General features: G+C 43.1%; 56 protein-coding genes, 2 pseudogenes and 1 riboswitch. Of the genes and pseudogenes, 29 read left to right on the top strand and 29 right to left on the bottom strand.

Annotated features, from left to right (window positions below):
* Positions 1-223: 223 nt before the first annotated feature.
* Positions 224-1,012 (bottom strand): C39 family peptidase, encoded by a 789-nt coding sequence (locus tag ABEA66_RS27140; RefSeq protein WP_179136268.1) that lies wholly within the window; start codon positions 1,010-1,012, stop codon positions 224-226.
* Between the two features lie 626 nt (positions 1,013-1,638).
* Between ABEA66_RS27140 and ABEA66_RS27145 the strand changes: the two genes are divergently transcribed.
* Both ABEA66_RS27145 and ABEA66_RS36425 read left to right on the top strand, forming a co-directional pair.
* Positions 1,639-2,127 carry a sensor histidine kinase gene (locus tag ABEA66_RS27145; RefSeq protein WP_345592497.1) on the top strand — a complete coding sequence of 163 codons (489 nt, stop codon included), beginning with the start codon at positions 1,639-1,641 and terminating at the stop codon, positions 2,125-2,127.
* A complete protein-coding gene (locus ABEA66_RS36425) occupies positions 2,058-2,234 on the top strand; it encodes an ATP-binding protein (protein ID WP_425571511.1) in 177 nt (58 codons plus the stop codon). The genes ABEA66_RS27145 and ABEA66_RS36425 overlap by 70 nt, the downstream gene beginning before the upstream one ends.
* 117 nt (positions 2,235-2,351) lie before the next feature.
* On the opposite strand, the gene ABEA66_RS27150 is transcribed toward ABEA66_RS36425, so the two are convergent.
* The 3 genes from ABEA66_RS27150 to ABEA66_RS27160 form a co-directional block, all read right to left on the bottom strand.
* Positions 2,352-4,259 carry a 3'-5' exonuclease gene (locus ABEA66_RS27150; RefSeq protein WP_345592499.1) on the bottom strand — a complete coding sequence of 636 codons (1,908 nt, stop codon included), beginning with the start codon at positions 4,257-4,259 and terminating at the stop codon, positions 2,352-2,354.
* Between the two features lie 238 nt (positions 4,260-4,497).
* A complete protein-coding gene (locus ABEA66_RS27155; RefSeq protein WP_345592501.1) occupies positions 4,498-5,367 on the bottom strand; it encodes a class I SAM-dependent methyltransferase in 870 nt (289 codons plus the stop codon).
* Positions 5,368-5,395: 28 nt separating this feature from the next.
* Positions 5,396-7,927, bottom strand: a complete 2,532-nt coding sequence (locus ABEA66_RS27160) for a CDP-glycerol glycerophosphotransferase family protein (protein WP_345592503.1) — start codon at positions 7,925-7,927, stop codon at positions 5,396-5,398.
* A gap of 283 nt (positions 7,928-8,210) precedes the next feature.
* On the opposite strand from ABEA66_RS27160, the gene ABEA66_RS27165 reads away from it, so the two are divergent.
* The 10 genes from ABEA66_RS27165 to ABEA66_RS27210 are packed head-to-tail and all read left to right on the top strand — an operon-like array spanning position 8,211 to position 18,793.
* Positions 8,211-9,197: a GHMP family kinase ATP-binding protein gene (locus tag ABEA66_RS27165; protein ID WP_345592505.1), complete on the top strand. Its 987-nt coding sequence runs from the start codon at positions 8,211-8,213 to the stop codon at positions 9,195-9,197.
* A 30-nt stretch (positions 9,198-9,227) separates the two neighbouring features.
* Positions 9,228-10,157 carry an NAD-dependent epimerase/dehydratase family protein gene (locus ABEA66_RS27170; RefSeq protein ID WP_345592714.1) on the top strand — a complete coding sequence of 310 codons (930 nt, stop codon included), beginning with the start codon at positions 9,228-9,230 and terminating at the stop codon, positions 10,155-10,157.
* Positions 10,157-11,467, top strand: coding sequence for an HAD-IIIA family hydrolase (locus ABEA66_RS27175; RefSeq protein WP_345592507.1), 1,311 nt, complete (start codon positions 10,157-10,159; stop codon positions 11,465-11,467). The genes ABEA66_RS27170 and ABEA66_RS27175 overlap by 1 nt, the downstream gene beginning before the upstream one ends.
* Before the next feature lie 2 nt (positions 11,468-11,469).
* Positions 11,470-12,081: a D-sedoheptulose-7-phosphate isomerase gene (locus ABEA66_RS27180; protein WP_345592509.1), complete on the top strand. Its 612-nt coding sequence runs from the start codon at positions 11,470-11,472 to the stop codon at positions 12,079-12,081.
* 33 nt (positions 12,082-12,114) lie between these two features.
* Positions 12,115-13,650 (top strand): glycosyltransferase, encoded by a 1,536-nt coding sequence (locus ABEA66_RS27185; protein ID WP_345592511.1) that lies wholly within the window; start codon positions 12,115-12,117, stop codon positions 13,648-13,650.
* Between the two features lie 32 nt (positions 13,651-13,682).
* Positions 13,683-14,378: a phosphocholine cytidylyltransferase family protein gene (locus tag ABEA66_RS27190; protein ID WP_345592716.1), complete on the top strand. Its 696-nt coding sequence runs from the start codon at positions 13,683-13,685 to the stop codon at positions 14,376-14,378.
* Positions 14,375-15,415 carry a glycosyltransferase family 2 protein gene (locus tag ABEA66_RS27195; RefSeq protein WP_345592513.1) on the top strand — a complete coding sequence of 347 codons (1,041 nt, stop codon included), beginning with the start codon at positions 14,375-14,377 and terminating at the stop codon, positions 15,413-15,415. Before ABEA66_RS27190 ends, ABEA66_RS27195 begins: the two co-directional genes overlap by 4 nt.
* Positions 15,412-16,470, top strand: coding sequence for a glycosyltransferase (locus tag ABEA66_RS27200; protein WP_345592515.1), 1,059 nt, complete (start codon positions 15,412-15,414; stop codon positions 16,468-16,470). The genes ABEA66_RS27195 and ABEA66_RS27200 overlap by 4 nt, the downstream gene beginning before the upstream one ends.
* Before the next feature lie 3 nt (positions 16,471-16,473).
* Positions 16,474-17,196, top strand: a complete 723-nt coding sequence (locus ABEA66_RS27205; RefSeq protein WP_345592517.1) for an SDR family NAD(P)-dependent oxidoreductase — start codon at positions 16,474-16,476, stop codon at positions 17,194-17,196.
* 43 nt (positions 17,197-17,239) lie between these two features.
* Positions 17,240-18,793, top strand: a complete 1,554-nt coding sequence (locus ABEA66_RS27210; RefSeq protein WP_345592519.1) for a UDP-N-acetylglucosamine 2-epimerase — start codon at positions 17,240-17,242, stop codon at positions 18,791-18,793.
* Positions 18,794-18,870: 77 nt separating this feature from the next.
* On the opposite strand, the gene ABEA66_RS27215 is transcribed toward ABEA66_RS27210, so the two are convergent.
* The 5 genes from ABEA66_RS27215 to ABEA66_RS27235 all read right to left on the bottom strand — a co-directional run bounded on the left by ABEA66_RS27215 (position 18,871) and on the right by ABEA66_RS27235 (position 24,086).
* Positions 18,871-19,854 (bottom strand): FkbM family methyltransferase, encoded by a 984-nt coding sequence (locus ABEA66_RS27215; RefSeq protein ID WP_345592521.1) that lies wholly within the window; start codon positions 19,852-19,854, stop codon positions 18,871-18,873.
* A gap of 188 nt (positions 19,855-20,042) precedes the next feature.
* A complete protein-coding gene (locus tag ABEA66_RS27220) occupies positions 20,043-21,437 on the bottom strand; it encodes a hypothetical protein (protein ID WP_345592523.1) in 1,395 nt (464 codons plus the stop codon).
* 749 nt (positions 21,438-22,186) lie between these two features.
* The gene (locus tag ABEA66_RS27225; protein WP_345592525.1) at positions 22,187-23,179 is read right to left on the bottom strand and encodes a hypothetical protein; all 993 of its coding nucleotides are present in this window, start codon (positions 23,177-23,179) and stop codon (positions 22,187-22,189) included.
* A 203-nt stretch (positions 23,180-23,382) separates the two neighbouring features.
* Complete coding sequence (locus ABEA66_RS27230; RefSeq protein WP_345592527.1) at positions 23,383-23,823, bottom strand: hypothetical protein; 441 nt, start codon at positions 23,821-23,823, stop codon at positions 23,383-23,385.
* 71 nt (positions 23,824-23,894) lie between these two features.
* On the bottom strand, positions 23,895-24,086 hold the full coding sequence (locus ABEA66_RS27235) for a hypothetical protein (RefSeq protein WP_345592529.1): 192 nt from the start codon (positions 24,084-24,086) through the stop codon (positions 23,895-23,897).
* A 289-nt stretch (positions 24,087-24,375) separates the two neighbouring features.
* Between ABEA66_RS27235 and ABEA66_RS27240 the strand changes: the two genes are divergently transcribed.
* The gene (locus ABEA66_RS27240) at positions 24,376-24,729 is read left to right on the top strand and encodes a helix-turn-helix domain-containing protein (protein ID WP_345592530.1); all 354 of its coding nucleotides are present in this window, start codon (positions 24,376-24,378) and stop codon (positions 24,727-24,729) included.
* A gap of 1,550 nt (positions 24,730-26,279) precedes the next feature.
* On the opposite strand, the gene ABEA66_RS27245 is transcribed toward ABEA66_RS27240, so the two are convergent.
* Positions 26,280-27,485 carry a restriction endonuclease subunit S gene (locus tag ABEA66_RS27245; protein ID WP_345592531.1) on the bottom strand — a complete coding sequence of 402 codons (1,206 nt, stop codon included), beginning with the start codon at positions 27,483-27,485 and terminating at the stop codon, positions 26,280-26,282.
* A 9-nt stretch (positions 27,486-27,494) separates the two neighbouring features.
* Complete coding sequence (locus ABEA66_RS27250) at positions 27,495-29,915, bottom strand: HsdM family class I SAM-dependent methyltransferase (protein WP_345592533.1); 2,421 nt, start codon at positions 29,913-29,915, stop codon at positions 27,495-27,497.
* Between the two features lie 378 nt (positions 29,916-30,293).
* Between ABEA66_RS27250 and ABEA66_RS27255 the strand changes: the two genes are divergently transcribed.
* The 4 genes from ABEA66_RS27255 (at position 30,294) to ABEA66_RS27265 (ending at position 31,706) form a co-directional block, all read left to right on the top strand.
* Positions 30,294-30,416 (top strand): transposase, encoded by a 123-nt coding sequence (locus ABEA66_RS27255; RefSeq protein ID WP_345592535.1) that lies wholly within the window; start codon positions 30,294-30,296, stop codon positions 30,414-30,416.
* Positions 30,417-30,818: 402 nt separating this feature from the next.
* Positions 30,819-30,956: an IS3 family transposase gene (locus tag ABEA66_RS36430; RefSeq protein WP_377741182.1), complete on the top strand. Its 138-nt coding sequence runs from the start codon at positions 30,819-30,821 to the stop codon at positions 30,954-30,956.
* A gap of 31 nt (positions 30,957-30,987) precedes the next feature.
* A complete protein-coding gene (locus ABEA66_RS27260; protein WP_345592537.1) occupies positions 30,988-31,476 on the top strand; it encodes a site-specific integrase in 489 nt (162 codons plus the stop codon).
* Positions 31,374-31,706 (top strand): site-specific integrase, encoded by a 333-nt coding sequence (locus tag ABEA66_RS27265; RefSeq protein ID WP_345592539.1) that lies wholly within the window; start codon positions 31,374-31,376, stop codon positions 31,704-31,706. The genes ABEA66_RS27260 and ABEA66_RS27265 overlap by 103 nt, the downstream gene beginning before the upstream one ends.
* 142 nt (positions 31,707-31,848) lie before the next feature.
* On the opposite strand, the gene ABEA66_RS27270 is transcribed toward ABEA66_RS27265, so the two are convergent.
* Both ABEA66_RS27270 and ABEA66_RS27275 read right to left on the bottom strand, forming a co-directional pair.
* Positions 31,849-33,594: a recombinase family protein gene (locus ABEA66_RS27270; RefSeq protein ID WP_345592541.1), complete on the bottom strand. Its 1,746-nt coding sequence runs from the start codon at positions 33,592-33,594 to the stop codon at positions 31,849-31,851.
* 71 nt (positions 33,595-33,665) lie between these two features.
* Positions 33,666-33,812, bottom strand: a complete 147-nt coding sequence (locus ABEA66_RS27275) for a hypothetical protein (RefSeq protein ID WP_054796018.1) — start codon at positions 33,810-33,812, stop codon at positions 33,666-33,668.
* A gap of 610 nt (positions 33,813-34,422) precedes the next feature.
* Between ABEA66_RS27275 and ABEA66_RS27280 the strand changes: the two genes are divergently transcribed.
* From ABEA66_RS27280 to ABEA66_RS27295, 4 genes are all read left to right on the top strand, one after another.
* Complete coding sequence (locus ABEA66_RS27280; RefSeq protein WP_110843139.1) at positions 34,423-34,713, top strand: transposase; 291 nt, start codon at positions 34,423-34,425, stop codon at positions 34,711-34,713.
* Positions 34,714-34,736: 23 nt separating this feature from the next.
* Positions 34,737-35,423: an IS3 family transposase gene (locus ABEA66_RS27285; protein WP_110843138.1), complete on the top strand. Its 687-nt coding sequence runs from the start codon at positions 34,737-34,739 to the stop codon at positions 35,421-35,423.
* Between the two features lie 769 nt (positions 35,424-36,192).
* A complete protein-coding gene (locus ABEA66_RS27290) occupies positions 36,193-36,522 on the top strand; it encodes an ArsR/SmtB family transcription factor (protein WP_036684721.1) in 330 nt (109 codons plus the stop codon).
* Positions 36,523-36,697: 175 nt separating this feature from the next.
* Positions 36,698-38,458 carry a SulP family inorganic anion transporter gene (locus tag ABEA66_RS27295; RefSeq protein WP_345592560.1) on the top strand — a complete coding sequence of 587 codons (1,761 nt, stop codon included), beginning with the start codon at positions 36,698-36,700 and terminating at the stop codon, positions 38,456-38,458.
* 494 nt (positions 38,459-38,952) lie between these two features.
* On the opposite strand, the gene arsC is transcribed toward ABEA66_RS27295, so the two are convergent.
* From arsC to ABEA66_RS27310, 3 genes are read right to left on the bottom strand one after another with little or no spacing between them, the layout of a single operon-like run.
* The gene (gene arsC, locus ABEA66_RS27300; RefSeq protein WP_345592562.1) at positions 38,953-39,381 is read right to left on the bottom strand and encodes an arsenate reductase (thioredoxin); all 429 of its coding nucleotides are present in this window, start codon (positions 39,379-39,381) and stop codon (positions 38,953-38,955) included.
* Positions 39,382-39,401: 20 nt separating this feature from the next.
* Entirely contained in the window at positions 39,402-40,457 is a 1,056-nt protein-coding gene (gene arsB, locus ABEA66_RS27305) for an ACR3 family arsenite efflux transporter (RefSeq protein ID WP_345592564.1), read from the bottom strand.
* A 16-nt stretch (positions 40,458-40,473) separates the two neighbouring features.
* On the bottom strand, positions 40,474-40,797 hold the full coding sequence (locus ABEA66_RS27310; RefSeq protein WP_110843135.1) for an ArsR/SmtB family transcription factor: 324 nt from the start codon (positions 40,795-40,797) through the stop codon (positions 40,474-40,476).
* A gap of 193 nt (positions 40,798-40,990) precedes the next feature.
* Here ABEA66_RS27310 and ABEA66_RS27315 point away from each other — a divergent pair, with 193 nt between their 5' ends.
* The 4 genes and pseudogenes from ABEA66_RS27315 to ABEA66_RS27330 all read left to right on the top strand — a co-directional run.
* On the top strand, positions 40,991-41,443 hold the full coding sequence (locus tag ABEA66_RS27315) for a MarR family winged helix-turn-helix transcriptional regulator (RefSeq protein WP_110843134.1): 453 nt from the start codon (positions 40,991-40,993) through the stop codon (positions 41,441-41,443).
* Between the two features lie 51 nt (positions 41,444-41,494).
* A pseudogene (locus tag ABEA66_RS27320) lies at positions 41,495-42,556 on the top strand (NAD(P)-binding domain-containing protein).
* A gap of 225 nt (positions 42,557-42,781) precedes the next feature.
* Positions 42,782-43,576, top strand: coding sequence for an arsenite methyltransferase (locus tag ABEA66_RS27325; RefSeq protein WP_345592569.1), 795 nt, complete (start codon positions 42,782-42,784; stop codon positions 43,574-43,576).
* Positions 43,577-43,771: 195 nt separating this feature from the next.
* Positions 43,772-44,056, top strand: a pseudogene (locus ABEA66_RS27330) (multicopper oxidase domain-containing protein); the annotation flags it as partial.
* A gap of 152 nt (positions 44,057-44,208) precedes the next feature.
* Here ABEA66_RS27330 and ABEA66_RS27335 read toward each other — a convergent pair.
* The 12 genes from ABEA66_RS27335 to ABEA66_RS27385 all read right to left on the bottom strand — a co-directional run bounded on the left by ABEA66_RS27335 (position 44,209) and on the right by ABEA66_RS27385 (position 52,256).
* A complete protein-coding gene (locus ABEA66_RS27335; RefSeq protein WP_211373348.1) occupies positions 44,209-46,203 on the bottom strand; it encodes a C40 family peptidase in 1,995 nt (664 codons plus the stop codon).
* Positions 46,204-46,235: 32 nt separating this feature from the next.
* The gene (locus ABEA66_RS27340) at positions 46,236-46,643 is read right to left on the bottom strand and encodes a DUF6075 family protein (protein ID WP_345592576.1); all 408 of its coding nucleotides are present in this window, start codon (positions 46,641-46,643) and stop codon (positions 46,236-46,238) included.
* A 118-nt stretch (positions 46,644-46,761) separates the two neighbouring features.
* Positions 46,762-47,181: an RNA polymerase sigma factor gene (locus tag ABEA66_RS27345; RefSeq protein ID WP_345592578.1), complete on the bottom strand. Its 420-nt coding sequence runs from the start codon at positions 47,179-47,181 to the stop codon at positions 46,762-46,764.
* 600 nt (positions 47,182-47,781) lie between these two features.
* A complete protein-coding gene (locus ABEA66_RS27350; RefSeq protein WP_345592580.1) occupies positions 47,782-48,342 on the bottom strand; it encodes a hypothetical protein in 561 nt (186 codons plus the stop codon).
* A 225-nt stretch (positions 48,343-48,567) separates the two neighbouring features.
* The gene (locus ABEA66_RS27355; RefSeq protein WP_127486801.1) at positions 48,568-49,281 is read right to left on the bottom strand and encodes a response regulator; all 714 of its coding nucleotides are present in this window, start codon (positions 49,279-49,281) and stop codon (positions 48,568-48,570) included.
* An 85-nt stretch (positions 49,282-49,366) separates the two neighbouring features.
* Positions 49,367-49,452: riboswitch (cyclic di-GMP riboswitch) on the bottom strand.
* 168 nt (positions 49,453-49,620) lie between these two features.
* Complete coding sequence (locus ABEA66_RS36435) at positions 49,621-49,923, bottom strand: S-layer homology domain-containing protein (protein WP_377741181.1); 303 nt, start codon at positions 49,921-49,923, stop codon at positions 49,621-49,623.
* Between the two features lie 39 nt (positions 49,924-49,962).
* Positions 49,963-50,271, bottom strand: coding sequence for a sensor histidine kinase (locus tag ABEA66_RS27360; RefSeq protein ID WP_345592584.1), 309 nt, complete (start codon positions 50,269-50,271; stop codon positions 49,963-49,965).
* Between the two features lie 66 nt (positions 50,272-50,337).
* The gene (locus ABEA66_RS27365) at positions 50,338-50,514 is read right to left on the bottom strand and encodes a histidine kinase (protein ID WP_158289674.1); all 177 of its coding nucleotides are present in this window, start codon (positions 50,512-50,514) and stop codon (positions 50,338-50,340) included.
* 105 nt (positions 50,515-50,619) lie between these two features.
* Positions 50,620-50,964, bottom strand: a complete 345-nt coding sequence (locus tag ABEA66_RS27370) for a sensor histidine kinase (RefSeq protein ID WP_127486797.1) — start codon at positions 50,962-50,964, stop codon at positions 50,620-50,622.
* Positions 50,945-51,499, bottom strand: coding sequence for a sensor histidine kinase (locus ABEA66_RS27375; protein WP_345592590.1), 555 nt, complete (start codon positions 51,497-51,499; stop codon positions 50,945-50,947). The genes ABEA66_RS27370 and ABEA66_RS27375 overlap by 20 nt, the downstream gene beginning before the upstream one ends.
* A 146-nt stretch (positions 51,500-51,645) precedes the next feature.
* The gene (locus ABEA66_RS27380) at positions 51,646-51,819 is read right to left on the bottom strand and encodes a hypothetical protein (RefSeq protein ID WP_345592592.1); all 174 of its coding nucleotides are present in this window, start codon (positions 51,817-51,819) and stop codon (positions 51,646-51,648) included.
* Positions 51,820-51,896: 77 nt separating this feature from the next.
* The gene (locus ABEA66_RS27385; RefSeq protein ID WP_127486793.1) at positions 51,897-52,256 is read right to left on the bottom strand and encodes an AfsR/SARP family transcriptional regulator; all 360 of its coding nucleotides are present in this window, start codon (positions 52,254-52,256) and stop codon (positions 51,897-51,899) included.
* Positions 52,257-52,632: 376 nt separating this feature from the next.
* Here ABEA66_RS27385 and ABEA66_RS27390 point away from each other — a divergent pair, with 376 nt between their 5' ends.
* The 3 genes from ABEA66_RS27390 to ABEA66_RS27400 are packed head-to-tail and all read left to right on the top strand — an operon-like array spanning position 52,633 to position 56,429.
* Positions 52,633-53,721, top strand: coding sequence for a GerAB/ArcD/ProY family transporter (locus ABEA66_RS27390; protein WP_345592595.1), 1,089 nt, complete (start codon positions 52,633-52,635; stop codon positions 53,719-53,721).
* 6 nt (positions 53,722-53,727) lie between these two features.
* A complete protein-coding gene (locus tag ABEA66_RS27395) occupies positions 53,728-55,278 on the top strand; it encodes a spore germination protein (RefSeq protein ID WP_082053538.1) in 1,551 nt (516 codons plus the stop codon).
* Positions 55,275-56,429 (top strand): Ger(x)C family spore germination protein, encoded by a 1,155-nt coding sequence (locus tag ABEA66_RS27400; protein ID WP_345592601.1) that lies wholly within the window; start codon positions 55,275-55,277, stop codon positions 56,427-56,429. Before ABEA66_RS27395 ends, ABEA66_RS27400 begins: the two co-directional genes overlap by 4 nt.
* A gap of 179 nt (positions 56,430-56,608) precedes the next feature.
* Here the strand turns inward: ABEA66_RS27400 and ABEA66_RS27405 are convergent, their stop codons facing one another.
* Positions 56,609-56,926, bottom strand: a complete 318-nt coding sequence (locus ABEA66_RS27405) for a hypothetical protein (protein ID WP_345592603.1) — start codon at positions 56,924-56,926, stop codon at positions 56,609-56,611.
* Between the two features lie 188 nt (positions 56,927-57,114).
* On the opposite strand from ABEA66_RS27405, the gene ABEA66_RS27410 reads away from it, so the two are divergent.
* Positions 57,115-57,468 (top strand): helix-turn-helix domain-containing protein, encoded by a 354-nt coding sequence (locus ABEA66_RS27410; RefSeq protein WP_345592605.1) that lies wholly within the window; start codon positions 57,115-57,117, stop codon positions 57,466-57,468.
* Positions 57,469-57,671: the final 203 nt, after the last annotated feature.

Genomic DNA, 57,671 nt, shown 5'->3' on the forward strand with positions numbered 1-57,671 from the left:
GTTCAGTTTTCAAAGGACAATCTTCGTTCGTTTTCGACATCCGTCAAAAGCGACCTGATTAATATATCACACTCGAATTTGTTTTGCAACTAGTTTTTTTAAAGTTGCTTTCATTCGCCGGCCTGTCTTGCGACCGGAATGAAAATATACCATGGTTTCCGGAGCAATGCAATGTTTTATTTTTCCATATGATCAATAATTGAATCGTCCACAACGCAGCTATTTACTTGTAGATCGTTATAGCTTGCTTCCCAAGCTGCTCCCAGCTCTCGATGAATGGGTGCTTTAGTACCTTTTCTGCCTTTTCTCCTGTCAGCGGGTCATTGACATACACATAGTCTTTATCATACCCCACCATGAGAACCGCATGCTCATCAAACGTGGCTTCAATTAGTGAACCCGCTTGAGAACGCCACTCGACCCATGACTCAGTCGGCTCGAAATTCGATGTTGTCCAGACCATCACCGGGTGGTCATGAGCAATCTGTTCTTCTACAGCTTCAAAATCCCCTCCTGTCAGGTTAAGCACCCCATCTGCAGCAATCGAATTAAGGAGATCTTCTATTGGCTTATTGTAAACACCATATCCTTTTTGATTACCGGTAATATCTCCTACAAAACCGCGATTGGGATCCCCCCACTGCTCAATGTCCCCGCCATCCTCTTCTATCAGTGGAGTTTCATCTACTGGAAGCATTCGGATTAAATCTTTTCGAGTATAGGGCAGTTGTTCGTAGTCGATAAGCATCGCCAAGCTTGTAATCTCACAGCCATTCAAATACTCCGGCAGCTGCGATAGACTATCCACATCGATGAGATGCTCAGTCATCATTACGGACTCTTCTTTCACCTCAGTTGGAGCTTCAAATAGGTAAGATAGCTCTGAAGGAGATTCAGCGGCCGAGTAATCCAACGCGTCTGCAGTACTGAACATTTGACGATAGCTATCATCTGGGAACAGCATGAAAACGGCATATAGGAGGCCTAACCCCAAACTTCGCAAGATCGTCATAAGATCACCACGTTTCTCGATAACTATCATTATTTTTCATTTAACTGTGTCCTCTACTATTTGTCAATTTACAAGGAACGGTTGATTTGACAGTAGGATCAGGTATGGGAGTCGCGATGATGCAATTTATATTTTTTATACATAACTTGCAAATCCGTCTATTTTAAAAAAACATGCTATATTGAAATCGAAGCAAGTGTCGAAAGAATGTATAAAGTCATTATAGAAGGACTAGCACTCACATTGTAAAAACAACTGCGGGTATCAAAGAAAGGATACGGAATGAATTTAATATTAATGGCTGCCATGTCTTTGGTTCCATTGTTTCTTGGTGCGTCCAGCAAAATGGTGTTCAAAACAAAGCTAACGAACGCTATGTTCGTTTTTATGATTTTTATAAGTCTGTGGCAGTTGGATGTGAGCGTTTTATACAGCATCGATCTATTCCATGAAGAAACGATTTTTTTCTCTTTAGATTGTTGAGGATCGGCTCGATCATGCTTCCTCCGGCTTTTTATATGTCGGTTATATGGCGTTGAAATACTTGTCCCGTGCAGAAGGAAGCTGGATGCAATGGATAATCAACAAATATACCTTATGCATGTATTATTGCTGGTCTGTTTATTTTGGCAGGCAATGACGAATTAAATACAAAGGTCAAGGATATGGTTACCCAAATTCAAGTGGCAGGCTCGCACATGAATAGTGTGATCACTCATCATGAGCAGTTCATCAAAAGCGGTAAAATCCATGCATCGGAAACCGAAATTACGGAAATCATTAAGGAAGCACTGGTATTAACTTCAATCAAAACCAAAGAGAACAACGTCCATATAGACCTGATCGAAGAAAAACAGGTTACCGCCATTATAGATAAAGATAAAATCAGGCAAGTGTTTATCAATCTAATCAATAATAGCATCGTGGCCATGGAGGGTAAGGAACACAAAAGCATTACAATCAGAACAAGCAGAAATAACAATGAAATCCATATCCTGTTTGCACAGACAGCGGCTCAGGGATCCCTAAGGAGGCGTGGAATAAAATCTTCGCCCCTTTCCACTCAACTAAAGAAGCAGGCATGGGTTTGGGCTTGCCGATCTGCCAGCGCATAGTTAATTCCCACGGCGGGTATATCGAGATTACCAGGAGCAGTGAGGAAGGGACGGAGATTCGGGTTACCTTGCCTAAAGTATGTTATGAGCGGATTGTTGGTGGTTAGGTTGGGTGAAAAAGAAAACCGGCACATTCCCCCTTTCAGAAAGGGTTTTGTGCCGTTTTTTTCAGAAGCATAATCTGGATCTGCGATGCAACGCTTCAAATTGTTTTTGAGATGGATTTACCCATAACGCTTATGAGATAATTCCTGTTCGTTTCTTTGCTTCAAGACTTCGTCCAAGTACTGTGTGAACTTTGATTCTCCGCTGTACGTCAAGAACAACCATTCCAAAGCCCGGGTCATGCCAATATAGAAAAGAGAGACTTCCCTTTCTTCTATTTCCTCCAGAGGGAACGGCATGCTTTCAATATTGACGATGAACACCACTCGAAAATCAAGACCTTTGGCGCTATCGATGGTAGATATTTTAATCGTGTCTTCATCCCTAACAAAATTACGTTTGGACTCCGCATTTTCTGTAATCCAAGTAAAAGGCAGAAGATGCTCTTTCAAGCTGTTAATAATTTCATCAATATAGGAAATACGGTGACTATTTTTTACCCGATATAGAATCGCGATATCTTGCAATGGGATACTTTTTTGCTGGTGCAGGAAGGTAATAGATTTGGAAACAAAATTCATTTCCTCCTGAATATCGCGAAAACCTTTGATCATAGGCTCAGGACCTTTTCTCTTCGTAGATTGTGGAGGGATAATCTCTACACCTTCGACGGAACCTTCTTGAACCTTGTTCTTAAGCTGGGAATGCTTTTGATAAAAATCCCAGGCGAACTGTACAATTTGTGCTGTATTGCGGTAATTGATCGTAAGAATTTTGGATCGGCCCCGAAAATCAAGACCAGTCTCTTGTGCCAGGCTTGTCTTTCTTTTGAAAATAGCCTGTGCCCGGTCTTCAACCAGAAGCAATGATTGCGTATCTGGATTCAGGCAGCAGCTCAACAGCTTCAGCCAATCCGGTTCAAAATCCTGTCCCTCATCGATCATAATCGCATCGTAGGTTGGGAGAATGGCTTCGTTCTTGCTCGCTTTATCCAATAGAGATGGAATTTCGCTATCCTTCATGCGCAAGCTATTTCTTAACCATTCATGAAAATTATATACCTCTATATTAGATTCCTTGTGAAGACCTGGCGACCCCGAATTCATAAGGTCCAATAAATCATCGGGCTCATTCATTTTCTGATCAATCATTTGCTTTAAGCTTCGGGATAGCGGGATTCCGTAACAGAGCACAAGGATTTTCCATTCCGGATGCTCCTTAGCCAACATCTTCGCGCGGCTGGCAAGAACCAGCGTTTTCCCGCTCCCGGCAACCCCGCGTATAAGCCGATGCTTATCTCCGATCTGCTTCGCCATGTTTTCTTGATAAAGATCCATCGTTTTGATGTTATGTAAAGAGAGAAGCAGCTGATCCTGATGTTTAATAGGAGGCCTATGCTCGGCGCTAATCCGTACTTCAGGAAACAGATGAAATCGGATTGCTTGTATATCTTCATCCGTTAGAATGTTCTTTTTCTGAGTCCAGACCGTGAACATCCCATGAATTTTATCTTGTAAAATTTCCGGCGAAAAACCTTCCTCATCCGGATCAATTTCGTCTCTGCACAGGACAAATTGGGGTTCAATGACTTGGTAAAGATTGTACTTAATAAAATCCTCTTGCTTGAGACGGGTAAAGACCGTACCGTAACCATACGGAAATTTCAAATAGGATCCCGTCTCGCTTACGAGATTTTTGTCTTTTTTCAAATGGTCCTGTATGATTCGAGCGTTGTCTCTTGCTTGTTTCAAGGGGCTTTTCGTTGTGAACAGTTCACCCGCTGTGTTTCGTAAAGTCCATTCGTCATGGTTTACTTGGTACAGTGTACCTTTGGTATAATCTTTAACCTCTAGAATTACTAGCCCCAAATCGGGCCCTATTATGACGAAATCAGGTCTTCTCCCCCGAATCTCCGGCTCATAATATACGATATAATCACTTGGCAAATGATCTTTCAAGCTTTCAAACAAAATACGCTCTCCAGCAGTAGCGCTTTTTGGGATCGTTTCCGGCACCATGTAAGCCATATTCTGTCTCTCCTAGTTCGTAATACCTATAGACACTATTATAGTATACTTTGCCAAATTTACAAAGTATGACAATAACGGTTATTGTTCATTTTTGGGCTACTCATAATTTCTTTTCAACAGTATCATTTATTCATAATAATTGAAAAAAGCTCCGCATTAAGCAATGGCCTTCATTACTTAATGCGGAGCTTATTACGTATTAATTCCCTCTATTTAATTTCAAAGAAGAGCTTAATCACCCAATGCTTTCAATGATCACCGCTACCTGCTGCATACCAGAAGCCACATATTTGTAGCGTACATTGTATTTCGCACAAAATTCTTTGAATGCTTTATGTTCGTGTTCTTTCCAATTAGGATAATTAAAGTATTCGTCAAACACAATAACAGAACCATTTCCTAGTAAGCTATGAAGATTTTCAAAAATAGTAACAGTAGATGAGTAGATATCGCAATCTACGTGCAGTAAATCAATTTTTTTACCTTTATGTTCTGCTGCGAACTTTGGTAAAGTCTGGTCGAACCAACCTTGAAATAGCGTCACGTTTGACCTGACTTCTGGGATGTTAGTCTTAAATGTTCCCTTTTCTAGAAAATAGCCATCCCAATCCTCCGGCAAGCCCTCAAATGAATCAAAACCGTAAATCTGCGCTGCAGGGAAGCGGTCCGCCATAAAATTGATAGATTTGCCCGCATAAACGCCACATTCTACAATGAAACTGTTTTGTGGAATATATTTTAGACAATGTTCCAGCACTTTTAGTTTTTCTCCCCACGTTTTCATGGGAATGAGCATTGCTTCTTTCATATTTTGTTCTATATATTCTGCTGACTCTTTGGCAGCCTTTTGCTTTAGAAGTATATAGGGATTGTACATCGGATTAAAATCTTCCATCATAAAACGTGCTAACTCAGTGTGTGTTTTGGAGTTTTGCAGCATGCGGTTAATTATTTGATAATCTTCATTAAAAAACTTCTTTATGCCATCATGTATGGATTTTTCCATGACGTTAGCTTGTTTTTGGTTAGTATCGTCTACCGCGGTTCGAATTGCTTCAACTAGAAACAATTTTAATTTCGTCTTAATCCTATTAACAATGGACAATTAAACCTACTCCTCTGCAATCCTTCGATTATTTAATATGACCTGCCACATATTCCCATATTTTATTACCGCTTGTTCCGTCAGCATTGGCTAAACTGGAACAAACCTCTTTACGTTGTTTCTCACTCCAGTCATAACTGCCGCTAACCATATTGACAAATGATCCTAGAGGAAAAGATGAACTATTAAAAGTGCTTCTCAAATCTACGCCCTCTTTTGGGGGATGCGGATATCGACAAACAGCATTCCGTTGCTCATCCTGCTCTCTTGGCAATACAACATTGATCTCCTTGACTTCCCCAGTTCTTAAATGAACCCCTACTAATGTCGGGGCGGTAACAGGACAAAACCAAATCCAATCCTCACTAAGAACGGCTCCCGAATACAAAGTATCATTTACCTTCATTGCCCTATTACGCTCAATAGAGTGAAGCGGATACCAGGAGTTAATGATAGCCCAAGTTGATTTTTCAATATCTGTGTAGACCGATGATATTTCATTGTTTTTAGTAGAGATTTTTATAATCATGTTTGCATCATGCGGTACAAGCCAGATATGTTCACCATCAAAAACCACATCAGCAAACGGCTTTGCTCCTCCGTCAAAACCATCTGGCCAGCGGTCATATAGAGTCGATGCATTGGTTAGAGGGTTCCATCTATACACCCTGGAATAATTCTCCTCAATCAACCATAAATCATGCCCATCAGAAATAACGGCTTTGACAGAATTCTGGAGAAATTCCGGATCTTGTTGAGTCATTTCTCCTGTGACAGGATTTATCTGTAGAAGGGTTCTTTTCCCGCGCAATGTAACCCAGAGAAGATCTTTATGGATTGTACCATCTAAGCATAAGGGCTCCTGATCCGAACCAATGAAATCATCAGGGGCCACCTCATATCCCATCATCTCCCCAGTTTTCATATGAAGTCGAACTATTGTAGTAGATTGAGCAGGTAGCATCCATAAATAATCTTCATACCGCACTGCAGTACTAAAACATCTTTCTCCCAGATTAAGCATGGGCGGGAGCTTGTACGATTTCATCTCGTCTGTTTTACGGTCATAGCTTATGACTTCAGAAGACCGGTCAGGAACGAACCATAGGGTATCCTGATAATTACATACTTTAATAAATAACTGCGGGTCGATATAGCTCCTATTAAAGAAGTCATGTTTGTGAGTTAATTTTCCCGTTGTGAGATCCAATGAGAAAAAGCTCCCTCGGTTACTTGCAGGAAAACATAATTTATTATCGGATACAATCCCCGGATTCACCGTAATAGGGATAGTGGACTCCTCCTTATGATCTAACCACGCTGAATGAACTCCCCAATTATCTAGAGTAGATTTAATATTAGGGAAAAGCTTGAGTATCGGTTTTCCCGTAACAGCATAAGGAGCAATAACCGAACTAAAGTCACCTATATAAGCATCCGAGAGAATGATGGCAGTATGCATGTCCTGGGATTCATCATATACGGCATTTGGCATTTTTTTAAATTCTTCGACAAGCAATAAATATGAATCCAAAAGGTGCGGTAACATTGACTGCAATGTCTTTATGCTCAGAGGATGAGGACGCCAGATCAGAGCAATATCCTGTCTTTTTTGAAAGAAACGGAAAATTTCCTCCATGCTTTTAATGATGTCCTCTTTTTCGTTCAAGAGCCTGCCCAAAGTGGAATTGAACAAAAATACGGTTCTTCCTTTCAGCGCCCCTTCCCACTCTAAGGGCATCGGAGTACCTTCCTGCATTCTGTTGTAAACATAGTCAATTTTGGGCGAACCCAAAGCAACGACCTGACTCGGCTGTACCTCTCCGGATTCCAAAAATTCTTGCCTTGTCGATTCTGATTGGACAAAGATTTTCCAGGCATTCTTGTAACTTGGAAGACGGAAGGAATGAATGATTTTCCCTAATGAAACATAGTAAGGTATGTACACCAGCTTATCCGTATAATTAATCAAATTCGAGCTAAAAAAATGGGGATGGACCATTGTCACTGTATTACAGTCATCATATGGATTATGAATAAAAATAACATCCGGCCGCTGCGAACTTAAATCATAGTCGTTATAATGCGTGACTTCAACGTATGAGGGAAACCGGTCCCCATCGTATTCAGCAGACACTGCCTCTCCCTTCGAATCAAAGGTATAATACGGAATCGGGATCGTTCTAACCATACAGGTTGGATCTGCACTAGCCGCGCGCCACACACTATCAAGAGCATCCCACATTTCAGCCTTATAGGGAAGAAAAACAATTTCATAATGAACTTGGACAAACTCTTCAATCCACATTGAGAGCAACTCTGCGGATTTGTATGCCCCCACAAAGTTCCTCTTTCTTATATCTGCCTCGCAGGCTGCGCAAAACGACATATATTCCTTGTCTTGCACCTCTCCTAACTGCGATGCGATATGAGCAATGCATGCCAAACAGTCGTCCTGCAAATACTCTGCCGTGCTGGCTTCCGGTGTATTTAAGAACTGAAGGGCTTCCTTTAACGTATCGGTGAGTTCCAAGACTTGCTTCTTATGCTCAATTCGCACAGGAACACTCTTCCTTTCAACTTTTCAAATATGTATTAACCACTACAGATTTTTTGCTTTTTTTCGACATTTCTCCTCGCTTTGCACACATTATATCCGACCTAAATCGCTTTGTCACACGGTTTGTATTACTACGCAGGTAAATATATGCAATTTCTAATATAGCTAATGTTTTCCTCGAAACATGTCGATATAAGTAAAAAGAGTATATATTGTATTATCGGAATTTTGACCACAATCTCTTAAGCATTAAAACAACATTTATCCAATGGGGGAATTTATTGTGATCATTACCAAAACCCCGTTCCGTGTAAGTTTCTGCGGAGGCGGAAGCGACATGGCATCTTTTTATGAAAAGCACGGAGGCTGCGTCCTAAGCGTTTCGATCAATAAGTACATGTACATATCTGTACATCCCTACTTTGACGCAAAGTATACGGCCCTTAAATACTCAGAGAATGAGATAGTTGATGATATATCGAAAATCCAACATAAAATTCTTAACAGCGTATTGAATCAAAAAAATATATCTGGTGTTGAAATTACCAGCACAGCGGATGTTCCCGCTGGAACTGGGCTTGGGTCATCCAGCACCTTTACAGTAGGATTACTCCATGCTTTATCTTGCTACGAAGGAAAATATGTATCCAAGGCAAGACTAGCCGAAGAAGCCTGTGACATTGAAATCAATAAGCTAGGGGCACCGATTGGCAAACAAGATCAATATGCCGCTGCTTTCGGAGGGCTTAACTTTATTCGTTTTAATAGAAACGGCAATGTATCGGTCGAACCTATTGTAATGAAACCGGAAACATACACAAAATTGCAAAATAACTTGCTGATGTTTTACACAGGAACATCACGCTCGGCCAACACCATTCTTAGTGAACAAAAGCAGAATATTAGCCAGCAGGATAAAGTCAACAACCTGATCCAGATGTGCGGGCTTGCAGAGGAAATGAAGACTGCCCTCGAACAAAACGATTTGTCCTCATTCGGCCATATTTTGAATCGGGGTTGGATTTTAAAGAAAACACTAGCATCGGGAATATCTAACCCTGAGATTGATAGAGCTTACAACATAGCAATGGAAAATGGCGCGTTAGGCGGTAAGCTTCTAGGGGCTGGGGGCGGCGGATTCCTTCTTTTCTACTGCGAGCCCGAGAATCAGGAAAAAGTAAGAGCATCCATAGGCCTGAAAAAGATGGATATGAGATTCGAATATGACGGATCTTCTGTCATTCACATTGGAGATAAATATTGGGGCTAATGAAAAGTCTGGAGGGTGATTGCTTTGAAAATGCTTGTAGCGGGAGGAGCCGGCTTTATCGGAAGCCATCTCATTGATGCGCTGCTCGAAGAAGGGCATGAAGTCGTATGCATAGATAATTTTTTTATTGGTACAAGGAAGAACATCGAACATCTGCAAAACCATCCTCACTTTAGTTTCTATGAGCAGGATCTTTGTGATTTCGAAGCGCTTTCTGGCGTATTCAACAAGGAGAAATTCGATTTTGTATTTCATCTTGCAGCGAATTCAGACATTCAGGCAAGTGCCAAAAATCCGCAGATAGAATATCACAAAACCTATACAACAACGTTCAATCTGTTGGAATGCATGAGGGTTCATGAGGTCAAGAAGTTATTCTTCGCCTCTACGTCTGCTGTTTACGGTGAGAAAGAAGGCGTCCATGTAGCAGAGAATTCCACCCCTTTGGAACCGATTTCTTACTATGGTGCCGCTAAGCTTGGGTCGGAAGCATTGATCTCTGCTTATACCTACATGAATCAAATGTCCGCGTTGGTTTTCCGTTTCCCTAACGTTATCGGTCCTAGACTGACCCACGGAGTTATCTACGATTTCATTAAGAAACTAACGGAAAATCCCAACGAGCTGCAAATCCTTGGAGACGGAACTCAGGCCAAGCCTTATATGCATGTATCTGATCTGATCAATGGAATCGTCTTGCTCAAGGACAAGCTTGAAGAAGGAGTTGCGTTATATAACATCGGAGTAGAGACTCAAACAACCGTTACAAGAATCGCCGACATTGTATGCAAAAAGATGAAGCTTGCCAATGTGAAGTATAACTATACTGGCGGGCGCGGGGGCTGGAAAGGAGACGTTCCGGTCTTTGCATATAATCTCGATAAAATTCATTCGATAGGTTGGCAAGCCAAATGGACTTCTGATGAGGCAGTTGCTAAGACGGTTGAGGAGGTCATTTGATGCAGGCTGTCATTATGGCAGGTGGCAAAGGAACACGCCTTCGGTCAATTACAAACGACGAAATCCCTAAACCTATGGCTCCCATCAATGGTAGGACGATATTAGAATGGCAGGTTGAGAACCTAAAGGCGAGCCATATTTCCAAGATCTTAATGGTAACGGGTCATTTGGGAGAAAAAATCGAAGAGCATTTTGGCGATGGGTCCCGTTATGGTGTGGACATCACTTACTTCCGTGAGGAAAAGCCGCTCGGTACGGCAGGGGCTTTATCTTATCTAAAAGATTGGCTGACGGAGGATTATTTTCTTCTTGTCTACGGGGATGTCCTTTTTGATATTGACCTGAGGAGGATGGAGGAATTCCACCTCGAGAGGAGATCGAGTGCAACTTTGTTCGTGCATCCGAATTCCCATCCCTACGACTCCGATTTAGTTGTAACGGATGAGACTCACAGGGTCATCGGATTTGACTCCAAGCATAACAAACGGGACTACTGGTATAACAACAGCGTCAACGCAGGTTTGTACATCATAGGCAGAGACATTTGCGATATGGTTAATAAAGATGATAAGACGGACCTTGAGAAGGACCTGCTAATGCCCTTAGCTGAAAGGCGCGGCTCCATCTATGCTTATCGATCCCCAGAATATATTAAGGATGTAGGAACACCTGACCGTATTGCGTCGGCCGCAGAAGACTTATCCAGCGGTTTCGTAGCATCTAGAAATTTGAAGAATAAACAAAAATGCATGTTTCTTGACCGAGACGGGACCATCAATCAGCACAGAGGTCTCATCAGTAACGAAGAAGATTTTGTTCTTGAGGAGCATGCTGTAGAAGCAATTAATCTAATTAATAGGTCAGGATATCTCGCGATCGTCGTTACCAATCAGCCCGTTGTTGCACGTGGTCTTTGTGATATTCTGGATGTAATTCATATCCACAACAAAATGCAGACCCTCCTTGGACAGCATGGTGCACTGTTGGACGATATCCTATTCTGCCCTCATCACCCGGATAAGGGATACCCGGAAGAAAACCCGCTGTATAAGATTGCATGCGGCTGTAGAAAGCCCGGTACGGAATTGATTGATACATGCGTTGAAAAGTATAATATCGATCTCGCCTCCTCTTGGTATGTGGGAGATACAACCATAGATGTTCAGACCGGGAAAAACGCAGGCATGCGAACGGCATTAGTATTAACCGGAGAAGCAGGTAGGGACAAGAAATATGATGCTCAATCCGATTTGACGTGTAACCATTTGCTAGAAGCCGTGCAATCTATATTAAAAATAAAGGACTGCTGACAATGGACTATAGAGCGGATATTCAAACCTATATTGAACACGAAATTAATACATTAAGACGTTTGGACATTAATGCTATTAATGATGCTATGAATTTGATTATGAAGACGTACGAAGCAGAGAATACGATTTATATTTTCGGTAACGGTGGCAGCTCTACTACGGCATCTCACTATCAGAACGATTTCAACAAAGGCATTTCTGAATATGTGGGGAAGAAATTCAACTTCCATTGTCTCAATGATAATGTCGCAACGATGATGGCGATTGCCAACGATATAGGATTTGAGGAAGTATTCCGGTTCCAGCTTCGTGGACGCATTAAGCCCGGCGACCTCGTTATGGCCATTTCGGGAAGCGGTAACTCCAAGAATATTATTAATGCGGTAGAGTTTGCGAAGGAACGCGGGAATAAAGTCATTGGTCTGACCGGATATGATGGAGGGAAGTTAAAGCAGCTCTCCGATATTTCTTTACACGTACCGATCGATAGTATGCAAATTACCGAAGATATTCATCTAGTTCTGGACCATCTGATCATGTCTATTTTCTATAAGACACTATGCGGGATACCTCATATGAAGGAAAAGGAACAGTTGAAACATATAATATAATGTCGGTAACAACTCAAATGGGGGGGATACTGTTTGAACCAGCTGTGGCAATTTACCTATACGTTATCCGATACCGACCGGCAAATTCTTGATCGGATCAATGGAATGCTTGGTCAATGGGATACCTACCCTTTCCTAGACGTTCTTCAAGCATACCGGGAGCTTGATTATCTGCTGAAACGCAGCTTCCTCACTCTCATTCAAGATATGCCAACGAAACAAGCCTATTCTATTCTGCATGATATTTGGCTGGAGTCAACCAAAGATCTGCAAGCATTTTATGCCGAACGTAATCTTTTACCTAATTCTAATGATTCGGTTAAACTAAGAGATTTAATTGAGTTAAGCTTTTTTCATGCGCAGCAGTTACTGAATCGGCCTGTAGCTCCCCTTTCTGTAACTCCCGTTATCAGTGTTATATTGCCGGTGCACCGGTCCCAGCAGTATCTTTGGGAAGCCCTTCGCTCCATCTATGAGCAGACATTCCAGGATTTTGAACTCATCCTTGTGAACGGGTATCAGAATGACGATCCCCTTGAAGCCATATTGTCTGTTTTTGAAGATACGCGTACGCTTATTGTTCAGGAAACGGAAAAAGCTCGTCTGGGTGCATCACTAAACCTTGGGATTAGGCATGCCAAAGGTGACTTTATTGCCCGTATGGACTCAGATGATATTGCGCATCCCGAGCGTTTCGCCAAACAAATCGAATTTCTTCAAGCTCATCCTGAAATAGATTTTTGCGGTACACAGTGCCGTGCATTCGGAACCGTCAACAACTGGAATAATAAACCTTACCCGCTGCTGCATCAGGAGCTGCAATGCCGGTCCCTGAAATTTTGCAGCTTTATTCATCCCAGTGTGATGTGGCGTAAGGATAAGTTTTTTGAAAAAAACTTGTGGTATAACGAGGATGTTTTGGCTGAGGATACCGATTTGTTCGCACGAGTGGTCTATTCTTTAAACACTGCGAATCTGCAGGACACGCTCTTGTTGTATCGCAGAGAAGGAGCTAATCTCTCCATCGAGGTTCTTAAAAAGAAGAATAACAATAATCAAAGCCTCGCCGTTATCCAAAACATCATGCTGGAGCGTAATACCAGGGCTGCACTCTATCAATCTCTGAATCAGGAAGAATTGAGCCTTATTCAAAACAAGACCATAGACTCCTTTACCTATAAAGATGCTTTGCAGATTTTCAAGTACCGGTTGGGACGGCAAGACTTATCCGATCTGCTGCCGCCGGATACAAGTGAATCTGAAACCGTTTTTCTTGCAAACTTAAATAACCGCATACCTGTCATTTGGGGATACGGATGGAATGGACAAGTACTGGAATATACGCTGCAAGAACAAGGCTTCAAGGATTACCGAATTGTTGATCAGCGCATGCAAGAGCTTGGGATAAGACTCGACTCCCCACACGCTATGGAGCTTAAAGAATTAGAATCAAAGCAAGACGCTTACTATATTCTGATTTCGATGGACAAGCATTTCCCCGAAGTTACCGATCGGCTGGAGCGTTACGGATATGCACCACACAAAGACTATATTGAATATTTCGTTTAAGGGAGAGGGAGCTTGTGACCAAAGCAATCCTTATGGCCGCGGGGCGCGGTACAAGAATCAGCAGGGATATAGATGGAAATTGTAAATGCACGTTGGATATCGGCGGTACGACGCTGATCCAGCATACCGTTCAGATGCTCCTTAAGCATGGAATCGAAGTACATATCGTTGTAGGTTACCAAAAAGAACGTATTATTGAGGCTTTAAAAGGCTTGCCCGTCAAGATTCATGAGAATCATTTTTATTCCGTTACGAACAGTTTATCCTCCCTTTGGTTTGCCAAGGACGAATTATGCGGAGATGCTATTATTCTGGGTAATGCCGACGTATTTTGGGAAGAAAACCTACTCCCTATTTTATTAGAAGATGACAGGGATTGCGTCATGCTCTCCGATTCCAGCCGTGTGGAGCAAGGTGATTACCTTTTCCGGGTTGAAAATGGCGCAGTCCGTGAATACGGAAAAGGACTGGATAAAAATAAGGCCAACTGCGAATATGTCGGACTTGCTAAGATTCAGGGACCCTTTATAAGGGAGTGCAAAGCTGAGCTCACCTACATGATCGAAGCTCAGCGGCACAACGCCTGGTGGGAACAAATTCTATATAACATGATCCCCGGACGCAGCATCTGGACGAGTGATATTGCAGGTCATTTCTGGGCGGAAATTGACTTTATCGAGGACTATCAACGCATCTTGAATTACAGAGAGGTGAAACTGGCCAGATGAAGAGCCCGAAGATCAGTGTTATCATTCCCGCTTGGAACGCCGAGCCCTACCTGGCCCGGTGTTTAGATTCGCTTCAAGGACAGACCTTTTCAGATTTTGAGGTTATTATCGTCGATGTGGAATCTACAGACCAAACTGCTGCCATAGCACAAGCCTATGCACAAGAAGATGATAGGTTTTTTTATTATTCTTACCAATTCTCTCCATGCGGTATCGGCAGAAACTTCGGAATGGAAAAGGCTCGTTCACCGTATATTTCCTTTGCCGATTCAGACGATATTTTGGAGCCGGACATGCTAGAAAGCTTGTATTCTGCTGCGATCAATGAGAATGCAGATATCGTTGTCTGTGACTTTAACATGGTCTATCCGGATAAGCACATCGCATCCTTCTCTCGGCTTCAAGATAGTACGATTCAGCTTTCGGACGAAAACCTGGCTGATTATTATTTCCAGTTTAACGCCGCCCCCAAGCCAAATAACTATGCATGGTCCCGTCTTTACCGGAGAGAGTTTATTCAACAGACCGGCATTCTCTTCCGGCACGTACTAACAAGCGAAGACCATCTGTTCAATCTGATGCTTAGCTGCTCTCACCCGCGCATTTCGCACATCGGGAAAGCTTTATATAACTATATTCAAAGAGAAGACTCTTCCGTGCGTCTAACTGCAAAGAATACTGATCAGGGTAAAACCTACTTTTCCGTATTTGATATCGCCAGAACCTTTTTGGAAGGAATCGATAAGGAATTTGTAGCCCCTATACTAGGAATCTACGCGTTTACTAGAATAAGAAGCATCGTCTTTTATGGACAATTGGCCTCCCTTCCCGAGGATAAGCTGCAAGAATCCTTAATGAGCTTCCTTGAAGGCGAAAAGGTCGAATATTATTTGTCTCTCTGTCAGAAAAACGGCTATATCCAGCATTATTGTCTCATGCACGGCATTCAACCCGAACAAGAGCAACTATTCGATGAACTTCTTGCCTTATGCTTGAAGAAGGAGAAGATTACGTTAGACAGAGGTTGGTTTGCATGAGTCCTTCCGTCAGCATCATTGTACCTATTTATAATACCGAAGCTTACCTCCCCCGCTGCCTGGATTCTCTCATAGGACAAACTCTTAGCAATGTAGAAATTTTGTTGTTGGTCGATGGAAACTCTAGTGAGGAAAGCAGGAATATCGCAGAGGAGTACGGTAAGAAAGACAGTCGAATGAAAATTCTAAGCACTCTGGCTTATGGGGCAAGTGCTGTACGTAATGTAGGTTTACAGTACGCACAAGGGGAGTATATCGGCTTTGTAGATTCGGATGATTATGTTAAGCCAGAGATGTTTGAGGAACTCTACTCCTTTGCTTTGACCCACTCACTCGATATTGCTGTAAGTGGGATACTGCGAGACAATGACAATTCGGAGCCAATACAGACTCAGATGCTGTATTCGGAAGAAATCACCCTCGCTTCCGAGATGACGCGGCGTAATTTTATGTATAAATGGGTGTTGTCAGCCCAGGCTAATCCTGTTTGGAACAAATTGTATCGGAGAGCTTTCCTGCAACAGTACGATTTGGCTTTTAATGAAAGGGTTCGAATGGGTGAAGACGCCGTGTTTAATACAAGCTGCTTTTCATTAGCCGATTCTGCTGGTTCCATAAGTCAAGCTTATTATGTTTACTATAACCGTCCAAGCTCCCAAATGTACACCATACAAGCTATGGATACATTGAGAGACTTCCAGCTTCGCTGGGAGGTGTTCCAAAGCTGCTCCGGGCGCATTCCGAACGGTGATACGCTGCTTGCTATGGCTTCCCTGCGCCTTATTGCTAACGCGATTTACATTTACAAAATTAGAAATCAGCCATTAGAGGATGCCTGCGATTTTGCCGAGCTTTTAATTTCTAGACTTGGATTGCAGCCATTTCTTGAGCTTGCACTTCAGCCTGAGGTATTACCTGTCTTTGCCAAGGAGTGCCATATGAATGAAACGGCCCTGCACAATTTCAGAAAATTTGCGGAATCTGCGTATCATGGAAAAGAAAAGCTGCTGGAGTGGCAATTGTACTTTAAAAATGTTATAGAAAAGAAGGGCTGACATGTGAAATACGCGCTTGTTACAGGTTCAACCTCTGGCATCGGCCTTGCCATCGCCAAGAAGCTGTTAGAGGAAGGCTGCTTTGTTTTTGCAAACTTCGCTCACAATGAAGACAATGCTCGTGCCGCAGAAAATGTCTTCTCTGGTATTAGTCCTAACTATTATATAATCAAAGCCGACATGTCCAAAATGGATGGCGTAAACACGGTAACCGAAACGATTACGAACCGCTGTCCCAGGCTGGACTACCTGGTTCTGAACAGCTACGCTACGGATAAGACAGATTTCCAGGACGTTACACCTGAGCAATGGCAGCATGTTATGGATTCCAATGTCAACATGCCTTTCTTTTTAATGCAGCGCTTGTACGATCATATGTCCGAAAAAGGATCTGTTGTTTGTATCGGAGCCATGATGGGAATTCATCCCCACGCTATCTCTATTAGCTATGGTGTTTCCAAGGCGGCGCTCCATATGCTTTGCAGCAGCATGGTGAAGGTTTATGCAGCGAAGCAGATCAGAATCAATGCGGTTTGCCCGGGTTTTGTAGATACACCGGCACAGCTTGGTAAAGCGCCGGACCATAGGCAGCGAATCGAAAACAAAATCGCTTTGCAACGATTCGCACAGCCGGAGGAAATTGCGGACTTTTGCTATAGTGTCATCATGAACAGCTACATTAACGGAGCTGTTATTCCTGTCTGCGGCGGGTATGATATGGCTTAATTTGTAGTATGACATTTATTGCATAAGGGGGCTAAGGGGTAACATGATTAAAGATAATGCATCCGAAGAGGAAAAAATAACAAGTGCAATACTTAGCCGCATCGAGCTTACAGAGCTTCATCTCCAAAGAATGATGGCATCTTTATTAGAAAATGTTGAACAACAAATGAAAAGCTTTAAAGAATCTATAGAGGAGCTCATTGAGAAGAAAATTGAAGAATGCCATATCAATCAACATGATCTCATAAAGCTAATAGATGAACGTATCGGGCAAAATGAACACGAAATAAAACAAGTAGTCATCGAAAATACAAATAATATTCAACGAAAAATCAACCATCACATGACTCTGGCTAATCTGAATGAAGATGCAACCAATAAAAAAATTGCGGATATTTCATTTACATTAAACAAAAATGCATATCAACCGAAAGAAAAAATAAAAGTCGTATTTTTATTCCAGGTTGCCTCATTCTGGCCTTCGTGGGAAACCTTCTGGGAAGCATGCCTCCATGACGATAGATTTGATGTTAAGATGGTATTATTTGATCATGAAATTGAAGAACAAACTCAAATGAAAACGGCAAGAGCCTTTTTAGATAAACAAAATATAGAATACATAGATTACGATCACTTTAATATTGAACAATACCAACCGCATATCCTTGTTATGCAGACCCCTTATAGTCATTGGCATCGCCCAAGACATCTGTGGGCTGATGAAATTAAATCAATGGGCATAAGAGTAATTTACATCCCATATGGTATTGAAATAAGTGATACTGAAAGTTCCCGTATCGCTCATTTTCAAAACGAGGTCGTCAGAAATTGTTGGAGAGTTTACACCATTTCCGAACCCATGAGAGAACAATATATCTTACATTCTCAAATAGGCATGCAAAATATTAAGGCTGTTGGTCACCCTAAATTCGACAAGCTATATGTATCGAAAGAAGACTATGTTTCAAATGAAATCAGAGAAGCGGCAAAAGGGAGAAAAATCATTCTCTGGAAGGTGCATTTCCCAAAAGAATTTGAAGTAAGAGAAAAAGGAAAGGTAATGGTTACTCCTTATCTCGATGAATATTTAGCGTTTGCAAGAAAAATAATACACTACCCGGATTACTTATTTGTCTTTTGCCCCCATCCAAAATTTTATGAAATGTGCCAATGGTTAAAAAAAGATAGAACGAAAGGAATTGAATTACAAGCAATACTTTCTTCACTTGAAAACGTCTATCAATATGAAGAGGATGACTATCGCCCCGCTTTATTTCATGCAGATTATATTATTGTTGATCGCTCCGCGGTGATGATTGAGGCTGCTGCGATGAAAGTACCTGTACTGTATATGTATAATGCCGACTATAAAGAACCTATGACTGATGCAGTCAACCATTTGGTTGAAAGTTACTATCAGGGCACTGGAGCAGAAGACATGATTCAATTTATCGAGATGTGTAAACGTGATGAAGATCCTCTAAAAGAAAGAAGATTTGAAGCTTTCCATAAATGTATTCCTTTCTTTGACGGGTTGAGCGGAGAACGCATTAAAGAGGATATTATTGCAGGACTAGAATCAGAAGTTATAATCTAACTTGAAAACAATTAAAAAAGAAACGGCCTTCTATTAGAATCGCCGTTTCTTAATATTTAACATATTATAAATCTGCATTAGTCCCTAGCTTTTGCATACAATACGGTCTCTGGAAATGCAGCAGTATGATGCCCCAGATAAAATTCGTAATCAACTCCAAATGAATCTATAAGACTTGGTATGGTTACAAAATCAGCATCATTATGATAAAGGCAAATCGCCAATTTTGGTTTAAACCTTTGAATGGTTCTTTTAGCTCCATTTAACGCTCTTACTTCAGCACCCTCAATATCCATTTTAATGAAATCTAGCTTTTCAATATTATATCTTTCCGCCCAGTCGTCAATTGTTATTGTTTCCGCCGTAACAGCCCCGTCAGAACTATTTTTTTGATTAATCTGAGTCGCTCCACCTTTTTCAGTAAAACAAAGCTTTTCCCCTGATTTATTCCATAACGCAAATGGATTTATTTTAATTCTTGAGGCTAATTCTGAGTTGATCTCCAGATTATTTTGTATTCGTTCAATAAAAGCCGGTGTAAATTCAAACGAAAATACTTTTCCGTTTTCCCCTGTCAGGTAAGAGAACCATAAGCTCGTGTCTCCAAACAAGACCCCGGCATCTAAGACATAATCACCTTTTTCGATATGAACCTTGGGATGGTTATATTGGTTGGAATACATTATCTTTGCAGTTGAAGTGAATGTCCAAGAATGCATCGGGACTTGTAATTCTTCAAAATCCATGAAATTAAAATATCTAGTAACACCAAAGTTATCATAACCACCGCTAGGGTCTTCTAATGGACTAGTTGAATAATAACTTTCAACTTTCTGAGCAAACTGTTTAAAATCCTCCATATTAGGGATAGGGGTTTTCCATATACGATGAGCCAAGACATCATTTAGTAGTACACGCTCGCCTGGATCTTCAAGCCTTTTGTCCAGATATTCCGAAAGAGTTTTGTACTTTAATAATGATTGAATCCCACTATCTATTGCATTCGTTATAACATTTTTTAACTCATCTTTACTGATAGGCACATTTCCATTATTATCCAACGAAGCTTCCCCACATTCTTAACGTAGTAATTACCATCAGCTCATTATTTTACCTAAATATATCAATAATTATAACACAGTAATCGGGAAAAAGTAGTAAAGTTCGACAAGAATAGTTCCATTTCGCCAAAATATCCTCAGGACATAAGATGTACTTATTATCCCACAGAGCTAACTTTCGGCCTCACTTATATAAGTCCTAGCTTTACAGCCGTATAACGAACACGGACTAGTAACGATTTCACGTTATCTTGGGCCAGGCATTCCACTCGCTTATCTCGCCTATCCAGAATATTCAGCACAAAGTGTGGAACATGACGAGTACAAACGATAATAATTTGAGCCGCTCCCCATTTCTGCTTCAACACTTCAGGACTCTCTTCATATCCATCGAACCAATCCGCCTGTAAGTTGCACTCTTCCAGCTTTCTGATGTAGTTATTCCGGTTTCTTGCGCCAAGCACGAGTACCTTAAGCTTCCTGAAGAAGATAAGCGGGGCCATGTGAGTGTTCTGTTCCTTGGTGCTTAGTGCTGATGCAGGATTTGTCTTCTTTCTTTTCCTACTGATGCTTTGCGGAGCATAGTGATAGCTGTATTGCTTGGCCACCTTCACCGTGTCATCATCAATTCGGTACGCTTTTGCAGGCAAATCTGACTTCAATTCGATTCCATCAGTGAGGATACGGTAAACTCTTTGCTCGAGATCATAGAAAAGAAAGCCTTCTTCGGCTTGAACGACATATCCGTGTATGTACAGCTTATGGTCCAAGTCAAGCGACCGTTGCTCGGGGCAGCGCGATTTTTCCAGCATATGCTTTAATTCTCTTTGCAGGTCCACGGCCGCGGCTTGATGGCTTGGCTTTCGCAAATCCAGTTTTTTTAAAAAAGTCTCACTAATCTGCCCAACTTGCTGGTTTGCGCCTATCTCGTTTAATTCTTCCAAGTACCTGATTTGCTTGGCTTGCTCCTCAACAAGCTCCTGTAGACCATTTATCCGGTTTTGATTGTATTCCATTTCATTTTTTAATTGGTACTTATAGCCGCTATTCTCATAGCCCAATCTAGATATAGTCCGTTTCAGCTGTAAATTCTCTGCCTTAAGCTTACGATTGTCGTTCGTCAGATCACTCGTTTTTTGTTCAAGCAGGTTTTGGTACTCTAATTGGGTTTCATCTTTTATTTGTCGATTGACAAGCTCCAGCTGCCGAGTCCGGGAATTCAACTGCTCAAGCTGCCGCACCGCCTCTTTATCCTTTTCTTTGGCTAGATACAGCTCCGTCTTGAACGCCTTCAGATCCCGGTTTAAATGTTGATTCGTCGTTTGAAGGGACGAGAGCTTTTCTGTTTTAGCAGCTTCCGCCTTCTCTAATTTTTCAATGACCCTTTTCAATTGTTCTATTTGCTGACTGAGTCGTTCCAGTTTGGCATCCGAAATTATCGTTCCTTCTTCGCTTGACTCTTCCCCCACATTAGATGCTTGCTGCCGCTGCTTCATCTTCTCAAAAAGCTGTTTCTTCGCCGACTCTCTATGACTCTTATTTGTTTCCGCTACTTTCTTCATTTGCGATACAAACGGATGCATATCTATTCCCCCTCGTCTTTATTTCTACGGAAAGAGGATCCTCCGTTAACGTTTTGAACTCCTAAAAGCAGATTTATTATTTTGTCAGTGCAATCACCAATGCGATGATACTAATAATCAACGCAGCTATATTGATGATATTCGTTGCTATTTTCATATTCTCAGCTCCCTATATGAAAAAGCTTCTTTGTATTTGTATAATACAAATGTAGAATGACATTACCTTGTCAGAGAATATATGTTCGTGCGCGTGGACAAAAGAAAAGACTTACAAAAGCGAAATATCGCCCTGCAAGTTCTTACTGTTCCAGCTCTCGATGATCTGATGCGCCAGTTATTTAGATCTCTTCGTTTGAAATACCTCAAGTCTTGCTTTTGCAATGCCTGCTCTGGAGCTTCCTCATTTAGCCTGCGGCAAATTCGTAAAATAAATCCGCTAAATCATCATGGAATCCCCAACCGATTCCGCTCGTAAATTGAGAGTTTAAAGAGGTTAAGTTTAGAGACTTCATTCGGGGCCCTAGTTACTTCTTGACATTAATTCTTTTACATCTTGAATAATGAAACTTTTAGAGTATCCTTCACTCGTTATACCTGTGAAAGTAATTGACATTGAAAGGTCCTTCTACGCTTAATAGCTTCTTGACGGCCCCAGGGGACTTTTTCCACATGTGTAAAATGCATCAACATTGGCTAATTTCTCTCTCCGCCGCAGCGCGTTAATAATATTTTTAATTACCTATTGATTACTAATCACGAATCTCCTCTACTTCGGAAGCTTGTTTATTCATATATTCCTCACGAATTTGGTAAAGAGTCTTGCCGCTTTCTTTTAATACCGAGAAATCATAGGTCGCTATATTGGACCAACCGAATACTTCCTTTAACCAGGCCAATAAGGACTTTTCCTTGCCATCAACTCGAACGTTCCCGTTACTAAGCAAGGTCGCTTCATCGTCTCTGCCTTTTGCTACAATAATATCTCCTTCTTTAACAACACCCCATTGAAGCATTTCATCAATTTTAGGTAATGACCGTCGTTGACTATCTTTGGTTTGTTTGATTCTGGAAGGAGTTCTCTCCATTAAATTGACATAGTAGTCGTCATAGTTGGTTAGGGGCAGCAGTTTCTCAGTGGTTATAAACAATTCATGATTAATCTTATAAGGCGTGAGCTTGTAACAACTCATATCTACACCATTACTATTCAGCCAGGCTACGGCAGACAATGTTTGATCATCATAACCCGAAGCAACGAGGATAATCTTTTGTTTCTTATTGAAACTGGCTTCGGCACCGTTCACCTTCAAAAACTCGTTTAATTTCCTGAGTCCAAGCTCATATGAGGTTAACTCGTTAAGTTCAAATTCATTTTTATGCTTTTCAATATAGGGTGCATAGACCTTTTTAACGAGATCATCTGTATCTGCTATCGTTGCGTAACTGGCAGCGTATCGGATAGCCTGAAATTCAAAAGCCTCTTTGCGATTTTCAATATCTTTGCGATCCCGCTTAATTTCTATCAATACAATATTCCCGTTATTATCTACAGCGGTAAGATCGCTTCTTCCAAGGCTTTCGTTCTTCACTTGCCGCCCGACGATAAGCATGGACTCCTCATCATCGCATAGCATTTCGATACTATTCCTGAGAAGCTCTTCCATATCATTTTCTACCATTCCAAGTTCTGCGAACGTCACAGCATCGACCTTTATTGCCTTTTTATTTTTTATATTGTACAATTTCCTGTCCCCCGTAGTTATGCGATAATAGCGCCGCGGCGCATGTATTTCCACACAGATAATCAGATTATTAAATTCGACAAAAACAGGAAAAATCCTCCATAAAATAACAGGCACCTGTCTAATAAAAATAGCTAGATCGTCTGTTTAGCAAACGATATAGCTATTTGGGAACTATATTCGGGAGGCCCCGTTTCATTCCGTTAAGCCAGAACGCATTGATATGAAGATTCATCCCCGTCTACTACTTTTGCAGATAAATGCTGCAGCATTCTTTCCGTCTTCACCAAAAGCTTACGCACATGTTCCTCCGCAGGCGGATTTGAGATTAAGCTGTCATCATGAGCGGCAAACAAGAGAAGGTTATTTAAAAATAACTCTGCGTTCAAGTCCAATTCGCCGCACGATTGAAGATTCCTTATTATATATTCGTACGAATGCTGGAACGGAAGGGGATTGCCGTTAACCTTGATATAAAGCGCTTTAAGCGTAGCTTTCACCGACATCCCTGCAAGAGTCACGCATTCCTTATGCATGTCATGATCAAGAAAAATAAAGGCCTGTGATATGTATCGCAGAGATTGTTCATGCCAAATCTGGATATCCGACAACAAGCTTAACTGATTGATTGATGTCGCTGACATTTCATATCGTTATCCAAAATACTCATTTTGGAAATCCCCCCGTTTCTTCTTTAGCAAACCCGCAGTTCCACTTACTCAAGAATGATAGCAAGCCATATAGGATCATCAAGAATCATTTCAATGCGGGCAATTTTGTAGCTCATCGCTTCGTATGAAACAACATTCACCATCTGAAGAAGAAGCAGAAGCTCCGATATATTGCTGACCTGCTTTTCAATATATGTATCGTTAGGGAGTAACCATCGGACCTTTGAACCATTCATGATGATATCCCGCTCCTTCTTAGTTGGACATCTAATCCTGGATTAAAAATAAAAACTCTTCATTATCTGCAGTTGAAAGCACTTCAAACCTCTCTGGGCTTGTCTCATAAGGTCTATTCCCTGCATAAAATGTTAAGGCTAGAAAGCATATATGATCTTATTAATGAATCATAGGATAACTTCCTAAAACGAATATATCACTTATAAGTGTATTTTTCAACTTTATACACCGATAATGGGATTCCAATTTAAGTCAAGCTCTCCTACGCTTATATTGAGGTGATTCGATTTGTCTAGTCTAAGAAAATTAATTGGTGAAAGAATAAGATATATTCGAAAACTAAAAGGGCTAACGCAAGAAGAATTGAGTGAAAAAGCCCAAATTCGATATACATATCTAAGTGACGTTGAACGCGGCGATCGAAATGCTTCTCTGGATTCCCTCGAAAAAATAATCCGCGCTCTTGATATTCAAACCAGCGACTTATTTGATTTCAGTGAGCTTCATGTAGACCAGACTAATCTTGAATTAAAGGATACCTTAGAGGTTCACTATAATTTCTTAAAAAATAAGAATCTCGAAGACGTGAAAATGATTCATCGGATTACTAAGGATATATTTAAATCCATTGAATCTAAATAGGACAGCATTGCAAAAAAAGATGACTCTTGACGAATCAAGGAGTCATCTTTGGTTATATATAGCGAGTGTTTTTTACTTGACAAACCTTTATCATCTAGGCTTGGGTTTCTTTTTTTAGGCAAATGCCTGAAGGAGTAGCTTCCTTAACTTATCGGTTCTGCAGGGAATGTTCCCTTCACTTAATCTAATACTTTCCTCGCCTTTCATTAGCCGCGGTTAACAAAACCGTTAAATGTCACTTTGTTTTAATTTTGGAAAGTTTCGCATGTGCCTTTACTCTACTCTCTGCAACTGAATCAGCAGATATAATCTCTAAAGGTTTCAAGCAAACTTCTTTTATTATTTGCACTTCTAAGCCTCATCGGTATTTTGTTAGTTTAATCTGGAATGGCGGCTGTGATTTGATTTTTTTCTGCTTCCATTCCTCGGATATAAGGATCTTCAGCCAATAGGATTGAATCGCCCCACATGCCTTGAGTAATTGTCGCAGACAATATCCATAAGATGTAGCAGCGTTTCACCTAGTAAAATCCTTTGAGCGTTCATTAAAATGTAGGGCACCTTTAAATATTCACTATAGACAGACCTTATTCAGAAAATGCAAAACGTAACCATGATTTAAACTTATCTTTTCGTTAACGTGCTGAATGCAGGTTTTGCGCCGCGGTGTGCAATGTAATTAATCCATGATGAATGCAGAAAACGATTGTGTGTGATCAAAATGTGGTCAATGGTGGTCAAGCTAGAGAGAACCGAGAGTCCACTTAAAATAACATTTCCTGGTTCAATTGGAAATTAATTCAATTGAACTTGAACTTTCTAGACTTCTAAGACAATGTATTTCAATCCAGGGCATTATTAATATGGATTCTGAGTTAGAGGAACGTTTATTGACCAAGCTTTTGTCTCACTTCTCGAACCGCAAAGTTACTGCTGCTCTTGTTTACCATAAAACTTTTCGGCCTGTTATGAATGAGGCATACTTTTCCTTCGGCACAAAGTTTCGAGCATATATTAAAAATATTAACACACATCTTACCAATAAAGATGATGTAACTTACTGTGTTGATGCTATTCAAGCAGAAATACTAAGATCATTTAAAGCCTTGTTAGATAATGATGTGATTTACAAAACAAGCAAGATCTAATTTGACCTTTTTCTGGATGTACTTTTCAGAAGGGACCGAACAGATGCGAGTCCCTTTTATGTCATGCGGATAACGACGTAAGTTGTCCTGCTATTGCCGGTCAATCTGACTATGTAAGGTTAAACAAAAAAAACACCTGATTTCGTATCAGGTGATCTCAGCACTAATCTATTAATTCCGTCAACAATCAGTCAAATTTAAAAGCCCCTGTTTCACACTTCCATCCAATCTGTACTACTACCCAAACCCGCTCCACCACTGCAATCTCAGCGATCTGTACCATTCAATCACCAACAAAGCGACCGATTCCACATGTGTTGAGTTGATAGTACATACAGGAGTGGCATTAGTTCAATTCTTAAATCATCTAAAAAGGTCACCTGTCTATAGATGACCTCAACTTTATTGAATATCTTTTTCTAATATATCATTAATATTAGATATGATGTTCTCAATTTTGTTTTTATATTTTTCAAGCTTTTCAATCTTACTAAATGCGTCATTTTGTACATCAATATCAGGTAATTCGAATGTAATTGGTGCCATCTCGCTCAAATGAAGATTGGCACGACCTCTTTCTTTCTTAAAATGATATTGTTGAATGTATGCAAAGAATTTAAGATTTATCTTATCTTGGTACTCATCCTTTGGAATTAACACTCCACAATGATCAGTAGGATAAAATTTGTAATCTCTATAATACAATGTTCCTACATTACTTCCATCTGTATTCCAAGTTACACATGGGGTATTAATAATATAGTTCCCCCCTGCTTGATTTTTCCAAGTATCCCAAGTGTTAATTACTTTTCTACCTCTAACAATTGAACCTAACCATGCAATATCGCCATACCCCATAATGCCTTTATTTGTAATTGCACCTGATGATACTATTGGAATAATCTCTTTATTACCTTCTTCATAGTTGAGTAAGTTGTTGTATATGTCACTACTAATTACTCTGCGACCTGTTCCCATAAGGAAAACTTCTCCAACCTTATACTCTGTAACATCATTAAACTGTATGATTTTTGATAGTGTAGTATCAATTTCTTCTAATACTCTAGTAAGGTTAGACTTTATCTTTAACAACTTATTAATAGATATTAATTCTTCTTCCTGCTTTTCTACGGAAGGGATATCAACCTCAATATTTCCCAAAGTCATACTCATAACCTTACCATTTGTATCTTGGGATTTTTTTTCTTTATATACCTTTCCCTGATACTTTTTAACAAACCAATCTAGTAAAACTTTGTCTTTGTACTCTTCCCTCAATACCATAGTTCCACATACATTTGTAGTACTATACTGTCCCTTTCTAACAAACATAGTACCTGCATAAACTCCATCAGTTGTCCAAGTAATACTTTCAAAATCTTTTGGGTCAATGTCCTTTACATAATTTACTTTTTCATCTTCTTCAACTTCATAAAGCCTTTCAGGATACATTGCAAAAGGCAAATATCCAAACAAGCCCTTATTAGCAGTTTTAGAAGAATATACAGGATATCTCTCACCATCAATTAACTCGTTTACATGAGAATACAAATCTTCATTACTAGTTACTTTCCCTCTTATTAGGTAAAAAACCTCATTAATTTTCATATAATCACCTTAATCTAGGATTTTCCCTAATTCTTCTTCAATAGAAGTTATTTTATTATCAACTTCTTCAATAGTAATAAAATCTGACTCATATGGTCTCATATAATGTTCTGCGAGAAGGTTCCAAAAGTTTTCTTCTGTAATATCAACATTTAATTGCAAGTACTTAGATTTCAATAGAACAACATCGTCATCATCTTTGTTTATCTTCCTACCAAATAGACTTCCATCAATGTGGATTTGATTTTTCTTTTCTATTAACCCATTTCCATTTTCACCTATTAAGTACTTATCTAATAGTTCAGGGGCGTCATTATGAAGGAAATAAGGTTTACCCTCATCATCATAAGAAACAAGATTAGTTTCCCATCTATCGTCACCTAGGTTAAAGCCATCATAATCCATAATATAAAACCAAATTTTTTCTTGTAAATCCTTTAGTTGACGTTTTTCTATTCCATCGTCAGTCATTACACTTTCACTAGTTAACTCAGCAATTGTTTCTTTGTTTCTTTTATAACCTATTAGCATATATGTCTTCTGCTTAGCGTATGGAGCAAACGCAAACTTTGGAATTGATACAATTGCTTCAATTTTCACGTTTTTAAGAATAAATTCTCTAAATTCTGTGTAGAATTTCGAGGGATTTTCCAAAACTCCGTTAGGGATAATTAAGCTAACTCTTCCACCGTATCGCAAACCATTAATATATTGTCTAATAAAAGTATACTCTTGACCTTGTCCATAAGGAGGGTTACTAATTACTACGTTCCAATCATTTTCCTCACACTTAGAACTAAAAATAGTATTTTGATTATTCAATGGTTCTAGGGAGCTCCCATGATGTATATCTGTATGTCCATCTCCTGCAAAGAACATGTTTAATTTCGTTTTCTCAACACATTCAGGTTCCTTATCAATGCCGGTGAAAATTTGACTTCTTAATAAAGTATCTATTCTCTCACTTCTATTATTTAGTATCGTTCTATATTCCGTTGACAGATAAGAGTAACATTCCGTTAATAATCCACCTGTACCACATGAAGGGTCTATAATTTTGAGATTAGAATAATGCATAAAGATTATCTCTTCTAAGTAATTGTACCTAATTTGATTTCCTGTTCTTTCTAGCTCTTCTTTTTTAGTTTGAATTTCTTTTTTCATAGCGTCAACATATGGTTTTAATGTAAGAGTAGCAATGACTTGGCTAATATGCCTTTTAGTATAATACTGACCAAGCTCCCTCTTTTGATCCTTGTTCTTGAACTTTTCATAAATGGCACCATATATATCAAAATCACACTCATGTAAATATAGTGGTCTGTCTGTAGCTTTCCCATTTAGACCATCATAGATTGCTAAGATAAACTCATAGCTTTTCTTGTTGGTTTGGATTTTATCTATAGGAACAAGTATGTCATGGAACTCTCTATATTCCTTCTCATAGCCTTCAAGATATTCGCCATTCTCATCTTTATCCGCTTGTTCATCTTGCTCAAGATTATTTAACTCAGTGCGTAAAACATTGTATATTTTTCTACCTTTTTGGTGGTCTTCATCGGTTTCTTCAAATTTGCCCCAATCTGTCCAAACCTTAATACCATCTTCTCTGTATTTATCTACCTTGTTTAAGAGAATAATTCTTTCCTCTAAATATTTAAAAAAAATAAAAGTAAGTATTATATCTCCAAGAACATCTTTACTACCTTCCAATTGTCTACCATAAAAATCATTATGTATTCTAGTAATGAAATTAATAAACTCTTGCTCGGTCATGCTGCTTTTTTTCTGTTTCTCCTCATAAGGAAGTGTTGTAAAATCACAAACTGTGTTAGTTCTAGTTATTTGCGATCTGATATCCTTAAGAATATTAAACACAGGGAAAAAGTTAACCTGCTCCTCAATAATGCGGTTTTCAACAGCACCCTCATCATTAACAACTGCTACATTTCTCTTGATCAATATTGGTTTTAAAGTCTCTGTATGATAAAATCTCACTTCATTAGTATTGGTAACCCCAAAGAAAGGTAAATTTAATTTTTGGGCTTTCCATTTACCTTGGATTAAAGCATTAAACCAATCTCTTTCTCGAACAGTTCCATAATTTAATGAACTACTATTTGTTTCATATAGAGCTATATTCTCTTCGACAAGCTTGAAAATTTCTTCCTTAACATCTCCATTTAGATCATAAATATCTAGTATCCTTGCACTCTCTTGTTTTGCCTCTAATATTGTTAATAAATCACTTTCAAAATTCGTACTTGCATTTTGGGATTTCGAAATAAGTATATCTACCCTTTTATTTAATGTCTTACTAGTGCTACAATCTGTCTTCATATTGTCTATAGGTGTTTTACAATCAAAAACTAATCTAGGAATTAGTTTGGTTACTATTTTTGTACTTTCACTTGAGTGAACTGCAACCACTTTCATACAACTCCTTATAATAGGATACAGTAACCGACCTTAATAATTAATTAAAGTACAGTACAAACGTTCTATTATAGAATATATGTTTAATAAATAGAAAGCAACTTCTGTAATAAAAATTCCAAATCCTTTTCCCGCTTAGGGAAAAGGGATGTTTCAACTCTTTTGTAGTTTGGTAAATCGCTTATTTCCTATTTTTTAATATTTTTTTATGAGGAGGATTTTCCTCATATCAAGACAAAAAATTTCCTATAATAAAAGAAAAACTCTCAGTACAAAATGATTTATACCATCTCTAAAGCCCCAAAATTACCTTTGAGTCTTTTCTCTTAATCCACTACAATGTGAAATAACCTGAAGTGGAGGAATGAAAAGATGCAGCGGAAAAGTTACAGCATGGAATTTAAACAGCAGCTCATCCAGGAAGCCCTTGAAGCTGGAAATGCCAGTCAGGTCGCGAGAAGACATGGAATTGACGGTAAGATGTTATCCCGATAGATTCTTCAATCTCATCAAGCAGGTTGGAAAAAGGCCGCTCCTGAAGCGAAGAAGATAGCTCCCTATGCGCCATCACCCAAAGAATTTCATGAGTTGGAACATGAGAACGACAAGCTAAAAAAACTGCTTGGTGAAAAAGATCTGGAAATATCGATCCTGCGTGACCTCGTAAAAAAGGTGAACCCCGCCTATCGGACAAAATAGAGATCGCCGACACATGGATTGCGTGGGTATAAGGCTGCCGTGGTGCTGCGGATCGTCGGCGTCAGTGAGGCAACGTATTATTACCGAAGGAAGCATTTCAAGCAGGAACGAGTATACAACGGTGGATGTCCTATCCCTGGATATTCCTTCAACCAACAACGACGCCCTACCAGTGACGATCAGATCAAGGAATGGCTGATGGAGCTTATTGCCGGCGAAGAATCTACGTATGGCTATCGAAAATTAACGGTATGCCTCAAGCGGCAGTTTGGATTGATCATAAATAAGAAAAAGGTATATCGAAGGCGGCCTGGCAACAGGGACAATAGAATATAATCACAGAATTCTTAGGAATATTTCGCGCGCTGTGGAATTGGAGGTAATTAAGCATAATCCAGCCCTTCCAGTTAAAAAACAAAAGGTAAGTTATAAAGATGTTTTGCCTTACGATGAAAATGAAGTCAGATTACTTATGCTGGCCCTGAAGAAAGAACCGTTCCATTGGCAAGTAATGATTAAACTCGCTATCCATACCGGGCTTCGACGCGGTGAACTGTTAGCCTTGGAATGGAAGCATGTCGAATGGGAAAAAGAACAAATCAATGTACTGCAAAGCGTTTCATCTACTACAGCGGGGGTAGCGCGGGTGAAGGAACCTAAAACGAAGAAGTCCAAGCGCAAGGTAGGACTATCTGAAGCTATGCTGGAGTTGTTACGGGAGTATCAAAGGCTCAAAGCGAAGAGCGGAAAGCTATGGAGGATTGGCAGGGCGGGGAACATCTATTTATCATTGCTCATCCAGACGGAAAAGCATTCCACCATGAACGCCCGTACCTATGGTTTCGCGGCTTCCTAAAAAAGAACAAGCTTCGCTATATCCGGTTTCACGATCTGCGTCATACAGCCGCTACGCTTTTAATAAATCAAGGCGTACACGCAAAAGTTATATCAGAACGCCTAGGGCATGGGAATATTACGACGACAATGAATATTTACGGCCACGCATTACAACAGGCGGATAAGGACGCGGCGAACAAGGTTAGCGACATCCTCTTTATTTCAAATGCCCGCAAATCCAACGCATAGAAAAGACGACGCTGTAGAAGGCCAAAACGTCGTCTTATAGATAAATAACACCAATTTAGCACCAAAGCCACAAATACCCCGCTGTTACACCAATATTAAAATGTCTGTACTATAGACAAATCCCCTTATATATCAAGGCATTTCAGCCTTCTGTTTCATCCCTAACCAACAAACACTTTCCACATGTGTTGTGCTCAGAATAGGAAGGCACTTTCCCCCTTTCACTTCGCAAGGACTTTTTTTGCTTATGCATCTTGCTTTGGATGCTGTTATGAAAGCCGGTTTTATAGACGAAGGTCAGTTTATACGGCTCAGGACTTTCCTGATTGGAGTTCTCCCCAATAATAACTTTATCGACAATGCTTTCGAATACGTTTCGGTCGAATGCAGTCAGAACCTCATTCGTTTGAAGCACTTTGCGAAGATGTTCAAGCCGTTTTCCCAATTCTATTTCATCTTGCGCGGATTGCTCCAGCAGTTCCTTTTCTTCAAGCAATTTAGTAAGCGAAGTATCGAGCTCCGCATATTTCTGTTCGTAAGTAGCCCTGTCTATTTTCTCATCCAGGCACAAATCAATCAGTTTGCAACGTTTTTGCTCCAAGGCCTCAATATCGCTAATAATTTTGTTCAGCCGCTTTTGATTATTCTGATCGCTAAACACGGACCCCATTCTTTTCATAAGCTCGTCCAGCACATCAGAATTGTTGCGGCACACCAATTTGTACGATTCGACAAAAGCACACTCGATCAGCTTTTCCTCTAAGGCTTTACTGTGAGAGCAGTATTTCTTCCCTTTTTTCGTGGCTGTCACGCACTGCCAAATCACTTTCTCATGTGGGGTTCCGCTGTGCCAGTTCCGCCGCGAGAGGTTGCTTCCGCAGAAAGCACATTCTAACTTGCTGCTAAAAGCAAATTTCCTGCTGTACTTGTCCCGCTTGCCTTTCACGCCGCGGCGACGATTCTCGCTCCTTCGATGCAATATATCCTGCGCCTTCTCAAACACTTCCTCGCTAACAATCGGCTCATGATGATTTTTGACATAAAACTGATCTTCCTCGCCGTAATTGTCCAGTCTTCTCTTGGAAATGGGATCGACGGTAAATGTCTTTCCTTGCAACAAGTCGCCTTTGTACTTCTCATTCTTTATGATACCAAGAATGGTTGTGTCCTGCCATTCGACTCTTCCGTACTTGGTTTTATGTCCAGCCTCAGTCAGTTCCTTTGCAATAACATAAGCGCCGATTCCCGATGTGTATCGTTCAAAAATATAGCGGACGATTTCGGCTTCTTTTTGATTAACGGTTATCGTTTTCGTATTCACATCGTAATCGTATCCCAGACAGCTTTGAAAGCCCACCAGTTCGCCGCGCTTCATTTTCATCTTCAGACCTTTTTTCACGTTCGCGGAGATGTTCTCCACTTCCTGCTGCGCTACGGAGCTTAAAATGACGAGCAACAATTCGCCGTCCATCGTCAGCGTATTGATATTTTCGTCTTCAAAAAATACGGCGATGTTCTTTTCCTTCAGCATACGGACGTATTTCAACGTGTCCAGCGTATTTCTTGCAAACCTGGAGATAGACTTCGTGATGATCATATCAATTTTCCCGTCCATACAATCGTTAATCATGCGTTGAAAATCCTCGCGCTTCGTTACCTGAGTACCGGTTATGGCTTCATCTGCATAAATATCAACCAGCACCCAGTCGCTTCGTTTGCTAACGAGATCGGTGTAATAGTCGACTTGCGACTTGTAGCTGCTCAATTGCTCCTCGGTGTCGGTACTTACGCGGGCATAAGGGGCGACGCGAAGAATATCCGATAACTTTCCGGCGTTTCGATCCGATATTTTCCGACTTGCTTTAATTACTTCTACTTCGAGAGCCATGGTGTTGTCCTCCATTCTTATTTACTTGCCATCAGTTTAATAAGAGATGGGCGGACCGACAAATGTGCGAATCAAGAAGTAAGGTCCGAAATGATGCCGTAATCCCGCATCGTTTTGTTCTTTATCAAATGAAATTCGTTTTCGGTAATCAAAGATAATGCCAGCAATTGTCTTATCATAGCGATTTGCATGCTGTATCGGATGAGTTTATGGTTCATAAAAACCTCCCATTAATCCAGAAAAGTTGAAAAACAGAGATGCGCAACAAACATAATCGCGTATGCGCATCTCTGTTTCCGCCTCTGTTTTGGTTGCTTCTCTCAAAAATCTTATCCGGCGGACAGTGGTTAGCCGTCCTCATAGGGTTCAAACCTCTTCCAGGATCGCTGCAAGCCGCCCCCATTGCGATGAACTGTGGCTGGACGGAAGTATCATTATCCCTCCGCATGGGTCTTCGCCTTAAATGGAACCACCATTTTTTATTGCATGGGAAAATCGCTCGCAGGTTGCCGTTTCTGATGAAAGACATATAGAAATAAATCGGCAAAATGGTCGTGGCGCACCTGCAATTTGGCTATCCTTCCAGGCCATGCGGGGAACGTACCGGATAAGATTGTATTCAGTTTTCAAGGAGCATTGAGAGGTTGAATAATGTCCCTCTAATATTCATTTCATTTTTAGGGTAAAATCGGAACTGCTTGCCCAAAAAACTCCCCTCCGCGGCTTCCATTTTTTGATACAATCAAATATGGAGTGCTACGATAAAAATGCAGTCGAAAAACCCCCTCATATGAAATAAAATGAAAGCTGACGAGGGGACGAGAGACAATGAATCGATACGACAAAGCATTCAAAGAAGAAGCAGTAAGATTGAGCGATGAGATTGGACCCAAGAAAACCGCCGAGCAGTTAGGTGTATCCTACTATACCTTGCAGGAATGGAGAAAGCGAAGAATCCTGCACGGTGACGGAGCGCATATCGGGAGCGGACGCGCTTATGCATCTGCCGATAAGACTGCGCGTGAAATCGAATTAGAAAGAGAGATAGGCGAGTTGCGCCGCGCGAATGAAATTCTCAAGGATGCACTCGGTTTTTTCGCAAAAGACCGGAAGCGGTAAAGGCATGCCAGCTCTATGCTTACATCCGTGAACGACGGGATCAGTGGACCGTCAAGGAAATGTGCAAAGTACTTGCTGTCAGCGAATCGGGCTATTACCGTAGCTTGAAGCCCACACCGAAACAGGAGCGGCAGCAACTTCTTCTGGTCAAAATCAAAGACATCATTGGAGAGCATGAAGACAACCGAAATTACGGTGTCCAGCGTATTCTGCTGGCGCTGTCCCAAATAGAGATCACGACCAGCTACAGCACCGTCTACCGAATCATGAAGAAGCATGGCCTGCTGAAGAAAACCAAACGTCATCCAAACGGTATTACATGCGAGGATGCCGCAGCTCACAAGAGCGAGAACCTAATCCAGAGAGACTTCAAATCCTCAGGACCCAACCAAAAGTGGCTATCGGATATCACCGAAGTCCCTTGTTTAGACGGCAAGTTATATCTATGCGCGGTACTGGATTGTTTCAACGGCGAGATCGTGGGCCTCGCCATGGACGACAACATGCGCAAGGAACTCTGCATTCAGGCCTTTGAGAACGCTTGTAAAGCAAAGAATGCTCGCGGAATGATATTTCACAGCGATCGAGGCAGTCAATTCACAAGCCATGCATTCCGAGAGCGTCTAGCAAAACGAGATGCCATTCAGAGCATGAGCGGCACAGGGCGTTGCTTGACAAAGCAAGGATGGAAAGCTTTTTTGCTACGCTAAAGAAAGAAAAGCTGTACAAGATCAACACGGAGCGCTATCCGATGGCCTATATTAAATCGATCATCTTCAGATACATCATGGTCTACTACAACAGACAGCGGATCTACACCTCTAATCCAGGGGCTGGCCCCCAGCTATTTATCGCGAAAGAATGCTGTCACAGGCAGCTTAGTAACGGGTTTTCTGTATGAGGGTGTTTTCAAACTGCACTTTTTTTGACAACTCCATTTCCAATATGAAGCGCGATTCCCCTTCCATAAATTCGAAGTGCCCAAAGCAGTCATTCCATACATAGCAGAGCAGGTCGAGTCACCGGCAGAGCTGTACGCCCAAAAACGATTGGGCGGGTCGCTCCATCACCTACCATCGAACACAAATCAGAGATTCTTTCAAATTGGGTATGGTTCGCATCACTCAACGGAATACTTCCCCTTCCGCTTTGGACAATGCAATTGTTTTAGTCGCACAATTTTGCTCGCCTTGGGCGAAGCCGCGGTTTGTCTGTTTTCCTGCATGAAAGGTGTAGTCAATTCATGCGAGGATGACGAATCTTGATGTGATCAGTCATTACTCGTAGAGTCCGGCATTCGTATCCACTCCTTATGTTATTTTAATCAAATAATTAGGTATTTGAATATAAAGTGTATTGTATAGGCAACCAAATCACAATCCATGCGCCGGTATGCCCTTCTTTCCAGAATGTTTTTGGGTAAAGTTGTGTTATGATATTCATATATTCAAAAGTATAGTGATCAAGGAGGCGTTAGCAATGAACCAAAATATCCAACAGTTTAAAGCCGATTTTTTTAAGGCGCTGGCGCATCCCATGCGGATTCGAATCCTGGAGGTTCTGAGTGAAGGAGATAAAAACGTAAATGAGATACAGAGTATTTTAGGCTCAGAGGGTTCAGCCGTTTCTCAGCAGTTGGCAGTATTGCGAAATAAAAATGTGGTGACGGGCTTAAAGGATGGTACTTCTGTCATTTATTCGTTACGTGACCCGTTGATTAAAGATCTACTCGCAGTCACAAAGCAGATCTTCGATAATCATCTCGTTGATGCCATTTCATTACTTGAGGTCATTCGAAATGAATCTTAAACTGAAAAACAAGGGGTTCCATGAGTAACATCAAGGATCTCCTTGTTTTTTTGTTTTGCAGCCGGAAACATGCGGAGCGACACGAGATTATTATGATTGACATTATTCGATGACAGGAGTAACATTTCACTTATATTCAAATAATCAAATATATGAATAAGAGAAGGTAATTCAGATGAAATGGACGGGAAGATTTGAAGGATACCATGCGGCCGCATTCCGCAAGGATATCATTTCAGGCCTCATTGTTGGTATTATCGCCATTCCATTAGGGATGGCGTTTGCTATTGCGGCTGGTGTAAAACCGGAATATGGCATTTATACCACCATCGTTGCCGGTATCTGTATTTCCTTGTTCGGGGGTTCTAAATTTCAAATCGGCGGCCCGACCGGTGCATTTATTCCGATCCTTTTCGCGATCGTCATGGAATATGGATACGAAAATTTATTGCTTGCAGGATTTTTGGCGGGAATTATTCTTGTTCTCATGGGGCTATTTAAACTCGGTGCGTTGATAAAATTTATTCCTCGCCCTGTAACCATCGGATTTACCGCTGGAATTGCCGTCATAATCTTCAGCGGACAAATTGCCAACTTTTTAGGTTTGAGCGGTATCGAGAAACATGAGAATTTTCTACCAAATATGAAGGAAATTGTAACGCATCTCGCAACTACGAATCTCTACAGTATTATCACAGCGGTCGTCTGTTTGGCAGTTATCCTCCTAACACCGAAATTTTTACCGAAGGTCCCTGGTTCCTTGGTAGGGCTTATCGTATCCACTATAGTGGCGACCGTATTCTTTAAAGGGGAAGTTGCAACGATTGGATCGTCATTTGGAGCTATTCCAAGCACCCTACCCCATTTTCATTTCCCTGATCTAACCTGGGATCGCATTGAAAATTTGATTCGCCCCGCCTTTACTATTGCCATGTTGGGCAGCATCGAATCTTTATTATCGGCGGTTGTTGCCGACGGCATGACCGACAGTCGTCATAACAGCAATCGGGAGCTGATTGGGCAAGGCATCGCCAATATGGTAACCCCTCTTTTTGGAGGCATACCAGCGACAGGAGCCATTGCACGAACAGCAACCAATATCAAAAACGGTGCGATCTCACCCCTGTCAGGTATTATACATGGTATTGTTGTATTGCTGGTGCTCATTTTGTTTGCACCTTATGCATCAGAGATCCCACTTGCTAGTATGGCACCGATTCTAATGCTGGTTGCCTGGAACATGAGCGAACGAAAAGAATTTGCCCACGTCTTAAAAACCAAAACGAGCGATTCTTTTGTCCTTCTCATTACCTTTTTGCTAACGGTCTTTACGAATTTAACGACTGCCGTTGAAGTCGGATTAATTTTGGCTGTTATACTGTTTGTGAAACGAATGAGTGATGGGTTATTGGTTTCCAAGGTATTGCCTGACCCAACAGTTAAACATGAAAAAGTGAAAGCTCATATGGTGACCGAAGGCCACGATTGTCCACAAATTGGGATCTATACCATCGAAGGCCCCCTCTTTTTCGGCGCCGCGAACATGTTTGAAAAGTCCATTATGGATTCGATTCATCTAAGACCGAAAGTGTTACTGCTGCGCATGGGAAAAGTACCTTTTATGGATACGACGGGTGAATCAAATCTTTCCAGTTTGGTGAAGCATTTCGAGAAATTTGGTGGGATTATTCTTGTATCCGGAATTCAAGCTCAGCCTTTAGATGTATTGAAGAGAACAGGGTTGTATACGCTGATTGGGGCTGAACATTTTTTTGGACATACCGGTGAGGCACTTAACTTCGCGCTATTGCAACTGGATTTGAATAAATGTCTAGGTTGTAAACATTTTGCTTTCCGTGAATGCGTGGCGTTATCAAACAAGGAGTCTCAAAAAGAAGTGATCACCAGTTTAAAGGCTGATCCAGCAAGGACATAGCCTAATCTCATTTGAAATCGCCCTAAAGACGAAATGAGGTGAATGGCTATGCAACTTGCACTTCAGCGTTACCATGATTGTCGAGCGGATAAATAAAAAAGTGTTCTAACAATCTTATCGTTTATCTAAGCAAAAATGAGATCGACTGCGAGGCGCTCTCTCGTCCAACTGAAACAGTAACATACAGACACGCCCATGCTCGGATTCTTTTGTTACACAGCCACTTTCAAGTCATCCTCGGCAAATGATTGCGAATGATTCCCACTATAATATACGGTTGCGTAAGCAGAGTTCGAACAAAATAAATAAGAGTTGTCGGGATGAATGGTTTCTAAAGCAGAAGCTTTAACATGTACAGCAATCCATCCTAAACCACTCCTCATGTAGACGAGAATGGGCTTAAGGGTGAGGATACATTTCTTTCTTTACTCATTTAATCCTGCCCATGGAGTAATGACAATGTTTAGTCTACAACTTTACATTCCCGTTCAAATTTACCGACCTTCGGCTAGAAACTTTTCGATACGCGACTTAATCGCATCCCGAACCGCTCGAAATTGGCTCATGATTTCTTCCTCGGTGCCGGTCGCCTTGGCCGGATCATCGAAGCCCCAATGCCATTTCACGACGTTTTTATTCGAAATCACCGGACAATGTTCGTCTGCATGGCCACATAACGTAATCACATAGTCTGCCAGATTCAAAATCTCCGGATCGATGACATCAGATGTATGGCTGCTAATATCGACGCCAGCTTCCTTCATCACCTGGACGGCACGGGGATTCAGCCCATGTGCCTCTAACCCGGCGCTTTTTACTTCGTAGCGATCAGTACCGAGAGCCTTCAAAAAGCCATCCGCCATTTGGCTGCGGCAAGAGTTTCCTGTACAAAGGAAATAAACGAGTTTTTTGTTTTCTGACATGATGAGTCCTCCTGTTTATATTAAGCTGCTTGCTTTGAAAAATACTTCCGCTGGAATCGGAGCGCGACGTTGACTAAGGCAATCATCACGGGGACTTCCACAAGAGGACCGATGACGGCCGCAAATGCTGAGCCGGAATGAATACCAAACACCCCGACGGCAACGGCAATCGCCAGCTCGAAGTTATTCCCCGAGGCGGTAAAAGCCAGTGTAGAAGTCACCGGATAACCAGCCCCTGCTTTTTTGCCCATGAAAAACGAGATCAAGAACATGACGACAAAGTAAATCAATAGCGGAATCGCGATCCTCACGACATCGAACGGCAATTGGATAATCATTTCGCCTTTCAGCGAGAACATGACGATGATCGTAAACAATAACGCGATCAGCGTAATGGGGCTGATTTTCGGAATAAAGACCGTTTCGTACCAGGACCGTCCTTTTGCTTTTACAAGAGAATAGCGAGTAATCATTCCGGTCAAAAACGGTATCCCTAGATAAATGAACACACTCTTGGCAACTTCGGCCATCGTAATGTCAACAACGACACCTTCCACCCCGAACCATCCCGGCAAAATCGTAACAAAGATAAAGGTGTAGACGGAATAAAACAAAACTTGAAAGATCGAGTTGAAAGCAACGAGTCCCGCCGCGTACTCAGCATCCCCTTTGCATAAATCGTTCCAAACGATGACCATTGCAATACAACGAGCTAAACCGATCATAATCAGGCCGACCATATATTCCGGATAGCCTTGGAGGAAAATAATAGCCAGGAAAAACATTAAGATCGGGCCAATGAGCCAGTTTTGAATCAATGAAATGGTTAACACTTTGCCATTTCGGAAGACACGATCGATTTCTTCGTATCGTACCTTCGCCAGCGGCGGATACATCATTAAAATAAGGCCAAACGCAATCGGTATCGATGTGGTTCCGACTTGAAATTCATTCAAACCGGCAACAAAGTTGGGAAATACGTAGCCCAAGCCAATTCCTATCGCCATCGAAATAAAAATCCATAACGTCAAATAGCGATCCAGAAATGAAAGTCGCTTTTTCTCTTGTTTACACACTTGCTGTACACCCCCTTTACTCGCAAATAACCGTTAGTCCTTGTTGCTCCAATTCCCGCAGATCCTCGGATAGATCAGGCAAGTGGAACAGAGCATAACCAATTTCCTCTAACCGCTTCTCATTGATGGAGTAAAACACCCATTGCCCCTTTCTCGTTTCGCGGACCAGTTCCGCCGTTTTTAGACGGCTTACATGTTTGGAAATGGCTGGCTGGGAAATGTTAAAGATGGGAACCAGTTCACACACACAGCAATCGCGAACACGGAGCAAAGAAAGGATTTTCAGCCTTGTCGGATCGGCAAGAGCTTTCAGAATATCTGCTATCTTTTCAAATTCCATTGTCGTGATAATCACCCCACATCAAAACCATATAACCATATTGTTATTTATGTATGGGAAAAAGTCAATACGAAAAATGAAATTTTAAAAATCCTGTCTAAGAACCGAGTTCCTGTTTTTTGCATTGCAGATAAATTAAACACTTGCAACTTGCAATCATTTGTTGTATAACTGTTTCATGAGGTGAGGCGCCGTGGAAAATGTACGTGAACAATTTCAAATCATGACTCGTCGCTTTGGCTTTCTGAATAAAAACTGCTGTTCTGCCGGTGGCTGCGACATCTCCTTAATTCAAAGCCATATTCTTTACGAAATTGATCGCCAACACAAGCCTTCCATCCAGCAAGTAGCAGAGGCATTAGGGACCGATATCACGACATTCAGCCGACAAGTCCAGTCGTTAATCAAGATGAAATTAGTGAAGAAAACGCCCGATCCCGATGACCGGCGGGTGAAGCTGCTTTCCTTAACGACAGAAGGAAAATATGTTGCGGCGTCGATTGACCAGCAAATGAATGACTATTTAAACGAAATTTTCTCACACATGAACGATTTTGAAAAAGATACCGTCATTCGCTCGATCAAGCTATTAAACGAAGCGATGGCGAAAACCGGCCAATGCTGTTCCACCCCTTCTTGTGGGTGATCTTTTTCCTATAATACTTGCATTTTGCAAATATTCTAAGGAGGACTTGGAATGTCAGCGATTTTCGATGGAATAGTTATCGGGGGTGGGCAAGCCGGTCTTGCTTCCGGATATTACTTGAAGAAGAATGGGCTGCAATTTGTGATCCTGGAAGCAAGCGAACAGGCAACCGGTTCTTGGCCACACTATTACGATAGTCTAAAGCTGTTTTCGCCAGCTCGGTTATCCTCATTGCCAGGCATGAAGATACCCGGAGCTGCGACCAATTACCCGTTGCGAAACGAGGTGATTCAGTATCTAAAGGCGTATGACCAACGTTTTGACTTGCCGATCCGGACGAATCAGAAGGTTGTTGCCGTGGAGAAAACCGACAACTGCTTTTCGATCCGAACGGCTGCAGGAGACGTCATCTGACGAGAACGATCATCAATGCGACCGGTTCCTTTCATAATCCCTATACGCCGAACATAAACGGAAAGGAAGTCTTTCAAGGAGAAGTCCTTCACTCTTCCGCGTACCGCAATCCGGATCGTTACCGTGGGCAACGAGTGGTCGTCGTCAGGCGCGGAAATTCTGCGGTTCAAATTGCAATAGAGCTTGCCGACAGCAGCCATACATTGCTCGCCGTTCTTCGGCCCGTTCAGCTTACGAAAACAAAAGTATTGGGAATAGATCTTCATTTTTGGATCAGAGCTGTCGGCTTAGATACCTTTCCATTCTGGCGATTTGCAAAAAGCCTCCAAGTCCGAGTTCCGTTGCCGATTTGGACGATTACCGAGCAAGACTAGAGGCTGGGAAGCCGGACCAACGGCCGATGTTTACCTCGTTTTATTCCGATGGCGTCGTTTGGACAGACGGAACGAAAGAACCGGTAGCAACCGTCATTTTTGCAACCGGGTATCGCCCCGATCTGTCTTACCTTCACCCTCTCGGGGCGCTGGATGCCGAAGGGAAACCGCTACAGACCGCCGAAATCAGTCTTTCTGTTCCGGGACTGTATTATGTCGGCTTGGAAGGACAGCGTTCCTTTGCTTCCGCCACATTAAGGGGGTGGGGCGGGACGCGAAATACGTTGTTCGCAAACTACGACGTTTTGTGAAAAATGACTTGTAGGGAGGCAAGTTCCCATGAACTTGAATTGGTTTGCCACGGAATACCTTATGAAACAGGAGCAGCGTGAAATAGAGCGCTCGGCACGGGAAGCTTGGAAATGGCAAAATCCCACGGAGTTATCGAGCCGGTTCCTTTGGAGACGGCAACTCACGATTGCAAACACAGCAGCTTGTTGCACCCCTAGCTACTGCTGATTTGATAAAAAAGTTGAAGGAGAGAAGATTCATGAATCAAATAACGAACGATCAAATTCGCCAAAATGTACGCAGCCGGTATAAAGAAATCGCCTTACAAAAAGTGGAGTCGGGTTCGTGCTGTTCGCCAGCTTCAAGCTGCCGCGGATCGGCCGATGACGTTTCTTCGCAGTTGGGCTATTCATCCGAAGAATTAACCGCTGTTCCTGACGGTGCAAACCTTGGTCTTGGTTGCGGCAATCCGCAAGCCATCGCGGAGCTTAAACCGGGAGAAGTAGTATTGGACCTCGGCAGCGGCGGCGGTTTCGATTGTTTTTTGGCGTCCCGACAAGTAGGGGAAACCGGCCATGTGATTGGGGTCGATATGACGCCGGAAATGGTAAGTCGCGCCCGCAATAACGCCGTCAAAGGAGGATTCACGAACACCGATTTTCGGCTAGGGGAAATCGAGCATTTGCCTGTTCCCGATCAAACGATGGATGTCATCATTTCCAACTGCGTCATCAATCTTTCTCCGGATAAACAGCAAGTGTTTCATGAAGCGTTCCGCGTTTTGCGCCCCGGTGGTCGTCTGGCCGTTTCCGATGTCGTGATGACGGCAGAGCTTCCGGCGGAAATCAAAAACGACTTGGATGTTTTTTATTCGGGGTGCATACCGGGGGCCTCGTCCGTTGACGAGCTGAAAACGATGCTAACGCAAAGTGGATTTAAGGATGTGGTGGTCGAACCGAAAGAGGAATCGAGGGCGTTTATTAAAGATTGGGTTCCTGGGTCGAAGGTGGAAGATTACCTTGCCTCTGCCGTTATAAAAGGAGTTAAACCATAACCCAATCGGCACAGCAGATCATAAGTAAAGCAAAGCAGTTCTATCGTTGTTTGGATAGGACTGCTTTTATTCGGTTAGCTCGCCATTGCCTCGCATGTCATTACACAGGAGAAGAAGGCTTCGGCACACCGCATACATATTACAAATGACTTTTTTCGTAAATCCAATCAAACTGCTACATAAGAGACAACATCTACTACTGCGGATACCGTTCCGATAAACATCAAATAAGGATATACCGTCAAAGTTCACCGTGTCAATAACTCAATAAGCGACGACCATCCGATGCACCTTTACGGGCACTTCTTCCAAGGCCTAAACAAAAACGGGAAACCGCTTGAAGGGTCCTCCGTTATTAAGGATACGGTGAATTTGAAGCCGGGGGAAGAGTACGTTGTTGCATTCGAAGCAGATAATGAAGGGAACTGGATGTTCCATTGTCACGATCTTCATCATGCTTCGTCTGGTATGGTAAGGGAATGAAAATATATAGACTATAGGACTGATTTTGTTGCAGACCCGAATGCAGGAAATAAACCAAATTAATACAAAAATGAGCGTTCACTCGTAACCCGGCCATTTTGTCACATCCGCTCCGTTGCACCATTTTTTAAAGTTGGTTCTTGCTTTCGCTATTTTTCTGCCGACAGGGAGGAATTTTGTTGCGAAGAATCAGAAAGACTCGGCCTTCCAAACAACACTTGCTTATCCGAATCAAACAAGTCCCGAAACACCACCTGCCCGCGACTTGAGGAAGCATCTACAACTTTGCCATCACCCGCATAAATCCCAACGTGAGTAATATCCATAAATCTACCATTACGCTCGTAGCTCCAAAACACAAGGTCACCCGGAACCAAGTCGGCCGCGCCTACTGTAAGGCCATTCTCCACGCAAAATCTGGCCTGCTCAGCTGCGGTTCGCAGCAAGCTAATACCTAGCTGACGATAAACCCATTGGACGAGATAGCTGCAATCCGTATAATTACCCTGCCCGGCCTTCGGTTGGCTGTAAGGATCGCCTAGACGAGTCAGCGCCAATTTGACGGCTTCACTGCCCAGTTCGCCTTTGGGCAAATGCTGTTGAACCAAATCAAGCTGCTCCGGCGTCAAACCAATATCCGCACCTTTTCCAAGTATTGCATACATGAGCGGGCGGAACTCCTCGGACAGCATTTCCTTCATTAATTCCATCTGTTCATTTGTAAAGCGATATATATCTGCCTGTTGCTCCGCAGTTTGGCTAGTGACGGTAATATGCAAAATGCGCTCATATCGGGTAATCGTTTCTTCGCTGGTGCTCCCGTCCTCATGTTCTACCGTAACCGTTTCCTTATGTTCTATCGTTTCAACACGAGATTCCAGCGAATTCATATCCCAAAACACCGATCGAATGATACCGATTCTTGTTGCATCAAGCGTAGCCACATCCATTCCGTTTTCCGCATCTGTGACGGTCTTCACGGCAAAGACGACGATAATGTCCATCCAGTTATCAATTCTAGTGTTGTCCGCGCTGCCGGGATAATGATATTCCACCCGGTCTACATGGCCAGCGGATCGCTGCATATCTGCAATTCGGGCGGCGAATTCATCGTCTATTTCCTGAACGATTCGGGTAAGCGGCTTTACATCGGCATCCGTATTTTCACCAGACACAAAGATACCGAACGGAGAGGAAATGACAGCGGCTACCGCCATGATAATGCACAAAACTACAATTACCGAACCGCTGAATCCCAGAAGCGCCGTCAATCCCTTGACAAGCAAGGCAGTGGCTCTTACAAGCAATTTAACGATAAGGCGATTCAATCTCGCGGCTGCACGCGCGGTTTGAATGGACCGGCGAGCTGATATCGCCATATGCGCAGCCCGATGAGCTTCCTTGACAGCATCCATTCTCCCTTCAGTTGAAGCATCCGAATAATCGTTAGCGTGATCTAGCCGATGCCCATTTTTTATAAATGGCGCTAACGTCTTGAAATTTCGCGCTTTCCGTTTGATCGTATGACCTGATTGTTTCATTATAGTAGACGGGACTCGGGTTAACGGTTTCACGCGTCCATTTGCTGAATGAGATACCGCGGCGGAGAATGATTCCTTCTTCCCGACCGGTTTTAGAGGGCCGATATCCCGTTTTTGCATCCAGTCAGGATAGCTGCCTGTTCGAGAACGATGCAGAAGCCGGGCATTGACCCGGCTCCGTATAAATCGTTGTTTTCCTGAATGCGAGCCAGAAGACAAGATGTATTTTCCATCAACCGGCTTTCGCAGACGTATCCTACGGGCAAGTCGCGGTGTACGCGAAATCGATGACTCCGTATGAACATCAATCGGACTCTGACTTGTGACAGAATCACCGTCTGGAAACGGCTTCCTTTTTAGAATGTGCCGGATCAATCTCTTGTTGATACGCACACTCATCCCCATTTGGGCACGTATTGTTTTTTTCGTAGCCGCTGCGGAATGGCGCTGAGCAAATTCAACTGGAGACTGGGAAGTCGTCTTGTCATGATCAACTTGCCGCTTGGCATGAGCGCTTGAACGCTTTACACGATGCAACACGTTTGGGAATCTTTCCAAACGTTTAATGTCCTTCACAACATTCCTCGTTTTAATCTCCTTCATCGTTCCATTCAACTCCCAATGTCGGCAGACATTCAGCGGTTTTGTTCGGCCAGCCGTTTGATCGTTCTCTCGTTACTTTGGCAATAATCAGGGTAACGAAGACGAATCGCTTCAAAAAAATAGGGGGCATCGCTGCAATCGAATAATTCGTGGGGAGTGGAGTAACGTTCGTCGCCTGCTTCGGTCCAGCCGTTCCATAAATTAAAGGCGAGCCGACACACTCGGATGGTACCGCCGGTTTGCCATGGGGCCGAAAGACCTTCGGGCTTAATGCCGCCATTAGAGAAATCATATAAATCGCGGATATGACTTCTGGTTTCTCGGGAAATGCCCAATGTATAGAACAGTGCCCGGTGGTAGCCATCGCTGCATTTCTCTGCATCCAACATCTGAACGTAAAATCTCTCGTGTTCATCATCTCGAAACCAAATCGGATGCATCGTCACATACCCCTTTCATGGAGAATTCAGCGGCTGGTTGCAACCAGCCGCTGTCTGAACATGGTCCTCTATATAACCGTTCATTTTGGCAGGAAAATCGGACCCTCCGACGAATCGATTACATGTTTTTGAGCAAGTATTCCATTTTTTTCAAGCCTCGTTGGATCGATTTACGAACCGCCCGCTCATCGACATGCTCGGCTCTGGCAATATCGACTTTGCTCATACCCAAAAAATAATGGGCATAAATCCGTCTGGCTGATTTCACCGGCAATTGACACATAGCTTCATAGAGTTGCTGCCGTGAAAGCTTGCGCTCGTAAACCTCCTCCGGTGAAATCGAGAGAAATAAAACATGCTGCTCAACCCCGTCGTTGCGATCCAGCGAATAATAGGCCCTATGACGATACGTCCGCAGTCTGTAAGCGCTCTCTTTTAAGTCAAAGCGACGGATTTCATCGGCAACCTCTTCATCTACATCAACCCATACATCCGACCTGAAAAAAGGATACATATCTCGCAAATTCATCTTCTTCATTCAAGTCCCTCCATTTTGGTTTAATGGCAAACCAAAACAGAGGGGGGGGAGCGACAGCCAACGCTCCCCGACAAGCAGGAAGCACAACAAAAAAGACCCACCCGCAGAGAGCGCCAACGCGCGATTGCGACCAGGCCAATTGGATTACATTCTTGCCGATTAATTCGCCGTTTGCAGTTAAGAGCAATAGGGATACATTACCTTCACCCTCTTTCTCACCTGGCAACACCGAGTGAGAAATTAGGCGGGCTATGATGTATGGTGCTGCCCTAAGCTTGGTTCAGCTCCTTGGCAACCGGGATTTAGCCGACGACCGCATTGACACAATAAAAAAAGCGCCGTAATCCTTTCCGCTGGGTAGCAGGGAAAGAATCGACGCTTGATAAAGAGTGACCACAGAGTTTTCTTGTTGCTACCGCTGCACTGTCTGTCCACGCTATCATCATAACACGAAACATGTGCATATCGTGTGCATACTTCGTGCAAAAAAAGGCACATCCGGTGCAGCGTTCGGTGCATGTTCGATGCAATTCCGGCACTCCAATCCTCAAAATTGAATTACTGGGACAGATCTATGCGCAACGAATCTTCTGAATTCATTCAATCTGCTTGAGAAGACTCCAAATCCAGCAAAACCGTCCGATCTTTGATTTTCATGTAGATTTTGCGTAAAATTCGCTTCCGATGATAGAAGTATGCGCGGCGGGAAAGTGCCAGGCGGCTCATGGCTTCTGAGGACGCCAGATTATCAAAATATCTCAACCGAACAAATAAGCCCTCTTCCGAGGTGAGCGCCGTGAGAGCGTAGTCGATCAGACCGATTCTGGATAGCAACAATGGGATTTCATGTTCAGTGATCTGTATGCGTCGAATGACCGTTCGCAATACCGTTTCCTGTTTTCTGCTGCTATGAGCCGCAACCATATCCAGGGTGCGCGTCAATTCTGGGATGTAAGTGAGTTCGGATTGAACATACTTCAATCTCGCTTTCCAGTCCTTATAGGACTTTAGCCATGATTCAACTTTCTCGTAGGGAATGGAGACCGGGTCCGCGACATCACAAATCCCTCCTTGCTGTGCATGCTTTCTTAACGTTTTCCGCCAGTTTCGGCAGTCAATCGACTTCGTTGTACGTTGTTCACTCTCCATTTCTATCGTCATCTTCCCTTCTTTTCTAGTTTGGCATAAGTTGACAAGGTACTATTTTCACAACCTTCGTTCCGCTTTTTACGACTCTCACCTCCGGTAAATTCCTCCTAATAATATCCATCTGCACCTACCATTTTACCTATAAAGCGCTTAAATATGGAGGGTGATTTTTTCATCACGCTATCAATTCATAAAGTGTCGAATGAACGCAAAATGACTCGAATCGAGTACGAATCGCTAACACATGATTCGATCATGCCGATCGTACAAGCCTCTTCGTTTTGCTTTTTCCGCCGCTTCATGAATGGAGCAAGCGTTGAATTTTCGAATGATGTTACGAACGTGCGATTTCATGGTGTTCGCTGTGACGCCTAATAACTCTCTGATCACCGGCTGTCTATAGCCCCAACCGATCAACTGCAAGATCTCTTTTTCAGTGGGCGTCAGCATTCGATGTAATTCTTTTCGCTTATCCAGCCCAATTTCATTACGGATAATGGATGCAACATCGGCATGAAGAGAAGGTTGCCCCCGATACGCTTCCCTTACGGCATTTACGACATCAGCATAGTTTATCTTGGTAATATAATTGATCGCCCCGGCTAGCACAGCTTCCACAATGATTTCAGGCTCGTAGAGGGAGGTCAAGATAATGATTGGCATTGATTTCATTTTCAGAACTTCGGAAATTGTATGGAGTCCATCCTGTTGCGATGAATGAAGTATCAGATCAAGAATCATCACGTCTAAATCCAATTGCACACTCGCTCGAATGGCCGATTCCTTGTTTGTTGCAATATGAAATATATTCATATCCGGCTCTGCATTGATAAGCCCCGCCATCCGTTGTTGCCAAATGGGGTCGCTGTCCACCAGCAATACTTGGATCTTGCCTTCTTTCCAACGCACGACTTCATCAACTTCTACGGCATAACTTGCACGCTCCTCCATCTTTTCATCACCTCATTGATTGTTCTGGAAAAACAAAAAAGACACGTACCCTCGGAAGGCCGTGCCTTTTCCTGACAGCATTAGAGAGGGTAACCCGGCGATCATTGCAAGCATGCGGAAGACCCGTGGCTTTGCGTCCCAGTCTTTCGAACTGGTTTGCCTTTTTCCTGTTGGAACTTGTCGTCATTCGTTATACTGCCCCATGTCCGTTGTTGTCTTTTTCATCACCACTAAGCATAATCCGGAAGCTCGCAAGGCTACGAAAGAAGATGCCTCGGGGCATCTCCTTTACATCTCGGTCGTCTTTGAAACACCCGTAACCGCTTCGTTCCTGTAACCTTAGCAGCATGGATACCGCTTCCGCCCGAGTGGCCGTAATGTCCGGAACGAATTTGCTGCCGTTCGGCCGTCAATAATACCTAGTTTGCGGATCGTTTCCACCGAGCCTTTTGCCCACCTCGGAATGTTTTCGTCATCAGCAAAGCCCGTTGTTGTATGCGAATTAAGTGAGACTTTCAGCGTTTTTGCGATCATCGATATCATCTCCGCTCGGGTGATCTGAGCATCCGGTCGGAAGCTGCCGTCCTCGTACCCGCTGACGATTCCCGCTTTTACAGCGAGAGCAACCGCCTGCTTGGCCAGTCACCGATCTTCGTCTGATCCGTGAAGGTAAGGGTTGCATCAGTTCCCTCCAATCTCAGTGCGTCTGCTAGCATAACCGTACATCCGCAGATCCATGCCGTATTCGTGTCTCAAACGCTTGTTGATGTTCAGCAGGCCGACGCCCTGACGCCTGTCCGATCCGGAAGCCGGCAGTCGACTTAGCTGTTCGCTCTCGATGCCGACACCGCTATCTTCAATCACAAACCAATATTCGCCCTCCGTTTCAAAAGTCGTCAATTTGACCGTTCCGCCTTCTATCCGATTGCCGATCTCGTGCCGAATCGCGTTTTCGACGAGCGGCTGCAGCAGCAGGGGAGGGATGCTCACCCGGTACATCCTCGAATTGTAAGCGATCCTTGAAGCGCGCTTTTTCAATATCGACGTATGTCCGGATCAGGTTGAACTCTTCACGAAAGCGATCCGCTTCTCCATATGGCTTAACCGGAAGCTGCCTCGCAAATAATCGACCAGATCCGCGGTCAATTTTCGCGAACGTTCCGCATCCGTATAACTTGATGCAACGACGTTGTACAAAAAATGCGGCTTGATCTGCGAATGCAGAAACGCCACTTCCAGATCGACCGCTGGTATGCTTCCCTTTTTAATTCAGATAATGAGGCGTCACGAAAGCGTACTCCGGTGCTTTGACCGGACGTTCGCTTAACAGGGAAGCTGCTATCGGTTTCCCGCGTTGCCTGCGATCGGCAGGGTGAATGTGAACGTCGTGCCGACGCCTTTCGTCGAAGATACCGTTACGGTTCCCTTTAGCAACTCGACCAGTTGTTTGACGATGGACAGCCCGAGCCCGAAGCCCCGGCGTTCCGCTCGCTCATCAAACAATTGGAACGCTTCGAACAGGTGCGGGATGTGCTGCGCTTCGATTCCTTCCCCCGTATCTTTGACCGAAACTTCAATCATGCTGCGATTCTCCGCCGCTGTGACGACAATGCTCCCGTTCACCGTATGCTTGACCGCGTTGTCCGAGCAGGTTGCCGACGATCTAGCCGAACCGGCTTTCATCGGCAATCGCATAGGGCAAATGTTCGGGGACACGGTTTTCGAGCCGGATGTTGCGGTCCGCGCACAGAAACGAATAGATGCGCACCTGCATCTCGACAGCCGGGCGGACATCGACCGGCATCGAATCGACGGCCAATTCACCTTGCTTCAGCCTGGAAAAATCCAGAATATCGTAAACCAGCTGCGAAAGCCTGCCGGTGATGCTCGTGATTAATTCAAGCTTCTCGCGCTGCTCCGCCGTCGGCGGATGATTGGCGTTGTCAAGCATCGACCTTGCGATATGCATGACGCCGTGCAACGGCGACTTGAACTCATCCGACGTTCTGGCCAGAAACTCGTCTTTCAGCTTGTCCGCTTTCAGCAATTGAACGGAGAGCTCTTCGATTTTCCGGAATGCGTTGGAGAAGCGAAGCGACATGAGCAAAGCCAGCATCAGCAGGTACACGAGCGGTTCGAACGGAGGCACCGAATCAACCGGTACGGCGAAATAGACGTTCAGATTTTGCACCAGCGCAAAGACGTTCAGGGCGATCACGGCGACGGCCAGATACAGGCTCCCCTCCACTTTGCGGGAAGGTGGCGTAGATCGTGACCAGTTGCCTAAACAGATCCGTCGCGAACGGGGGATGAAGCCGATTGCCCAGACCGCCAGAACCGTCCCAAATATCAACCCGATCCGGATCAACCATCAGGAGTAAACCGGACGGAACGCCGTATACACGTACAGGAGAAATCCCATGCCGCGCCAAGCGCCGAAACCATCTGAATGCGAAGATACAGCCAGAACGGAACGGAGCCGAACAGGCTGAACAACACTCTTTCGCCGCGCGTGCTGGTGAACAGGGCGAAAAACATGCACACCAGCCCGAATACGATCAGGGAATAATCGTTTTTCCGTTGGGAGAACTAGCCGACAAAATACAATCACATCATCAGAAAGGCTGTAACGTAATCAAGTCGTGCGTGAGCGCCTTGTCGCGCAGCCCGGAAACTTGCGCGACATACCCCAAATAGATCGATTCGTTGATGCCGCTGCTGGCGGGAAATTCGGACAACATGTCGTCCAGCATCCCCTCGAATGTCGTCACATCGGCAGCCGCCCCGTCCAGCCGGATCGTGAACCCGTTTCCGGCTTTGTCTACGCTTATGGGGACGTCATGCTCCTGCAAGCTTCTCCGCAAGTAGGACAGACAAGTATACAAGTAGCTTTTCGCCTTTTTCACATCGCAACCCGGCCAAATCGACTCAATGATGAGCGCGGTATCCGCGGGCGTCCCTTCGTGATGGATCAAAAAAGCGCAGACTTCTTTTTCTTTGTTCGTTTTCCAGGAAAGCAGCTTGTTTTCGGCATGAGGAAGCCCAATGGAAAAGCCCCCCATACATCGGATCAAAGGACGGACGTTGGCGTCCGGGCGAGCTCGAACCGCGGATAAGGCTGCTAGATGCGCGATACCGATTGTTGCACATTCAATGCAATTTCATGACCACATTACGGACATATTCGACAACAACGGTCCAACTCCTTGCCTTTCGTCGGATTCGCATACTACGAACGTAGTCGTCAGCCTTCATTGCCGTTCATCTGAATTAAAATGCTATTGGTCCATCCATGCACGTTGTTTTAGCAAGGGGGGAATTTGGAAAGCATAAGAAGAGGTTCATCTGAAAGTGGTGACAAGTATCGCATCGGTCAATCAAAAAATTTCGTTGCTGCAAGGATACATGGTGATCCTGATGGCGATAGGCATTCTGAATCACGTGATTATTATCCCGCTTCTGCTGACTGCTTCCAAAAGGGATGCCTGGGTATCCGTTTTAGCCGTATTGGCAGCATCGCCAGTCTGGATCGCCTGTTTATCTTATATTCTCAAAAACATGAACGGGACGCCGGTCAAAACCTGGTTGTATCGTCATTTCGGCAAACTGCCTGCAACCGGTATGCTCGTTTTTTTCACGATATATATGTTCGTAATGGGCGCCATTTCGCTAAAAGACACCATCACATGGACGATTGCCTCCTATTTGCCGCAGACGCCGGCTTTGGCGTTAGTACTTGCGGGAGTCGGATGCAATCTATTGGCGGCATATGCCGGGTTGCGCGTGATTGCAATCGTCACCGGCATTTTGCTCCCGGTTGTGATCGTGCTCGGCGATTTTGTGATGACAGCCAACTACAAGTATAAGGATTACAGCCTGCTGTTTCCGGTCTTCGAGTTCGGGTGGGAGCCTGTATGGAAAGGCGCATTATATGCGGCTGGGGGGCTTTTGGAGATCATCTGCATCCTTTTTTATCAGGAGCATTTATCCAAACGTCCTCGCTTCGGCACTCTCATGCTGGTGAATGTGCTGCTTGCCGGATTGATTCTGGGACCGCTGATGGGTGCCATCGCCGTGTTTGGACCTGCTGAGGCGGCAAATCAACGCTACCCTGCATACGAGCAATGGCGTTTGGTTCAACTCGGGCAATATATTTCGCACCTTGATTTCTTCTCCATCTACCAGTGGCTTTCCGGCACGTTTGTTCGCGTCTCGCTGGCCCTGTTTCTTATGGTTGACATTTGGAAACCGGGCAAGCGATTGCCGTGGCTCATCCTATACGGCGCGCTGATGATCGTTGTCGTTGTGCTGCCCGTGAGTGATGCACGGTTCCTCGATTTTCTTGGGAGCGTGTTTTTCCCGGCGTCTGTTTACTCTGCTTTGGGCTTGACGGCATTGTTTGTCGCGAAAATCTGGATTTCCAACAGAATGAGGAGGTGAATTCCCATGTTCAAAAGGGGGTTGAGGCCGTTTGTTTTCAAAAAATCTGTCGCCGACTCTTTTCAACCATCCCCTTCAACTTCCGAACGGCCAGCCGTTGAACTGGCCGATGCTTCAGTTATTTTAAATTTGTTCAATCGTTGCGCCGATGTCAAGCATCATACTTACACCTTGAACGCACTGGAGGAACGTTCAACCGTACTATTCGTCTTCTGCGAAGGGATGAGCGATAGCCAACATATGATTCATGAGGTGGTGCTTCCCCGTTTGCAACGTTTTTATGAGACATACGGCTTTACGGACGCGGGCATGCTTCAAACGGCGAGTCAGCTTCAACTGGAACGTCTGCCGGATGATAATTGGCAACGGAAAGCAACACAACAGGTGTTTGAAGGCAAATTGCTCATGTATATTCCTGCGCTTCAGATCATCTGTTCCGTTGATATTGCCAAGCTTCCGGCGAGAAAACCGGAAGAATCAAATGTCGAAGTCTCCGTTCGGGGAGCCAAGGATTGTTTTGTGGAAGAGTTGGCCACCAATGCCGCGCTCATCCGCAAACGGCTTAAATCGCCTTCGTTAGCCTATGAGCAAATGGTGCTTGGCGAACGTACGCAAACCCGGATCGGATTGATGTATATGTACGATATCGCCGATCCAAAGGTCATACAGGAGGTGAAACAGCGCCTGCAGAAGATAACGATAGACGGAGTATTCAGCGCTACGGAACTTGAAGAAATGATTGAACCGACATGGGCGTTATTTCCCCTTATGGCGTATACCGGAAGACCCGACTTTACCGTCAACTGCTTGACGAACGGGCGATTTGTTATATTGGTGGACGGAACGCCGGCGGCATTAATTGGCCCGGCTAACTTAATGCTCCTGATCAAAACGCCGGAAGACATTCATTTTACAGCGTTATCCTCAACGTTCGGACAAATGTTGCGGTTGTTAGGTTTATTCGTGTCGCTCATGCTTCCCGCATTTTGGCTCTGCCTGCTTTCTTATCATCAAGACCAGCTTCCATTTTACTTGCTGGCGACGCTGACCGTGAATCGTCTCGGGATCCCCTTATCCACCGGCCTGGAGATGTTTCTTGCGCTCATTTTTCTTGAAATGTTGCGCGAGGCCGGCGTTCACCTTCCTTCCTCTATCGGTTCGACACTTACCGTTGTAGGAGGCTTAATCTTGGGCGATGCAGCCATTCGAGCCGGAATTTTGTCGCCCGGAATCGTGATCATCGGCGCGATCACGCATGTATTCGGCGCAACACTTACCAATCAGGCGTTAGGAGGTGCGGTGAGCATACTGAGAATCATACTGTTTATATTTTCTTGCATATTCGGTTTATACGGTTTTTTTCTCGGCGTATTTTTGTTGCTGGTTTTGCTGGCGTCTCTTCAGTCTTTCGGGGTTCCGTATCTGGCCCCGATGTCTCCTCCGTTTTTTAAAGATTTACCGCATGCTTTGTTTCGGTTGCCATTGGCGTGGAAGAGAAAGCGTCCGGAGATGCTTCATACGATTGACGATACAAACCGGGGAGAACAATCAAAATGAAAGGCATGAAAATAACAGGAATCTTGATTGCTTTACTCGTCATCACGACCGGTTGCTGGAATATTAAGGAAATTCAAAATATTAGTTATGCAACCGCCATCGGGTTCGATTATCGTGACGGAAAGTACATTGTGTATTTGCAACTTATTGATTTTTCCAGCGTCGCCAAGTTGGAAGGACAACAAAAATCGAGGGAAGCACCTGTATGGGTCGGTAAAGGAACAGGCGCATCGTTTACGGAAGCTGCAAACAATTTATATGAGACGTCGCAACAAAGAGTGTTTTGGGGTCATGTTTCCACGCTCGTGTTCAACGAACACATTCTGAAACAGAATAAATTTCAAGATGTATTGGATTTGCTGAACCGTTACAGGGAAATCCGCTATTTGGTTTGGGTTTTCAGTACCAAAGAATCGATTGAAGATATTTTCAACTCAACTCCGTTCTTTAATGAGTCTCCGATGATGTCCATTTTGCACAATCCGGAGGACCAGTATCGGCAACGATCGATCATTTCACCGATCAGGTTGTATCAATTTGTCATGACGCTGAAAGAAGATTCGCGGATGAGTTACCTGCCTGCTCTACGGATTGAGAAAAATCAGTGGGAAGTAAGCAGAAAAACGCATCCGTTGTTAGAATATGCAGGTATAACCGTGTTTTGGAACAATCGGTACCATGGAGAATTGGATCCGGACGATTTGCAAGGATTGCCTTGGATGCATAAAAAGACGGTTCGCGTGCCGCTTTCTCTCGAACGTGAAAAATCGTTAGCGGCTGTATTGGTCATGGAGAAGCCAAAAGTGCGCATCAAGCCGTCTGTTCAAGATCTTCGCGTTTATTTTGACGTCGAGCTAACGGTAAAGGCAGGCATTAACGAATTGCATCAGGAAATGTCCGAGAAAGAATTGATCGACCTGGCCGAACGAAAGATTGAAGAACAAATTCGCCATACTTACCGGAAAGGCTTTGAGCGGAAGGTTGATGTTTATAATCTGGGCGAGTCGTTGTTTCGACGCTATCCCTCGGTATGGCACCGGATCGAAGACGAAAATCATTTTGTGCTGCATGAGTATTCTTTACGAAACATACGAATCCATGTTCAACTGACCAATACGGGGAGGTACAAGTTAAAGCCTAGCCAAACCTAGATGTTAAATCTAAAGAAATTCCGATGTTCAAATCATGGATTCGCGGCGCGATTGATGCATCCGATCAATCGCGCTTCCACGTCGGCAGCAATGCCGTAACCATTTTCAACTTCATTGAAGATACTCCGGAATACAAGAATATAATACGTCCATCAAGCATTCTTTCTGAAGACAACCTCCTATTCCATTTCGGACAATTTCGTATAGGATTCCATCCATAGCAGTTTCTTGAACAAAAAAGCAACAAACTCTTCTTCAAGTCCCATGTTCCAAGCTGTCGCTATACATTCGAGCAGTTGCTCCTTGCTAAGCAGCCTCGTGGCAACCCTCCCCCTTATTTCTCGCATTCCATTCTCAGTCTGTTGACTTACGTTTTCCAATAATCGAGTCAGTCTCGTAATCTCCTTGGAAAGCTGGACCACTTGATTATGGCTTAAGCCGATTTCCTGCCGTTTCCCATATAATACAGTCTGTGCAGCGATCATGACATGATGCATAACTTTCGACTCCTTTTATCCAATCTAAACATAAAGGAATATGTGACTTGACTTTGCAACTCCGTGGAAAATTATAGCTTAAACAATTTAAAGGTACAATAAAGAGGATTTACTGTAGTTTAAGAGTACTCCATCCCTCTAACCGCTTTGACTACACTTTACTATAGAGAAGGGTTGTAAAAGACGACATGGCTACTTTTGCGCAAATCGTTGGAGCAAAAATTCGCTTACACCGCATCGAGCAAAACTTGACGCAAGAAAAACTAGCCGAAACGATCGGCATGGCCGCGACATATCTTGGACAGATTGAACGCGGCGAAAAAAACGTCAAACTTCAAACGATTGAAAAAATTGCTTTGGCATTACATATGAGCGTATTCGATTTATTCAACGACGAGAAAGAGGCCAATCTGCAACAAAAAAAAATGGTTATGGGCCAGCATTCTCTTGTTGCTCAAACACAACGATGCCAAACAGCGACAAGCGTATCGTATTTTACGGGAACTGTTGGAACCGGCAACCGAAGATTTGTAGAGAAGTGATATAAACTATGAAAAAGCAAGCGGTTGGGACGATCAGGACCAACCGCTTGCTTGCTTATCTACCGCGATTCTTTATGACAAATGATAATTGAGGCATTTAACTATTTTTGGATAAATGCAATCCCTTAGGAACACCCGTTTGGAAGGAGTTGGCGCTTTTTGCGCGAATTATTGGGTATAAAGAAGGATTTTGTCGTAAATCA

Source organism: Paenibacillus vulneris (assembly GCF_039543185.1).
Classification (GTDB): domain Bacteria; phylum Bacillota; class Bacilli; order Paenibacillales; family NBRC-103111; genus Paenibacillus_S; species Paenibacillus_S vulneris.

Excerpts from the sequence above, each read along its gene's own strand:
- ABEA66_RS27140 (WP_179136268.1), bottom strand. The coding sequence starts at position 1,012 with ATGACGATCTTGCGAAGTTTGGGGTTAGGCCTCCTATATGCCGTTTTC.
- ABEA66_RS27150 (WP_345592499.1), bottom strand. The coding sequence starts at position 4,259 with ATGGCTTACATGGTGCCGGAAACGATCCCAAAAAGCGCTACTGCTGGA.
- ABEA66_RS27170 (WP_345592714.1), top strand. The coding sequence starts at position 9,228 with ATGCTTGTAGCGGGAGGAGCCGGCTTTATCGGAAGCCATCTCATTGAT.
- ABEA66_RS27175 (WP_345592507.1), top strand. The coding sequence starts at position 10,157 with ATGCAGGCTGTCATTATGGCAGGTGGCAAAGGAACACGCCTTCGGTCA.
- ABEA66_RS27180 (WP_345592509.1), top strand. The coding sequence starts at position 11,470 with ATGGACTATAGAGCGGATATTCAAACCTATATTGAACACGAAATTAAT.
- ABEA66_RS27190 (WP_345592716.1), top strand. The coding sequence starts at position 13,683 with ATGGCCGCGGGGCGCGGTACAAGAATCAGCAGGGATATAGATGGAAAT.
- ABEA66_RS27195 (WP_345592513.1), top strand. The coding sequence starts at position 14,375 with ATGAAGAGCCCGAAGATCAGTGTTATCATTCCCGCTTGGAACGCCGAG.
- ABEA66_RS27200 (WP_345592515.1), top strand. The coding sequence starts at position 15,412 with ATGAGTCCTTCCGTCAGCATCATTGTACCTATTTATAATACCGAAGCT.
- ABEA66_RS27210 (WP_345592519.1), top strand. The coding sequence starts at position 17,240 with ATGATTAAAGATAATGCATCCGAAGAGGAAAAAATAACAAGTGCAATA.
- ABEA66_RS27220 (WP_345592523.1), bottom strand. The coding sequence starts at position 21,437 with ATGCATCCGTTTGTATCGCAAATGAAGAAAGTAGCGGAAACAAATAAG.
- ABEA66_RS27230 (WP_345592527.1), bottom strand. The coding sequence starts at position 23,823 with ATGTCAGCGACATCAATCAATCAGTTAAGCTTGTTGTCGGATATCCAG.
- ABEA66_RS27235 (WP_345592529.1), bottom strand. The coding sequence starts at position 24,086 with ATGAATGGTTCAAAGGTCCGATGGTTACTCCCTAACGATACATATATT.
- ABEA66_RS27245 (WP_345592531.1), bottom strand. The coding sequence starts at position 27,485 with ATGAAAATTAATGAGGTTTTTTACCTAATAAGAGGGAAAGTAACTAGT.
- ABEA66_RS27255 (WP_345592535.1), top strand. The coding sequence starts at position 30,294 with ATGCAGCGGAAAAGTTACAGCATGGAATTTAAACAGCAGCTCATCCAG.
- ABEA66_RS36430 (WP_377741182.1), top strand. The coding sequence starts at position 30,819 with ATGGAGCTTATTGCCGGCGAAGAATCTACGTATGGCTATCGAAAATTA.
- ABEA66_RS27265 (WP_345592539.1), top strand. The coding sequence starts at position 31,374 with ATGGAGGATTGGCAGGGCGGGGAACATCTATTTATCATTGCTCATCCA.
- ABEA66_RS27270 (WP_345592541.1), bottom strand. The coding sequence starts at position 33,594 with ATGGCTCTCGAAGTAGAAGTAATTAAAGCAAGTCGGAAAATATCGGAT.
- ABEA66_RS27275 (WP_054796018.1), bottom strand. The coding sequence starts at position 33,812 with ATGAACCATAAACTCATCCGATACAGCATGCAAATCGCTATGATAAGA.
- ABEA66_RS27280 (WP_110843139.1), top strand. The coding sequence starts at position 34,423 with ATGAATCGATACGACAAAGCATTCAAAGAAGAAGCAGTAAGATTGAGC.
- ABEA66_RS27290 (WP_036684721.1), top strand. The coding sequence starts at position 36,193 with ATGAACCAAAATATCCAACAGTTTAAAGCCGATTTTTTTAAGGCGCTG.
- ABEA66_RS27295 (WP_345592560.1), top strand. The coding sequence starts at position 36,698 with ATGAAATGGACGGGAAGATTTGAAGGATACCATGCGGCCGCATTCCGC.
- arsC (WP_345592562.1), bottom strand. The coding sequence starts at position 39,381 with ATGTCAGAAAACAAAAAACTCGTTTATTTCCTTTGTACAGGAAACTCT.
- ABEA66_RS27310 (WP_110843135.1), bottom strand. The coding sequence starts at position 40,797 with ATGGAATTTGAAAAGATAGCAGATATTCTGAAAGCTCTTGCCGATCCG.
- ABEA66_RS27325 (WP_345592569.1), top strand. The coding sequence starts at position 42,782 with ATGAATCAAATAACGAACGATCAAATTCGCCAAAATGTACGCAGCCGG.
- ABEA66_RS27335 (WP_211373348.1), bottom strand. The coding sequence starts at position 46,203 with ATGAAGGAGATTAAAACGAGGAATGTTGTGAAGGACATTAAACGTTTG.
- ABEA66_RS27340 (WP_345592576.1), bottom strand. The coding sequence starts at position 46,643 with ATGCATCCGATTTGGTTTCGAGATGATGAACACGAGAGATTTTACGTT.
- ABEA66_RS27345 (WP_345592578.1), bottom strand. The coding sequence starts at position 47,181 with ATGAAGAAGATGAATTTGCGAGATATGTATCCTTTTTTCAGGTCGGAT.
- ABEA66_RS27350 (WP_345592580.1), bottom strand. The coding sequence starts at position 48,342 with ATGACGATAGAAATGGAGAGTGAACAACGTACAACGAAGTCGATTGAC.
- ABEA66_RS27355 (WP_127486801.1), bottom strand. The coding sequence starts at position 49,281 with ATGGAGGAGCGTGCAAGTTATGCCGTAGAAGTTGATGAAGTCGTGCGT.
- ABEA66_RS27370 (WP_127486797.1), bottom strand. The coding sequence starts at position 50,964 with ATGAAAGCCGGTTCGGCTAGATCGTCGGCAACCTGCTCGGACAACGCG.
- ABEA66_RS27380 (WP_345592592.1), bottom strand. The coding sequence starts at position 51,819 with ATGTTTTTCGCCCTGTTCACCAGCACGCGCGGCGAAAGAGTGTTGTTC.
- ABEA66_RS27395 (WP_082053538.1), top strand. The coding sequence starts at position 53,728 with ATGTTCAAAAGGGGGTTGAGGCCGTTTGTTTTCAAAAAATCTGTCGCC.
- ABEA66_RS27400 (WP_345592601.1), top strand. The coding sequence starts at position 55,275 with ATGAAAGGCATGAAAATAACAGGAATCTTGATTGCTTTACTCGTCATC.
- ABEA66_RS27405 (WP_345592603.1), bottom strand. The coding sequence starts at position 56,926 with ATGCATCATGTCATGATCGCTGCACAGACTGTATTATATGGGAAACGG.
- ABEA66_RS27410 (WP_345592605.1), top strand. The coding sequence starts at position 57,115 with ATGGCTACTTTTGCGCAAATCGTTGGAGCAAAAATTCGCTTACACCGC.